Origin of the sequence: Aeromicrobium sp. Leaf272 (assembly GCF_001422865.1) — a bacterium.
Lineage (GTDB): Bacteria > Actinomycetota > Actinomycetes > Propionibacteriales > Nocardioidaceae > Aeromicrobium.
Map to the genome: position 1 here is coordinate 278,580 of NZ_LMMY01000014.1, position 56,062 is coordinate 334,641.

The 56,062-nt window shown below is 72.4% G+C and carries 53 protein-coding genes; 36 read left to right on the plus strand and 17 right to left on the minus strand.

From position 1 onward, the window contains the following. Positions 1-112 precede the first annotated feature (112 nt). Positions 113-829, minus strand: coding sequence for a hypothetical protein (locus tag ASF38_RS17655; protein WP_156364757.1), 717 nt, complete (start codon positions 827-829; stop codon positions 113-115). A gap of 41 nt (positions 830-870) precedes the next feature. Between ASF38_RS17655 and cimA the strand changes: the two genes are divergently transcribed. Then, on the plus strand, positions 871-2,448 hold the full coding sequence (gene cimA, locus ASF38_RS14220) for a citramalate synthase (protein WP_156366932.1): 1,578 nt from the start codon (positions 871-873) through the stop codon (positions 2,446-2,448). A gap of 12 nt (positions 2,449-2,460) precedes the next feature. After that, complete coding sequence (locus ASF38_RS14225) at positions 2,461-3,222, plus strand: hypothetical protein (protein WP_055967201.1); 762 nt, start codon at positions 2,461-2,463, stop codon at positions 3,220-3,222. Between the two features lie 3 nt (positions 3,223-3,225). Here the strand turns inward: ASF38_RS14225 and ASF38_RS14230 are convergent, their stop codons facing one another. The 6 genes from ASF38_RS14230 to ASF38_RS14255 form a co-directional block, all read right to left on the minus strand. Next, positions 3,226-3,669 (minus strand): GNAT family N-acetyltransferase, encoded by a 444-nt coding sequence (locus ASF38_RS14230; RefSeq protein WP_056576819.1) that lies wholly within the window; start codon positions 3,667-3,669, stop codon positions 3,226-3,228. Between the two features lie 73 nt (positions 3,670-3,742). Then, the gene (locus ASF38_RS14235) at positions 3,743-4,642 is read right to left on the minus strand and encodes a hypothetical protein (RefSeq protein ID WP_056576822.1); all 900 of its coding nucleotides are present in this window, start codon (positions 4,640-4,642) and stop codon (positions 3,743-3,745) included. After that, a complete protein-coding gene (locus ASF38_RS14240; protein WP_055967211.1) occupies positions 4,639-5,028 on the minus strand; it encodes a Fur family transcriptional regulator in 390 nt (129 codons plus the stop codon). The genes ASF38_RS14235 and ASF38_RS14240 overlap by 4 nt, the downstream gene beginning before the upstream one ends. An 8-nt stretch (positions 5,029-5,036) precedes the next feature. Further along, positions 5,037-5,870, minus strand: coding sequence for a metal ABC transporter permease (locus ASF38_RS14245; protein WP_055968532.1), 834 nt, complete (start codon positions 5,868-5,870; stop codon positions 5,037-5,039). Further along, complete coding sequence (locus ASF38_RS14250) at positions 5,870-6,643, minus strand: metal ABC transporter ATP-binding protein (RefSeq protein ID WP_055967214.1); 774 nt, start codon at positions 6,641-6,643, stop codon at positions 5,870-5,872. The genes ASF38_RS14245 and ASF38_RS14250 overlap by 1 nt, the downstream gene beginning before the upstream one ends. Further along, entirely contained in the window at positions 6,640-7,629 is a 990-nt protein-coding gene (locus tag ASF38_RS14255) for a metal ABC transporter substrate-binding protein (RefSeq protein ID WP_056576825.1), read from the minus strand. Before ASF38_RS14255 ends, ASF38_RS14250 begins: the two co-directional genes overlap by 4 nt. Positions 7,630-7,785: 156 nt before the next feature. On the opposite strand from ASF38_RS14255, the gene ASF38_RS14260 reads away from it, so the two are divergent. The 3 genes from ASF38_RS14260 to dusB all read left to right on the plus strand — a co-directional run bounded on the left by ASF38_RS14260 (position 7,786) and on the right by dusB (position 11,492). After that, complete coding sequence (locus ASF38_RS14260; RefSeq protein WP_056576827.1) at positions 7,786-9,174, plus strand: glycine--tRNA ligase; 1,389 nt, start codon at positions 7,786-7,788, stop codon at positions 9,172-9,174. Between the two features lie 25 nt (positions 9,175-9,199). Continuing rightward, positions 9,200-9,793, plus strand: coding sequence for a hypothetical protein (locus ASF38_RS14265; RefSeq protein WP_056576830.1), 594 nt, complete (start codon positions 9,200-9,202; stop codon positions 9,791-9,793). 517 nt (positions 9,794-10,310) lie between these two features. Next, positions 10,311-11,492: a tRNA dihydrouridine synthase DusB gene (gene dusB / locus ASF38_RS14270; protein ID WP_056576833.1), complete on the plus strand. Its 1,182-nt coding sequence runs from the start codon at positions 10,311-10,313 to the stop codon at positions 11,490-11,492. On the opposite strand, the gene ASF38_RS14275 is transcribed toward dusB, so the two are convergent. Beyond that, positions 11,433-12,854 (minus strand): PH domain-containing protein, encoded by a 1,422-nt coding sequence (locus tag ASF38_RS14275; RefSeq protein ID WP_056576835.1) that lies wholly within the window; start codon positions 12,852-12,854, stop codon positions 11,433-11,435. The genes dusB and ASF38_RS14275 overlap by 60 nt on opposite strands. Next, entirely contained in the window at positions 12,841-13,353 is a 513-nt protein-coding gene (locus ASF38_RS14280) for a PH domain-containing protein (protein ID WP_055967234.1), read from the minus strand. Before ASF38_RS14280 ends, ASF38_RS14275 begins: the two co-directional genes overlap by 14 nt. 162 nt (positions 13,354-13,515) lie before the next feature. Between ASF38_RS14280 and ASF38_RS14285 the strand changes: the two genes are divergently transcribed. From ASF38_RS14285 to ASF38_RS14295, 3 genes are read left to right on the plus strand one after another with little or no spacing between them, the layout of a single operon-like run. Next, the gene (locus ASF38_RS14285) at positions 13,516-13,716 is read left to right on the plus strand and encodes a hypothetical protein (protein WP_055967237.1); all 201 of its coding nucleotides are present in this window, start codon (positions 13,516-13,518) and stop codon (positions 13,714-13,716) included. Between the two features lie 58 nt (positions 13,717-13,774). Then, entirely contained in the window at positions 13,775-17,371 is a 3,597-nt protein-coding gene (gene smc / locus ASF38_RS14290) for a chromosome segregation protein SMC (protein ID WP_056576838.1), read from the plus strand. Between the two features lie 59 nt (positions 17,372-17,430). After that, positions 17,431-17,820, plus strand: coding sequence for a thioesterase family protein (locus ASF38_RS14295; protein WP_055967242.1), 390 nt, complete (start codon positions 17,431-17,433; stop codon positions 17,818-17,820). Here the strand turns inward: ASF38_RS14295 and ASF38_RS14300 are convergent. Genes ASF38_RS14300 through ASF38_RS14310 form a run of 3 tightly spaced genes read right to left on the minus strand, consistent with a single transcriptional unit; the run spans position 17,813 to position 21,398 of the window. Further along, positions 17,813-18,811 carry an ABC transporter ATP-binding protein gene (locus tag ASF38_RS14300; RefSeq protein ID WP_200914535.1) on the minus strand — a complete coding sequence of 333 codons (999 nt, stop codon included), beginning with the start codon at positions 18,809-18,811 and terminating at the stop codon, positions 17,813-17,815. The genes ASF38_RS14295 and ASF38_RS14300 overlap by 8 nt on opposite strands. Further along, positions 18,802-20,355: an iron ABC transporter permease gene (locus ASF38_RS14305; RefSeq protein ID WP_235497742.1), complete on the minus strand. Its 1,554-nt coding sequence runs from the start codon at positions 20,353-20,355 to the stop codon at positions 18,802-18,804. The genes ASF38_RS14300 and ASF38_RS14305 overlap by 10 nt, the downstream gene beginning before the upstream one ends. 2 nt (positions 20,356-20,357) lie before the next feature. Further along, positions 20,358-21,398 (minus strand): iron ABC transporter substrate-binding protein, encoded by a 1,041-nt coding sequence (locus ASF38_RS14310; protein ID WP_056576843.1) that lies wholly within the window; start codon positions 21,396-21,398, stop codon positions 20,358-20,360. Between the two features lie 109 nt (positions 21,399-21,507). On the opposite strand from ASF38_RS14310, the gene ASF38_RS14315 reads away from it, so the two are divergent. After that, a complete protein-coding gene (locus tag ASF38_RS14315; protein WP_056576846.1) occupies positions 21,508-22,119 on the plus strand; it encodes a response regulator transcription factor in 612 nt (203 codons plus the stop codon). A gap of 71 nt (positions 22,120-22,190) precedes the next feature. Then, the gene (locus tag ASF38_RS14320) at positions 22,191-23,474 is read left to right on the plus strand and encodes a sensor histidine kinase (protein ID WP_156366933.1); all 1,284 of its coding nucleotides are present in this window, start codon (positions 22,191-22,193) and stop codon (positions 23,472-23,474) included. Between the two features lie 13 nt (positions 23,475-23,487). Here ASF38_RS14320 and ASF38_RS14325 read toward each other — a convergent pair whose 3' ends face one another. The 3 genes from ASF38_RS14325 to ASF38_RS14335 all read right to left on the minus strand — a co-directional run bounded on the left by ASF38_RS14325 (position 23,488) and on the right by ASF38_RS14335 (position 26,141). Next, positions 23,488-24,747, minus strand: coding sequence for an HNH endonuclease signature motif containing protein (locus ASF38_RS14325; RefSeq protein WP_056576848.1), 1,260 nt, complete (start codon positions 24,745-24,747; stop codon positions 23,488-23,490). A gap of 72 nt (positions 24,748-24,819) precedes the next feature. Beyond that, positions 24,820-25,716: a M56 family metallopeptidase gene (locus tag ASF38_RS14330; RefSeq protein WP_055967260.1), complete on the minus strand. Its 897-nt coding sequence runs from the start codon at positions 25,714-25,716 to the stop codon at positions 24,820-24,822. Positions 25,717-25,760: 44 nt separating this feature from the next. Next, entirely contained in the window at positions 25,761-26,141 is a 381-nt protein-coding gene (locus ASF38_RS14335; RefSeq protein WP_056576851.1) for a BlaI/MecI/CopY family transcriptional regulator, read from the minus strand. Positions 26,142-26,254: 113 nt separating this feature from the next. Between ASF38_RS14335 and ASF38_RS14340 the strand changes: the two genes are divergently transcribed. From ASF38_RS14340 to ASF38_RS14385, 10 genes are all read left to right on the plus strand, one after another. Further along, entirely contained in the window at positions 26,255-27,673 is a 1,419-nt protein-coding gene (locus ASF38_RS14340; protein ID WP_056576853.1) for a cytochrome ubiquinol oxidase subunit I, read from the plus strand. A gap of 25 nt (positions 27,674-27,698) precedes the next feature. Beyond that, positions 27,699-28,739, plus strand: coding sequence for a cytochrome d ubiquinol oxidase subunit II (cydB, locus tag ASF38_RS14345; RefSeq protein WP_056576856.1), 1,041 nt, complete (start codon positions 27,699-27,701; stop codon positions 28,737-28,739). Positions 28,740-28,745: 6 nt separating this feature from the next. Further along, positions 28,746-30,404, plus strand: a complete 1,659-nt coding sequence (cydD, locus tag ASF38_RS14350; protein ID WP_056576859.1) for a thiol reductant ABC exporter subunit CydD — start codon at positions 28,746-28,748, stop codon at positions 30,402-30,404. A 2-nt stretch (positions 30,405-30,406) separates the two neighbouring features. Beyond that, complete coding sequence (gene cydC / locus ASF38_RS14355; RefSeq protein ID WP_162237359.1) at positions 30,407-32,047, plus strand: thiol reductant ABC exporter subunit CydC; 1,641 nt, start codon at positions 30,407-30,409, stop codon at positions 32,045-32,047. Then, complete coding sequence (gene ftsY / locus ASF38_RS14360) at positions 32,044-33,219, plus strand: signal recognition particle-docking protein FtsY (RefSeq protein WP_056554114.1); 1,176 nt, start codon at positions 32,044-32,046, stop codon at positions 33,217-33,219. Before cydC ends, ftsY begins: the two co-directional genes overlap by 4 nt. A 155-nt stretch (positions 33,220-33,374) precedes the next feature. After that, positions 33,375-34,643, plus strand: a complete 1,269-nt coding sequence (locus tag ASF38_RS14365; protein WP_082480779.1) for an ammonium transporter — start codon at positions 33,375-33,377, stop codon at positions 34,641-34,643. 1 nt (position 34,644) lies between these two features. After that, positions 34,645-34,983 (plus strand): P-II family nitrogen regulator, encoded by a 339-nt coding sequence (locus ASF38_RS14370; protein ID WP_055967282.1) that lies wholly within the window; start codon positions 34,645-34,647, stop codon positions 34,981-34,983. A 103-nt stretch (positions 34,984-35,086) separates the two neighbouring features. Beyond that, positions 35,087-37,366 (plus strand): [protein-PII] uridylyltransferase, encoded by a 2,280-nt coding sequence (locus ASF38_RS14375; RefSeq protein WP_056576864.1) that lies wholly within the window; start codon positions 35,087-35,089, stop codon positions 37,364-37,366. Positions 37,367-37,423: 57 nt separating this feature from the next. Then, positions 37,424-39,010 carry a signal recognition particle protein gene (ffh, locus tag ASF38_RS14380; RefSeq protein WP_055967288.1) on the plus strand — a complete coding sequence of 529 codons (1,587 nt, stop codon included), beginning with the start codon at positions 37,424-37,426 and terminating at the stop codon, positions 39,008-39,010. A gap of 10 nt (positions 39,011-39,020) precedes the next feature. Then, positions 39,021-39,869 carry an MBL fold metallo-hydrolase gene (locus ASF38_RS14385; protein ID WP_056576867.1) on the plus strand — a complete coding sequence of 283 codons (849 nt, stop codon included), beginning with the start codon at positions 39,021-39,023 and terminating at the stop codon, positions 39,867-39,869. Here the strand turns inward: ASF38_RS14385 and ASF38_RS14390 are convergent. Then, a complete protein-coding gene (locus ASF38_RS14390) occupies positions 39,853-40,659 on the minus strand; it encodes a hypothetical protein (RefSeq protein ID WP_055967294.1) in 807 nt (268 codons plus the stop codon). The genes ASF38_RS14385 and ASF38_RS14390 overlap by 17 nt on opposite strands. 98 nt (positions 40,660-40,757) lie before the next feature. Between ASF38_RS14390 and ASF38_RS14395 the strand changes: the two genes are divergently transcribed. Beyond that, positions 40,758-42,491: an ABC transporter ATP-binding protein gene (locus ASF38_RS14395; protein ID WP_056576870.1), complete on the plus strand. Its 1,734-nt coding sequence runs from the start codon at positions 40,758-40,760 to the stop codon at positions 42,489-42,491. After that, positions 42,488-44,398 carry an ABC transporter ATP-binding protein gene (locus ASF38_RS14400; protein WP_235497744.1) on the plus strand — a complete coding sequence of 637 codons (1,911 nt, stop codon included), beginning with the start codon at positions 42,488-42,490 and terminating at the stop codon, positions 44,396-44,398. The genes ASF38_RS14395 and ASF38_RS14400 overlap by 4 nt, the downstream gene beginning before the upstream one ends. 9 nt (positions 44,399-44,407) lie before the next feature. On the opposite strand, the gene ASF38_RS14405 is transcribed toward ASF38_RS14400, so the two are convergent. Continuing rightward, complete coding sequence (locus tag ASF38_RS14405; protein WP_056554126.1) at positions 44,408-44,767, minus strand: ArsC/Spx/MgsR family protein; 360 nt, start codon at positions 44,765-44,767, stop codon at positions 44,408-44,410. Positions 44,768-44,827: 60 nt separating this feature from the next. Between ASF38_RS14405 and ASF38_RS14410 the strand changes: the two genes are divergently transcribed. The 14 genes from ASF38_RS14410 (at position 44,828) to ASF38_RS14475 (ending at position 55,881) form a co-directional block, all read left to right on the plus strand. Beyond that, positions 44,828-45,619, plus strand: coding sequence for a crotonase/enoyl-CoA hydratase family protein (locus ASF38_RS14410; RefSeq protein WP_056576873.1), 792 nt, complete (start codon positions 44,828-44,830; stop codon positions 45,617-45,619). Positions 45,620-45,809: 190 nt separating this feature from the next. Then, positions 45,810-46,295 (plus strand): 30S ribosomal protein S16, encoded by a 486-nt coding sequence (gene rpsP, locus ASF38_RS14415; protein ID WP_056576876.1) that lies wholly within the window; start codon positions 45,810-45,812, stop codon positions 46,293-46,295. Positions 46,296-46,297: 2 nt separating this feature from the next. Further along, the gene (locus ASF38_RS14420) at positions 46,298-46,549 is read left to right on the plus strand and encodes an RNA-binding protein (RefSeq protein ID WP_056576878.1); all 252 of its coding nucleotides are present in this window, start codon (positions 46,298-46,300) and stop codon (positions 46,547-46,549) included. A 10-nt stretch (positions 46,550-46,559) separates the two neighbouring features. Further along, complete coding sequence (gene rimM, locus ASF38_RS14425) at positions 46,560-47,105, plus strand: ribosome maturation factor RimM (protein WP_056554132.1); 546 nt, start codon at positions 46,560-46,562, stop codon at positions 47,103-47,105. Between the two features lie 32 nt (positions 47,106-47,137). Then, entirely contained in the window at positions 47,138-47,821 is a 684-nt protein-coding gene (trmD, locus tag ASF38_RS14430) for a tRNA (guanosine(37)-N1)-methyltransferase TrmD (RefSeq protein WP_055968537.1), read from the plus strand. A 191-nt stretch (positions 47,822-48,012) separates the two neighbouring features. Then, complete coding sequence (locus ASF38_RS14435) at positions 48,013-49,269, plus strand: ammonium transporter (RefSeq protein WP_055967317.1); 1,257 nt, start codon at positions 48,013-48,015, stop codon at positions 49,267-49,269. A 314-nt stretch (positions 49,270-49,583) separates the two neighbouring features. After that, the gene (rplS, locus tag ASF38_RS14440) at positions 49,584-49,934 is read left to right on the plus strand and encodes a 50S ribosomal protein L19 (protein WP_056576881.1); all 351 of its coding nucleotides are present in this window, start codon (positions 49,584-49,586) and stop codon (positions 49,932-49,934) included. Between the two features lie 56 nt (positions 49,935-49,990). Beyond that, complete coding sequence (gene lepB / locus ASF38_RS14445) at positions 49,991-50,671, plus strand: signal peptidase I (RefSeq protein ID WP_235492941.1); 681 nt, start codon at positions 49,991-49,993, stop codon at positions 50,669-50,671. Next, positions 50,668-51,408 carry a ribonuclease HII gene (locus ASF38_RS14450; protein WP_055967323.1) on the plus strand — a complete coding sequence of 247 codons (741 nt, stop codon included), beginning with the start codon at positions 50,668-50,670 and terminating at the stop codon, positions 51,406-51,408. Before lepB ends, ASF38_RS14450 begins: the two co-directional genes overlap by 4 nt. Beyond that, positions 51,405-51,713: a DUF2469 domain-containing protein gene (locus ASF38_RS14455; RefSeq protein WP_055967326.1), complete on the plus strand. Its 309-nt coding sequence runs from the start codon at positions 51,405-51,407 to the stop codon at positions 51,711-51,713. Before ASF38_RS14450 ends, ASF38_RS14455 begins: the two co-directional genes overlap by 4 nt. A 112-nt stretch (positions 51,714-51,825) precedes the next feature. Then, positions 51,826-52,188, plus strand: coding sequence for a YraN family protein (locus tag ASF38_RS14460; protein ID WP_055967329.1), 363 nt, complete (start codon positions 51,826-51,828; stop codon positions 52,186-52,188). Then, on the plus strand, positions 52,188-53,765 hold the full coding sequence (locus ASF38_RS14465) for a YifB family Mg chelatase-like AAA ATPase (RefSeq protein WP_056576884.1): 1,578 nt from the start codon (positions 52,188-52,190) through the stop codon (positions 53,763-53,765). Before ASF38_RS14460 ends, ASF38_RS14465 begins: the two co-directional genes overlap by 1 nt. After that, entirely contained in the window at positions 53,762-54,973 is a 1,212-nt protein-coding gene (locus ASF38_RS14470; RefSeq protein WP_056576887.1) for a DNA-processing protein DprA, read from the plus strand. The genes ASF38_RS14465 and ASF38_RS14470 overlap by 4 nt, the downstream gene beginning before the upstream one ends. Continuing rightward, on the plus strand, positions 54,970-55,881 hold the full coding sequence (locus tag ASF38_RS14475) for a tyrosine recombinase XerC (RefSeq protein WP_056576890.1): 912 nt from the start codon (positions 54,970-54,972) through the stop codon (positions 55,879-55,881). The genes ASF38_RS14470 and ASF38_RS14475 overlap by 4 nt, the downstream gene beginning before the upstream one ends. The last annotated feature ends 181 nt before the right edge of the window (positions 55,882-56,062 follow it).

The following is a 56,062-nucleotide window of genomic DNA, read 5'->3' on the forward strand; positions in this document are numbered from 1 at the left end:
TTCGGAGACTGACCGGGGCGCGAGCCGCGGCAGCGCAGCAGCGAGCCGAAGCTCCGGCGGGCGACGCGGCAGCGAGCCGAGGCCCTCGCAGGCGACGCAGCGGGCGATCGACCTACACGAACAACGTCGTCGCGGGGTCCTCGAGCAGCTCGACGCCCAGGACGTGGTCGTCGGGGACGTAGTCGATGGAGATCCGGATGCCCCGGTCGCGTGGGGTCACGTCCGCCTGCGGGTCGCCCAGGCCGAACGCGATGTCGCTCAGCGTGATCGTGGCCTCTCCAACGGGGTCCTGAGCCGGCCACTCCGCGATCAGCCGGTGCACGAGCCCGGCGAGCACTGCGCTCGACATGGCCCGGTCGATGCGGCGCTCCGCGCCGCGTCCGTCGGGCACGGTGCCGCGCACGCGGACCTCGGGCAGGCCGAACTGGGCCAGTCCGTCGGTCACGAGGTCACCGTCGAGCAGGGCCGCGTGGTCCAGCACGTACCACTGGGCCGCGTGCGCGAGGGAGACCTGCTCGCTCGTCAGCTCCACCACGCGCGGTGTCAGCAGCTCCACCACCACACCGTCGTGCCGGGCGGCCATCTCGAGGGCCTGGATGCGCGCGTCGCGCGCTGCGGCGGCGGCGGTCTCGACCGGTGCCTGGCTCTGCAGCACGACCTGGTGGGGGCACCGCTCGAGGCGGGCGAGGCCGACCTGCGAGGTCCCGTGCGCGCGCAGGAGCGCCGCGTTCGGGAGGGGCAGGTGGTCCTCGTGCTCGAGGGGCTCCGGCGTCATCACCGCATACATCCACTCGCACGTGGTGGGCACCGGCACGGGTCGAGAGGTCATAGCCGTCCATCCTAGGTCGGGCGCCGACTAGACTGGCGCGCGTGATCAGCGACGAGTTCCACGTCTACGACACCACGATGCGCGACGGTGCCCAGCAGGAGGGTCTCAACCTCTCCGTGCAGGACAAGATGCACGTGGCGCGCCACCTCGACGACCTCGGGGTGGGGTTCATCGAGGGCGGTTGGCCGGGCTCGAACCCGAAGGACACGGAGTTCTTCGCGCTGGCCGCGAAGGAACTCGAGCTGCAGAACGCCACGCTCGCCGCGTTCGGCGCCACGCGCCGTGCCGGCGTGGCCGCCGCCGACGACCCGCTCGTCGCCGCTCTCCGGGACTCGGGAGCCTCCGTGGTCACGCTCGTGGCCAAGAGCCACGACCGGCACGTCGAGCTGGCCCTGCGCACCACCCTCGAGGAGAACCTCGCCATGGTGCGCGACACCGTGGCCCACCTGCGCGCCGAGGGGCAGCGGGTCTTCGTCGACTGCGAGCACTTCTTCGACGGGTACGCGGCGAACCGCGACTACGCGCTGCAGGTCGTCGCCGAGGCGGCGGGCGCCGGCGCCGACGTGGTGGTGCTCTGCGACACGAACGGCGGCATGCTTCCCCACCAGGTGGAGGAGGTCGTGGCCGACGCGCTCGGGGTCGGGGCGCGTCTGGGCATCCATGCGCACAACGACACGGGCTGCGCCGTGGCCAACTCGATGGCGGCCGTGCGGGCCGGTGCCACGCACCTGCAGGGCTGCATCAACGGCTACGGCGAGCGCACCGGCAACGCCGACCTCGTCACGTCCGTGGCCAACCTCGAGCTGAAGCTCGGCATGAGCGTGCTGCCCGAGGGCGCGCTCGCCGACGCCACGCGCATCGCCCATGCCGTCGCGGAGATCACCAACTACCCGCCGTCGGCGCGTCAGCCCTACACCGGGGTCTCGTCGTTCGCGCACAAGGCGGGCCTGCACGCCAGCGCCATCCGGGTCGACCCCGACCTGTACCAGCACATCGACCCGGCGCTGGTCGGCAACGACATGCGCCTCCTGGTCTCGGAGATGGCCGGCCGGGCCACCATCGAGCTCAAGGGTCGCGAGCTCGGCTACGACGTGGCTGCCGACGCCGGCCGGCTCGCCCGGGTGACCGACCGGGTCAAGGCGATGGAGCAGCAGGGCTACACGTTCGAGGCCGCCGACGCGTCCTTCGAGCTGCTCCTCGCCGAGGAGATGGAGGGCGGCCGCCCTTCCTACTTCGACGTCGAGTCCTGGCGCGTGCTGGCCGAGTCGGCCCGGGGCACGGAGGCGACCGTCAAGCTCCGCGCGGCCGGACAGCGGCTGGCCGTCATCGGTGAGGGCAACGGCCCGGTGAACGCCCTCGACCACGCCCTGCGCCAGGCCATCGAGCAGCTCTACCCCGACGTCGCGCGGTTCCACCTCATCGACTTCCGGGTGCGCATCCTCGACCAGGGCCACGGGACCGACGCCGTCACACGGGTGCTCATCGAGACGTCCGACGGTCAGGACTCCTGGGTCACGGTGGGCGTGGGAGCCAACATGATCGAGGCCTCGTGGGAGGCCATGGTCGACGCCCTCACGTACGGGCTGCGCCGCCACGGTGTCCCGGTCGGCAGTGCCTGAGGAGCGAGCGGCGTGACCCGGGGCCGCCTCCTCGCGCTGGTCCTCGCGCCGACGCTCGTCCTCGGGCTGGTGATCGGTGGGTTCGTCGTGGTCGACGCCCGCGCCCGTCAGGCGGACGTGGAGCGGGCCGACGACGTCGCCCAGAAGTACGCCGGCGAGGCGGCCGGCTTCCGGGCGGCGCTCGTGAAGGACCTGGAGGCCGTGGACGCTGCCGATCCGACCGACGTCGCCGAGGTGATCGAGGCGCGCGGTGACGACCTGCCGGAGCTGGCGTCGGCACCCGAGCGCGGCGAGTCGGGGTCGAGCGCCTACGCCGCAGCGCGCCAGGACGTGGTGACCCTGCGCGAGTCGTGGCAACGGCTGGGCGACGTGGTCGACGTCTCCGTCGACGCCCGGTCCTTCGTGCTGGCCGCGAACCGTGCCCTCGACCTGAACCCGGCCGAGCTCGCGCCGCCGACCGTCGTCACGAGCGGCGATCCGCTGCGGACGCAGCTGCTGCCGCCGATGCGCTCGGCCCTCGCCACGTTCGAGTCCACGGACGCGCCGGAGGCCGCCACGCCCGCTCGCGACGCCGTGCGCGCCGCCTTGCAGCACGTGGTCACCGAGGCCGAACGGCTCGCCGCCCGCCTCGACGCCGGGCAGGGTGGGAGCTTCCAGTACGCCGAGCAGTACACCGCGGCGCGCGCGGCCGTTCGCCAGTACGCCGACGGCGTGCGCGCCGACCTGCGTGAGGCGCTCGACGCCGTCGTGGCCGACTCCACGGTCGTGGGCTGAGCGTCACGCACCCGGCGCGCGGCGCATCGGGACGTGGTCGATCCCGGCCTCGAGGAAGTTCTCGCCGCACCGTTCGAAGCCGAAGCCGGCGTACCAGTCGTGCAGGTACGCCTGGGCGCCGAGCCGGATCTCGGCGTCGCCCCACCGGTCGAGCACCTCGCGCAGGAGCCGGCTCGACAGGCCCTGCCCGCGGCTGTCGGAGCGGGTGGCCACGCGGCCGACCTTGCGCACGCCCGCGTCGGTGACGTAGGTCCGCAGGTAGCTGGTGGGGCCGGCCTCGTCCGCGTACCAGAGGTGGGTGCACGTCGGGAGCAGGTCGATGCCGTCGACGTCGGGCTCGTCGCACTGCTGCTCCACCGCGAAGACGGCGTCGCGGATCTTCCAGATCGCGTAGACCTCCGCGGGGGTCAGGGCGTCACCGGCGCGGATGATGGGGAGGTCGGCCACCCGATGAGCCTAGTACCGGCGAGGGCTGTCGATCCGCGACGGTGGTGGCTTCGACGGTGGGGGGTGGCGGCTCCTAGTCCGGGGCGTCGAGCGCGGGGTGGGCGAGGAGCCGGTCGACGTGGTCGAGGAGGGTCCGGCGCAGTGGCTCGGCCCGGTCGGCGAACGCCCGTTGACGCCGCACGTACTCCGCCTTCCCCTCGGGGGTCTCGATCGCGATCGGCTCCAGCCCGAAGGCGCTCACGTCGTAGGGAGAGGCCTGCATGTCGACCGCGCGGATCTCGAGGGCCAGCTCGAAGGCGTCGAGCACCACCGTCGACTCCACGAACGGCAGCAGCCGGAAGGCGATGCGGTACAGGTCCATGTTGGCGTGGAGGCAGCCCGGCTGCTCCTGGTCGAGCTGGTGCTCGCGACCGAGGTGCTGGGCGTTCAGCGGCGCGGCCTGCGGCGTGAAGAAGCGGAAGGCGTCGACGTGGGTGCACGCGAGGGGGTGGGACTCCACGACCGCGTCGGTCCCGGAGCGTCCGAGGCGCAGCGGGAGGTCGTGGCGTGGTTGCTCGGCGCGGTAGACCATGGCCCACTCGTGGAGCCCGAAGCAGCCCCACCGGGCCGGCCGGTCGAGGGTGGCCGCCAGCAGGGCGCGGGTCCAGCGCAGGCCGGCCGCGCGCGACGTCAGGCGCTGCGCGTCCACGGTCGTCACCCCCTCGTGGGTGACGTAGGCGCCGAGGGCGGCGTGTGTCGGGGCGTGGAGGAGTCCGGTGCCGAGTCCGGGGTGCCAGCGCTCGAGCTGGCCGGGGGAGAGGTTGTAGTACTCGAACAGGAAGTCCACCACGGGGTGCGGCTCACGCCGTTCGCGTCGCAGCAGGTGCGGCGCGGTCCAACGACGAGCTCGGTCGCGATGGGCCAGTGCGAGGGGCTTCCACCGCTCCGGAGGCAGCGTCGTGGCGGGGAGCGTCGTGCTGGGGAGCGTGGTCACCGGGAGCAGTCGGCGCAGGTGCCGAAGATCTCCAGCGTGTGCTCGACGTCGGTGAAGCCGTTCTCCGACGCCACCTTGGTGGCCCACGACTCGACCGCGGGGCCGGCCACCTCGACGGCGCGACCGCACGAGCGGCAGACCAGGTGGTGGTGGTGGTCGCCGGCCTCGCAGCGGCGGTAGAGCACCTCGCCGTCGTTGCCACGCAGGGCGTCGACCTGCTCGGCGTCGACAAGCGCCTGCAGGTTGCGGTACACGGTGGACAGACCGACCTTCTCGCCGCGCTGGCCCAGCTCGCCGTGGATCTGCTGGGCGCTGGCGAAGCCCTCCAGCTCGTCGAGCACCGCGCTGACGGCGCGGCGCTGCCTGGTGTTGCGTACGTCGACCATGGTCCTCCTCAGGGCGAGCGTACCGACCGGCGCCGGAGCCCGACGGTCACTCCCCGAAGGACCGCGGCGAGGGCGAAAGCCACGAGGGCGAGGAGCACGATCGTCGGGCCGGGCGCGGTGTCGGCCTCGAAGCTGACGACCACGCCGGAGACCGCGGTGACCAGTCCGATCGCCATCGCAGCCAGGTGGGTGGAGCGGAAGCTCCGGCTGACCTGCTGCGCTGCGGCCACCGGCACCACCATCAGGGCCGAGACCAGGAGCAGCCCGACGGTGCGCATGGCGACCGTGATGGTCGCCGCAGCGAGCACCGCGATGAGCACGCCGTACAGACGCACGGGCACGCCGCACACCCGGGCGTGCTCCTCGTCCTGGCAGACCGCGAACAGCTGGGGCGAGAGCACCAGGCACAGGGCGACCACGACGACGCCCAGCACCGAGACGACGGTGACGTCGGACGGCGTGACGGTCGTGATGGAGCCGAAGAGGTACCGGTTCAGCGTGGCGGCACCCTCGCCGGCGAGACCGATCAGCAGCACGCCTCCGGCGATGCCGCCGTAGAACAGCATCGCGAGGGCGACGTCGCCGCTCGTGCGGGTGAACGTGCGCAGCACCTCGATGAGCACGGCTCCCAGCACCGCCACGACGAGGGCGGTCAGGAGCGGCGCGGTGCCGGTGAGCAGGCCGATCGCCACGCCCGTGAGCGCCACGTGGCCCAGACCGTCGCCGAGCAGCGCGAGGCGGCGCTGCACCATGTAGGTGCCGATGGCGGGAGCGGCCAGGCCGGTGAAGACGGCGGCGACGATCGCCAGCCGCATGAACTCGTAGTCGAGGATCTGGAGCATCACCACACCCCTTCCTCGGGCAGGGGTCGAAGGCGACCGGGCTGGGCGGAGTGCGGGTGGGCGTCGCCGTGGTGCTCCTGGTGGGCCCCCGCGACGTGGTCGTCGACGGGCCCGTCGTGGACGACCCGGCCGCGATCGAGCACGACCGCACGGTCGATCAGGGGGAGCATCGGGCCCAGCTCGTGGGCCACCAGCAGCACGGTGGTGCCGTCGGCGGCGAGATCGGCCAGCAGCCCCGCGAGGTCCTGGGTGTGGTGGGCGTCGACGCCTGCGGTGGGCTCGTCCATGACCAGGAGGTCCGGCTCCCCGGCGAGCGCCCGAGCGATCGAGACCCGCTGCTGCTGCCCGCCGGAGAGCTCCACGAGCGGGGAGCCGGCACGGTGGGCGAGCCCGACGCTCTCGAGCGCCGTCGTCACGGCCTCCCGGTCGGGACGACGGGGCAGCCCGAACCGGGGCCGGCGCGACAGCCGACCGCTCGCGACGACCTCACGGACGGTGGCCGGGACACCCGCCACGGCCGCCGACCGCTGGGGCACGTAGCCGATGCGCTGCCAGCCGTGGAACCCGTCGAGCGGCTCGCCGAACAGCTCGATGGTGCCGGTCGACGGCACGAGCCCGACGGCGGCGCGGACGAGGGTGGACTTGCCCGAGCCGTTGGAGCCCAGCAGCGTGACGAACTCACCCTGCGCGACCTCCAGGTCGACGTCGCGCAGCACAGGGTCCCCGCCGAGCGTGACGTCCACGCCACGCATCAGGAGCGGAGGGTGTGTCATGAGCAGTCGTTGGCCTTCTGCAGGGTGGCGAGGTTGGTGCGCATGATCGAGAGGTAGTCCTCGTCGGACGTCGCCTTGGTGAGTCCCTCGATCGGGTCGAGCGTAGCCGTCTCGACCCCGGCCTCGCGGGCCACGGTGTTCGCCACGGCGGGGCTCACGAGCGTCTCCGTGAAGACCGTGGTGATGCCGTCGGTCCTGACCAGGTCCGAGATCGTGGCGAGCTGGGCGGCGGACGGCTCCGTGCCGGGGTCGATGCCCGCGATCGGGATCTGCGTCAGGTCGTAGGCCTGGGCGAGGTAGGCGAAGGCTGCGTGGCTCGTCACGATGTCGCGGACCTTGCAGTCGGCGAGCCCGGTCGTCAGGTCCTCGTCGAGGGTCGTCAGGTCCTCGACGAGCGCGGCGGCGTTGGCGCGGTACTCGTCGGCGTGGTCGGGGTCGATCTCGACCAGGGCGTCGCGCACGTGCTCGGTGACCGGGACGAGGTTGGTCGGGTCGAGCCATAGGTGCGGGTCGACCCCGCCGTGGTCGTGGCCGTGGTCGTGACCCTCGTGCTCGTCGCCCTCCTCGTGCGCGTGCTCGTCACCCTCCTCGTGGGCGTGGTCCTCGCCCTCGGCCTCCTCCTCGGACTCCTCGATGAGCGTGACGCCCTCGGCGGAGTCGATGGTGGTGCCCTTGGTGCGGTCGGCCTGCTCGACGGCCTCGTCGACGGCCGTCTGGAACTGGCTCTGGTAGACGACCAGGTCGGCGTCCTGCACCGCGGCGACCTGCCGCGGGCTCAGCTCCAGGTCGTGCGGCTCCCCGCCGGGGGCCGTGAGGTTGGTGACCTCGGCGCGGTCGCCGGCGACGCGCTCGGTGACGAACTGGACGGGGTAGAACGACGTGACGACCGAGACGTCGTCGGTGCTCCCTCCGGAGCTGCCGCACCCGGCCAGCACGAGAGCACAGGACGACAGCAGGACGGCGGGGCGCACGAGGGAGAACGTCATGAGAACGATTCTCAAGAGTCGCGGGAACGATTGTCAAATCGTCACCGTGTCGACCCGGTCACAACCGGCGTGGGTACGCTGAGGCCCACTCGGGCGCGCGCGGCCACGGACGCGCGCACGGCCCGCCGACACCCAGCCGGAACGGAGCGCCTCACCATGGCCACGAGCCTCATCGACACCGTCATCTCCCTCTGCAAGCGCCGGGGATTCGTCTACCAGTGCGGCGAGATCTACGGCGGCACGAAGTCGGCCTGGGACTACGGGCCGCTCGGCACCGAGCTCAAGGAGAACATCAAGCGTCAGTGGTGGCGCTCGATGGTGCAGGGGCGTGACGACGTCGTCGGCCTCGACTCCTCGGTCATCCTTCCCACGTCCGTGTGGGAGGCCTCGGGCCACCTCGCCGCGTTCGTCGACCCGCTCGTCGAGTGCCTCTCGTGCCACCGTCGCTACCGCCAGGACCACCTGCAGGAGGCGTACGCGGAGAAGAAGGGCCTGGCCGACCCCGACGCCGTGTCCATGAGCGACCTCGTGTGCGCCAACTGCGGCACCAAGGGCCAGTGGACCGAGCCGCGGATGTTCAACGGCCTGCTCAAGACCTACCTCGGTCCCGTGGAGTCCGAGGAGGGTCTGCACTACCTGCGCCCCGAGACCGCGCAGGGCATCTTCGTGAACTTCGCGCAGGTCATGACCACCTCGCGCAAGAAGCCGCCGTTCGGCATCGGGCAGATCGGCAAGAGCTTCCGCAACGAGATCACGCCGGGCAACTTCATCTTCCGCACGCGCGAGTTCGAGCAGATGGAGATGGAGTTCTTCGTCGAGCCCGGGACGGACGAGGAGTGGCACGAGCGCTGGCTCGAGACGCGCATGGGCTGGTACACCGGCCTCGGCGTGGATCCGGAGAACCTTCGCTTCTACGAGCACCCCGCCGAGAAGCTCTCGCACTACTCCAAGCGCACCGTCGACATCGAGTACCGGTTCCGCTTCCAGGGCTCGGAGTGGGGCGAGCTGGAGGGTGTGGCCAACCGCACCGACTTCGACCTGCGCACGCACAGCGAGCACTCCGGGAAGGACCTGTCGTACTTCGACCAGGCCACGGGCGAGCGCTACACGCCGTACGTGATCGAGCCCGCGGCCGGCGTCAACCGCTCGATGATGGCCTTCCTCGTCGACGCCTACGCCGAGGACGAGGCCCCCAACACCAAGGGCGGCGTGGACAAGCGCACGGTGCTGCGCCTCGACCCGCGGCTCGCCCCGGCCAAGGCTGCGGTGCTCCCGCTGTCGCGCAACGAGCAGCTGTCGCCCACGGCCCGCGGGCTGGCCGAGGAGCTGCGCGGCTTCTGGAACGTGGAGTTCGACGACGCCGCCGCGATCGGCAAGCGGTACCGCCGCCAGGACGAGATCGGCACGCCGTTCTGCATCACGGTCGACTTCGACACCCTCGACGACCAGGCCGTCACCATCCGTGACCGTGACACGATGCATCAGGAGCGGGTGGGTCTGACCCAGGTGCGCGACTGGCTCGCGGCGCGCCTGCCCGGGTGCTGAACCCCGCCAGGGCCACAATCGTCCCGTGAGCACGCGCACCGGTCCCGTCGCCGCCTCCGTCCTGGTCCTGGTCCTGGTCCTGGCGCTGGCCGCTGCCTGCTCGTCCGAGGGCGAGGCGCCGCCGGTCCCCACGCCGAAGGGATTCGACGTCCCGGCCGGCGTCACGCTCACCCAGCCGGGCACGTCCCTCGCCCTCGGCAAGCCCGCGACGGTCGTGCTGGACCTCGGCGACGGTGCCGCGAGCGCGGTCACCGTGATCGTCGACGAGGTGCGCAAGGGCACGCTCAAGGACTTCCGGTTCTTCAGCCTCGACGAGCAGAGCTCGACCGCGACGCCCTACTACGTCGACCTCACCGTGCGCAACGACGGACCGGCCGGTCTGGGTGGGTCGTCCCTGCCGGTGCTGGCGCACTCCAGTGCCGAGACGGTGTACCCGGCGAGCGAGCTGGTCGGTGACTTCGAGCCCTGCCCGTCGTCGGCGCTGCCGGGCCGCTTCCTGTCCGGCGCCTCCGCCACGCTGTGCTTCATCTACCTCGTGCCGAAGGGGGAGACCCTTCGGACGATCGACCTCCAGCCGTCGGACGCCTCCTCGGCGGTGCGCTGGAAGGCCTCGTCCTGACGGGGACCCGTCGCGGTCGACCGGTGGGAAGAATGACTTTTTCATGTTCTTTCTGTCATTCAGGAAGTTCTTTCCGGCGAGGTGTTCCGTTGTCGGGTGCCGTGTGCTCAAGATGGACGAGGATCACGCGTCGACCAGGGGCACGCAGATCTGCTGGGAGCATCGACGACGTTCGTCGACCCGGACCGGCGGCGAGCTCGTCGGTGCTCCCAGACCTCGGGTGGCGGCACCCGGCCCCCTGGCACAATTGAACTCGGGGTCGAACGCAGGGCCCCACTCGAGCCTCCTCGTGGGACACGCGCACGGCAGGCGAGCGGCGCCGGACGACTCTCCCATTCGCCCGGCCTGTACGTCGCCCGCCCTCGTCGCCGGGAACGGAGCCACTCCCGCTCCGGGCCCACCGGGCCACTGCTCACGAGGAACCCACCAGGGTCGGCGTCCGGCGACGGTCGGACGCCGACCCTGAGTGCTGTCCCGTGCACGAGCGACGAGGGCGACCAGGGATACTGGAACCCTCATGACCGTCACCGACCCGAGCGCCGCGCCCGGACTCCGCGAGCCCGCCGCGCTGCGCCTGGGGGGCCTCGAGGTCGACGTCCCGGTGGTCCTGGCGCCGATGGCGGGCGTCACCAACGTGGCGTTCCGGCGGCTGTGCGCCGAGCAGGGCGCCGGTCTCTACGTGTGCGAGATGATCACGTCACGCGGGCTCGTCGAGGGTGACGCCACCAGCCTGTCGATGCTGACGTTCGCCGACAACGAGACCGTGCGGTCGGTGCAGCTGTACGGCGTCGACCCGGTGGTGATGGGCCGGGCCGTCGAGATCCTCTGTGCGGACCACGGCGTGGAGCACGTGGACCTGAACTTCGGCTGCCCCGTCCCCAAGATCACCCGCAAGGGTGGCGGGGCCGCGCTGCCGTGGAAGGCCGGGCTGCTCGGACGGATCCTGGAGGAGACGGTGCGTGCGGCGCAGCCGTACGGCGTGCCGGTCACCATGAAGACCCGCCTGGGCATCGACGAGGACCACCTGACGTACCTGGACGCCGGCCGGATCGCCGAGGACGCGGGCTGCGCCGCCATCGCCCTGCACGGTCGCACCGCGGCGCAGCACTACTCCGGGCAGGCACGGTGGGAGGCGATCGGCGAGCTCAAGGCCGCGGTCGGCATCCCGGTGCTCGGCAACGGCGACATCTGGGAGGCCACCGACGCCGCGAGGATGATGGCCGAGACGGGCTGCGACGGCGTCGTCGTGGGTCGCGGATGCCTGGGTCGGCCGTGGCTGTTCCGCGACCTCGCCGCCACCCTCGGCGCCGACCCCGGGGGTGGAGCACCCACGCCGACCCTGCCGAGGCTCGGCGAGGTGGCTGCCGTCATGCGGCGGCACGCTGAGCTCCTGGGCGACTGGCTGGGGGAGGAGCGCGGCTGCATCGAGTTCCGCAAGCACGTCGCCTGGTACCTCAAGGGCTTCGCAGCGGGCTCGCGGATCCGGACGGAGCTCGGCGGCGTCTCGTCGTACTCCTCGCTCGACCGGCTGCTCGGCGACCTGGACCCCGACGAGCCCTACCCGGTCTCCGAGCTCGGGACGCCGCGCGGTCGTCAGGGCAGTCCCCGCAAGGTGGCCCTGCCCGACGGGTGGCTCGGTTCACGCGAGGTCGTGGGTGCCGTCGACCCCGCGGCCGAGGACGCCACGAGCGGCGGCTGACCCGACGTCGGCCCGGGCCGACCGGGCTGCACCGACCGCCCGGAGCGCGACGTCCCGGGCGACGGGTCCCGCCAGGTGGTGGGCGTCGACGTCCACGGGTCCGTCGGGCGTGTGCAGCTCGACCGTGGCGACGCCGAGACGCCGCTGCAGCGGTCCCTGGCGCAGCGCGATCGACTGCACCTTGGCGTGGGGGGCACTGCTGGTCCGTCGTGCCAACCACCCCGTCGACGACGTCGCGCGCCGCAGGCCCAGGTCGATCCAGCGGTAGCGCCAGCCGATCGGTGCGAAGGGCCACGACCGCCGGCTCGCTCGGACCGGCCCCGTCCGGTCGACCTCGCCGACGACCGTCTCGGGAACGAGCTCGTCGACCAGAGCGGCGGCCAGGGCGCGGTCCGCGATGGGCAGCAGGGTGGTCTCGCGGGCTGCCTCGTCGCCGGTTCCGCTTCCGGCGACGTCGACCTCGAGACGGCACCAGCCGAGAGATCGCCAGAGGATCGGCTCGACCACGGCGATGCCCTGCACCCGGGCGAACGGGATGGTCTGCGAGGTCAGGGACAGCAGACCTCGCTCGATCCGCAGACCGTGTGGCGTGCGCCAGAGGGTGAAGCCCCACTCCGCCACCACGCGCCGCGAGATCAGCTGGACCGCCCAGGAGAGCGCCGGGAGCACGCCACCGAGGAGCACGAGCGGCGCGCCGAAGCCGATGGCGGCCAGGACCACCGCGGCGACGGCCGCCAGCGCGGTGAGCAGGTCCAGGCTCAGGAGGGCGCCGAGCATCGTGCGCTCCGGCGTGACCCGGGTGATGAGGTCGCGGTCGTCCAGCGCCTCGACCGGGTCGGCATCGTCGGCAGCGCCACCGTGCGCCCGCCTCAGGAGCAGTCGACGGACGTCGTGGGCCTGGTCGAGCGGGAGGAACCTGACGACGAGCCGGGACTCGTCCCCTCCGGCCAGCTCGATCCGCACCTCGGCGAGGCCCACGACCCGGGCCAGGAGCGGTTCGGCGACGTCGACGGCCTGGATGCGCTCGAACGCGGCACGGCGCGACCGACGGTTCAGGACACCGCTGTCGATGCGCACCTCGTCGTCGTCGACGACGTAGCGGGTGAACCACCAGGAGACGAAGCCTGCGGCCTGGCCGAGCAGGAGGCCTCCGCCGAGGACGCCGAGCAGGGCGGCCCACCACGGCACGCCGTCCCAGCGGTCCCCCTGGAGGTAGGAGGTGCCGATCGCGATCACCGCGGCACCGGCCCACAGCCCGCCCTGCACCGCACCGGTCAGGGGGTGGGTGCGGCTGCCGACGGTCGGCAGGGCGTTGCCCGGGTCGCCGGAGGTGGCAGCCTCGACGGGCTCAGACCCCGCCATCGCGCGCCTGCCCGAGCTCGGTGAGCCGGTCGCGGAGCAGGCGCGCCTCGTCGGCCGGGATGCCGGGCACGACGGCCGCGGTCTCGGTGCTGGCCGTGTGCAGGGAGACGCGGGCGATGCCCAGCCGTCGCTCGACCGGCCCGCCCTCGACGTCGACGAACTGGACGCGGCCGTAGGGCACCACCACGAGTCGGCGGAACATGACGCCCGAGGTGACGAGCAGGTCGTCCTCGGCCTCCGCCCAGCCCCAGGACCGACGGTTCCGCTCGGCCCACCACCAGGTCGTCGCGGCGGCCGCGGCGGCGCACGCCGCCAGGGCCCCGAGCCCGACGCTCACGAGGACGTGCGCGTCGACGGCGGTGGCCGTCGCGGCACCCGCGGCCAGCAGGACGGCGAGGACGACGAGCGGGATGACGAGCACGATGCGGCGACGCGTCGTGAGGGCAGGGGAGACGGGACGCCAGGTCTCGGCGACGGGCCGGAAGAGAGATGCGTCCACGTCCTGCAGCCTAGGTGCACGCGGGGCGGGTCCCGGTGGACGCCCGAGGTTTGACCCGGGCCCGGTCGCGGTGGGACACTGGCAGACGCAGCCGCCGCTGTACCCCAGTCCCGCCGCCCGGCACTCGAGCCGGAGCCGCGACCTTCCTGCGGAGGATCACTCATGGCCAAGGCTCTCGTCGGATTCGTCGGTGGACCGACGCTCGACCAGCTGAACGAGGTCGCGCGGCTGCGCCGACGTGTCGCCGACCTCGAGGCCGAGGTGCTGCGACTGAACACCGAGAACGACGGTCTGCTCAAGACCCTGTCCGAGCGGGTCGACCAGGTGACCGCGGGCGACCTGCTCGAGCCGCTCTCGCGCTGATCCCAGTACCCTCGCTCGCCTCCGAGGGCGGGACACGACGACGCACTAGGGTGGTCGCGTGTACCTGAAGAGCCTCACGCTGCGCGGTTTCAAGTCGTTCGCGTCGAGCACCACCCTGGAGCTCGAGCCCGGCATCACGTGCGTGGTGGGGCCGAACGGCTCCGGCAAGTCGAACGTCGTGGACGCCCTCGCCTGGGTCATGGGCGAGCAGGGTGCCAAGTCGCTGCGCGGCGGCAAGATGGAGGACGTCATCTTCGCCGGCACCTCCGGCCGCCCGCCGCTCGGCCGCGCCGAGGTGGTCCTCACGATCGACAACACCGACGGTGCACTGCCCATCGAGTACAGCGAGGTCACGATCTCGCGGACCATGTTCCGCAACGGCGGTTCGGAGTACGCGATCAACGGCACCAGCTGCCGTCTGCTCGACGTGCAGGAGCTGCTGAGCGACTCCGGCATCGGCCGCGAGATGCACGTGATCGTCGGACAGGGGCAGCTCGACTCGGTGCTGCGGGCCACCCCCGAGGAGCGTCGCGGCTTCGTCGAGGAGGCCGCCGGTGTGCTCAAGCACCGCAAGCGCAAGGAGAAGGCGCTGCGCAAGCTCGACGCGACGCAGGGGAACCTGACGCGTCTGCAGGACGTGCTCACCGAGCTACGGCGCCAGCTCAAGCCGCTCGGCCGGCAGGCCGAGGTGGCGCGGCGTGCCGTGACCATCCAGGCCGACGTGCGCGACGCGCGGTCCCGCCTGCTCGCCGACGACATCGTCACCGCGCGGTCCACGATCGCCGAGGAGATGGCCGACGAGGCCGCGCTCAAGCAGCGACGGTCGGCCGTCGAGCACGCGGTGTCCGTCGCGCGCCAGCAGGAGACCGAGCTCGAGGACCAGCTGCGCGAGGACTCGCCGGCGCTGTCGGCCGCCCAGGAGACCTGGTACGCCCTGTCGGGGCTGCGCGAGCGCATGCGTGGCACCGCCGGGCTCGCCAACGAGCGGATCCGACTGGCCGCCGTGGAGTCGGACGACCGGCCCTCCGGTCGTGACCCCGAGGAGCTCGAGGCGGAGGCCCGACGGGTCGAGGAGCAGCACCAGGCCATGACGACGTCGGTCGCCGAGGCGCGGGCCGCGCTCGAGACCGCCGTGGCGGCGCGGGGCGAGGCCGAGACGTCCTACGGCGAGGAGGAGCGACGGGTCGCGGGTCTGCTGCGGGCCGCCGCCGACCGTCGTGAGGGTCTCGCGCGCCTGCACGGGCAGGTCAACGCGCTCAAGAGCCGCGCCGAGGCCGCCGACGCGGAGGTGGCCCGCCTGCGCTCGGCGCGCGACGAGGCGCTCCAGCGGTCCGAGGAGGCGCAGAAGGCGTTCGCCGTGCGCGAGAGCGAGATCGCCGGGCTGAGCCAGGGCGAGTCCGGGCTCGACGAGGCGCTCGAGTCGGCCGAGGCCGCGCTGGCCGAGGCCGAGGCGAAGGCCCGCGAGGTCACGACGGTGGAGCAGGAGGCCGGCCGCCGGCAGGCAGGTCTGGCCGCTCGTGTCGAGGCGCTGGAGGTGGGCCTGGCGCGCAAGGACGGTGCGGGTGCCCTGCTGGCGGTCTCCGACGAGATCAGCGGGCTGCTCGGCTCGGTGGCCGCGCTCATCACCGTGCGCCCCGGCTTCGAGGCCGCCATCGCCTCCGCGCTCGGGTCCGCCGCCGACGCCGTGGCCGTCGACCACCTCGACACCGCCGTCACGGCGATGGAGCTGCTCAAGACGGAGGACCTCGGTCGTGCCGGGCTGCTGCTCGGCGGTGACACCGAGCTGGACGACACCGGGTGGCCGGGTCTGCCGGACGGTGCCACCTACGCCGTCGACGTCGTCGACCCGCCCGCCACCCTGCACGCGGCGCTGCGTCGGCTGCTGTTCAAGGTCGCGGTCGTCGACGACCTCACGGCCGCCAAGGTGCTGGTCGCCCAGGCGTCCGACCTCACGGCGGTGACGCGCGACGGGGACATCCTCGGGGCGCACTACGCCTCCGGTGGCTCGTCGTCGCAGCAGAGCCTGCTCGAGGTCCAGGCCGCCATCGACCAGGCGCGCGAGGAGCTGGGCGAGGCCGACCGACAGCTGGAGACGCTCCGCTTCGATGCGCAGCGCATCGCGCAGGAACGTGCAGCGGCGCAGGAGCGGGTCGATGCGGCGATGGAGAAGCTGCACGAGTCCGACGCGGAGATGTCGGCCGTCGCGGAGTCCCTCGGCCAGCTCGGGTCGACGGCGCGCGCGGCCAAGGGCGAGGCCGAGCGGCTGACGGCGGCGATCGCGTCGGCCCAGGAGGCGCACGAGCGCGACCTGGGCGGCCTGGCCGAGCTCGAGGAGCGCCTCACGCAGGCCGAGGAGGCGCCAGAGGAGGAACCCGACACCTCGGCGCTGGAGGAGCTCGCCGAGGTCGCGTCGACCGCGCGTCGCACCGAGACGGAGGCGCGACTGGCGCTGCGCACGAACGAGGAACGGGCCCGCGCGCTCGAGGGCCAGGCCAGTGCGCTGGTGGCGTCGGCGGCTGCCGAGCGCGAGGCGCGCATCCAGGCCCGGTTGCGGCGTGAGCAGCAGCTGCGCGAGGCCGAGACGGCGCGCGCGGTGCTGGCGGTGAGCGACGTCGCGCTCGCCCGGCTCGAGACCACGATCGCCGAGGCGGCGGCGCTGCGGACCGAGATCGAGCAGTCGCGCTCGGGCCGTGAGACGGAGCTGCGCGACGTGCGCGCGCGGCTGCGGACGCTGGCCGAGGAGCTCGACGGTCTCACCACCTCCGTGCACCGCGACGAGATGGCTCGGGCCGAGCAGCGGCTCCGCCTCGAGGCGCTCGAGGCGCGCGCGCTGGAGGAGCTCGGCGTCGAGGTCGAGGCGCTCGTGGCCGAGTACGGTCCCGACCAGCTGGTGCCGCCCCCCGCCCCGGAGGTGGTCGAGGCCACCGACGACGCCGTCGCGACCACCGGTGACGCGGACGACCCGCAGGCCGAGCCGGAAGGTCGGCCCTTCGACCGGGCCGAGCAGACCAAGCGGTTGCGGGCCGCCGAGCGGGCCATGGCCATGCTCGGCAAGGTCAACCCCTTGGCGCTCGAGGAGTTCTCGGCCCTCGAGGAGCGTCACCAGTTCCTGTCCGAGCAGCTCGACGACCTCAAGCGCACCCGGCAGGACCTGCTCGACATCGTGGCCGACGTCGACGAGCGGGTGCAGCAGGTCTTCAGCGAGGCCTGGACGGACGTGTCGCGCGAGTTCGAGGGGGTCTTCTCCCGACTCTTCCCCGGCGGCGAGGGCCGTCTGCTGCTCACCGACCCCGACGACCTGCTCACGACCGGCATCGACGTCGAGGCGCGCCCGCCCGGAAAAAAAGTCAAGAGGCTGTCGCTGCTCTCCGGTGGCGAGCGGTCGCTCGTGGCCGTCGCGTTCCTCGTGGCGCTGTTCAAGGCCAGGCCCAGCCCGTTCTACATCCTCGACGAGGTCGAGGCGGCGCTCGACGACACCAACCTCGGGCGTCTGCTGGAGATCTACGAGGAGCTGCGCGCCAACTCCCAGCTCATCGTCATCACCCACCAGAAGCGCACGATGGAGGTCGGCGACGCCCTCTACGGCGTGTCCATGCGGGGTGACGGCGTGACGACGGTGATCAGCCAGCGACTGCGTGAGGACGAGATGGCGTGAGCGAGAAAGATCGAGCACCGGCCGACGACGGGTCCCGACGGCGCGATGATTTTCCCGTCGTGCGTCGCATCTCCACCCGGTGGGAGGACGAGGACGTCTACGGGCACGTCAACAACGTCGTCTACTACTCGTTCTTCGACACGGCGGTGAACGGCTACCTCATCGACGCGAGTGGCACCGACATCCGCACCCTGGACGCGTACGGGGTGGTGGCCGAGACGGGGTGTCGGTTCCTGCGCGAGCTGCGCTTCCCCGGCGACGTCGAGGTGGGCCTGCGGGTGGTCCGGCTGGGGACGTCGAGCGTGGTCTACGAGATCGGCCTGTTCCAGGGCGCGGCACCCGAGCCGGCCGCGATCGGACGGTTCGTCCACGTGTACGTGACCGGCTCCGAGCGCGCGGTCACCCCGGTGCCAGACGTCGTCCGCGCGGTCCTCGAGCCGCTCACCTGACGCGACGGGCGCGGGTGGCCCGTACCGGCAGCGTCGCACCGACCGGGGGCGGCGCGGCGTCGGTGCGCATGAGGACCCGGCGGCCCGGCAGGTCGAGCTCCACGAGCCACTCGTGACCGCGGTACGAGCGGCGCGCGACGACCGCCGGCGTCGCAGCCTCGTCGACCACCACGTGCTCGGGCCGTACGACCAGCCGGGTGCCGTCGTCGCCGTCGATCGTCGCGGACGTGACCAGCGGGTCGTCCTGGGCGAGCACGGTGGCCTCACCGAGGAAGGTCGCGGTCCACGCGTGCTCGGGCTCGCGGTAGAGCACCTCGGGCTCGGCCTGCTGCAGGACCGTCCCGTCGTGCATGACGGCCACCTCGTCGGCGAGGGTCAGTGCCTCGGCCTGGTCGTGCGTGACGAGCAGGGCCGTCGCCCTCTCGGCCACGAGCAGCTCGCGCACCTCGTGGCGCAGGTCGTCGCGCAGGCGGGCGTCGAGCGCGGAGAACGGCTCGTCGAGCAGCACGAGGGCAGGGCTCGGTGCCAGGGCGCGCGCCACGGCGACCCGGTGCTGCTGGCCGCCGGACAGCTCGTGCGGGCGACGGTGCGCCAGCTCGGTGAGACCGACGAGGTCGAGAAGGTGGGAGATCCTGTCGCGCGACCCGCGGGGCAGTCCGAACCCGACGTTGGCCGCGACGTCGAGGTGAGGGAACAGCGCCGCCTCCTGCGGGACGAGAGTGATCGACCGGTGATGCGTGGGCACCGATGCTCCGGGTGCGTCGAGCGGTCGTCCGAGCAGGGTGGTGCTCCCCGAGCGGGTGGGGTGAAGACCGGCGACGCAGCGCAGCAGCGTGGTCTTGCCGCAGCCGCTCGGTCCGACGAGCGCGACGAGGGTCCCCGTGGGCACCCGGAGGTCGACGCCCTGCAGCACGGCTGCGTCGTCGTACCCGGCGACGAGGCCGGAGACGACGAGCCCGCGTGCCGCGGGGTCCATGTCGTTCATTCCCATCGGCGGGCCTCCCAGGACGTCGGTCGGGACAGCAGGAACGCGGGGATCGCGGCGAGCGCCACGACTGCGAGCGCGTAGGGAGCAGCGGCCCCGTACGCTGCCGAGCTCGTGCGGCTCCAGACCTCGGTGGCGAGGGTGTCGAGACCGGTGGGGCGCAGCAGGAGCGTGGCCGGGAGCTCCTTCATGACGGTCAGCATGACGAGCAGCGCACCTGCGGCGACTCCCGGAGCGGCAAGGACACCGGTGGTGCGGGCCTGGGCCGGCAGGGGGTGCCGACCGAGGCTGCGGGCCACCTCCGACAGCACCGGTGGGACGAGCGCCACGCTGGTGCGCGTGGCGCCGACGGCCTTGGGCAGGAACAGCACCACGTAGGCGAGCACCAGCACCACGACGCCCTGGTAGAGCCCGGGAACCACGCGCAGCGAGAAGTACACGAGCGACAGGGCCACCACGATGCCCGGCAGCGCGTGCCCGGCGAAGGCGAGGCTCTCGACGAGGGCCACGAGCCGGCCGCGGTGCCGGGCCGCCAGCACGCCGACCGGCACGGCGAGGACCACGACGGCCAGCGCGGCGACCATGCCGAGCAGGGTGGTGGTGAGGATCGCCGAGAGCAGCTCGCCGACGTCGAGGGCGCGCGCGGTCCCGGCGGCGAGACGCCTGAAGAGAGCCAGGATCGGGACCCCGACGGCCAGCACGGGGACCACGAGCAGGCTGCCCGCCACGAGGGCGGTGGGCGCCGGCCCCAGACGGACCGGGCGCGGTGGAGCGGCGGTTCCCCGTCCGGTGCGCCATCGCTCACCGCGACCACGCACCGACCGCTCGAGCACGACGGTCCCGAGGGCGAGGAGCACGAGGAGCAGCGCGAGGACGACGGCCTGCTCCCTGCCGACGAACGAGCCGTACTCGCGCGAGATGGCGAAGGTGAACACGTCGAAGCGCAGCATGGCGACGGCCCCGAAGTCGGACAGGACGTAGAGCGCCACCAGGAGCGTGCCCGCTGCCGCCGCGGGGAGCACCTGGGGCAGCACGGTGCCCGTCCAGGCGCGGAACGGAGGTCGACCGAGGGTGCGCGCGACGGCGGCGGCATCGGGGTCGACACGACGCAGCGCGGCGGCCACGGGGAGCGTGACGTACGGCGTGCACACGAGCGAGAGCACGAGCCACGAGGGCCAGAAGCCGGTCCAGCCCGGGACCGTGGTGAGCCAGCCGAAGGCCGCGACGTACGACGGCATCGCGAGCGGGATGGCCGCGAGCACCCACCACACGCGACCGCCGGGCAACCTCACCGCCGAGGTGGCCGCGGCCGTGGCGAGGCCGACCAGCAGGGTCGTGACGCACACCGCCGCGGCCAGGCCGACGCTCGAGCCGAGCAGGGACAACGTCCGGGCCCGGCCCAGGGTCTCGGCGAAGACGTCGGGCCCGATCTGTGCTCCTCGGACCAGGAGGTAGCCGAGCGGGAGCGCGGCGACGGCCCCGCCGGCTCCTGCTGCGAGGAGCAGGAGCCGGCGGGGTCGGTGCGCCGGGCGGGTCCGGTCCGAGGTCACGGTCAGGACAGTCCGGCGTCCTGGATCATGCGCACCGTGGCCTCGAGGTCGGCCAGGTCGGAGAGGTCGATGTCCGGACCCTGGAGGTCGGCCAGCGCAGGCAGGCCCTCCGGGGCGTCGATGCCCTCCACGAGCGGGTACTCGTAGGTGTTCTCGACGAAGTACGTCTGGCCGGCGTCGGACAGGAGGTACTCGACGAACGCTGCGGCATCGTCGTGGTCGGACAGGATGCCCGCGCCGGTGACGTTGACGAGTGCGCCCGGGTCGCCGGCCTTCGGGAACGTCAGCTGCGCACGCATCTGGTCGGCGCCCACCTCGGCGGCCGTCTGGAACCAGTAGTAGTGGTTGATCAGGCCGAGGTCGAGCTGGCCGGTGTTGACGGCCTCGAGCACGGCGCCGTTCTTCTCGTACGACTGGTAGTCGTTGGCGGCCATGCCCTCCAGCCACGCCTGGGCCGCGTCGTCGCCCCGGGAGACGCGGAAGCCCGTGACGAAGGCCTGGAACGACGCGTTGCCGGGCGGGAAGCCCACGCGGCCCTTCCACTCCTCGTCCGTGAGGTCGGCGACCTCGTCGGGGACGTCGGCCTCGTCCAGCTTCTCGCTGTCGTACGCGATGACTCGGGCGCGACCGGTCACGCCCACCCACGACCCGTCGGTGGAGGTGAGGGACGCCGGGACCTTGTCGGTCAGGTCCACGTCGAGGTCGCTCAGCAGGCCCGCCTCGGAGAGTGCGCCGAGGGCGCCGGCGTCCTGGGACAGGAACACGTCGGCGGGGGTGGCGTCACCCTCCTCGAGGAGGGTGGCCGTGAGCTCCGGGGTCTCTGCGTAGCGCGCCTCGACCTCGATCCCGGTGTCCTTCGTGAACTGCTCGACGAGCGGCGAGACGAGTGCCTCGTCGCGCCCGACGTAGACCACGAGCGGTCCGTCGTCGTCGGCCCCGTCGTCGCTCGAGCCGCCGCAGGCGGAGAGCACGAGCACGAGGACCGTGAGGGGGAGCGCGACGCGCGCGCCGCGGTGCCGCGAACGAGGGAGGGGGGTGCGCATGCAGGTGTCCTTGGTCGGAGTGATGAAGCAAGGTGAGCCTAAGTAAGGTGAGCCTGCCCGTCACTCCCTAACCTAGGGGGGTCTGATCGGCCGGGGGTCAGGAGGCGGCATGGGTGGCATCGAGCGGGTGCTGGTGGTCGACGACCACCAGGTCTTCGCCGACCTCGTGTCCGTGGCGCTCGAGAGCGACCCCACCATGCGCTGCGTCGGATCGGCCGCGTCGGTCGAGGACGCCCGACGGCTGGCCGCGGAGCTCCGCCCGGACCTGGCGCTCGTGGACGTGCGCCTGCCCGACGGCGACGGACTCGACCTCGCGGCCGAGCTGCTGGCCGCCCGACCGGAGCTGCGCGTGGTCGTGCTCACCGCCTACCCGCGTCCGGACCTGGTGGAGCGGGCCCGAGCGGTGGGTGTGGCCGCGCTGCTGGCCAAGGAGCTGTCCTTGACCGAGCTCCTGGCCGCGTTGCGCGACGCGCGCCCCGACGCCCCGGTGCTCGTGCAGCTGCAGGAGCCGCAGCACGGCCTGACCCGTCGTGAGCTCGAGGTGCTGGAGCTGCTCGGCGAGGGATCGAACGTGCGAGCCATCGCCCGCACGCTCGGCATCAGTCCGCACACGACGCGTGACCACGTGAAGAACGTGCTCGCCAAGCTGGGAGCGCGCACGCAGCTCGACGCCGTGGTGATGGCGGCGCGCAGCGGCATCCTGAGGATCGGCGCGCCGTAGTGGTGCTCGGCGGCACGGTGCGGCGGCGAGGGCGGACGGCCCGGGTCCCGTTCGGTGCGGAGGGGAGCCCCGTGCGCGGAGCGGTGGTCCGCTACGTGGCGGGCGCGTCGATCGTGCTGGTGCTCGTGGTGACGGTGGCCGTCGTGGTCGCGGGCCGGATCGCCACGCGGGAGGCACTCGACCATGCGGAGCTGGACGCCCGCACGCTGGCCGAGCAGTACGTCGCACCCTTGGGTGTCGACGCCCTCGACCCGGTGGGCGAGCGTGGCCGGCTCGACGACGCCTTCCTCGGCCGGGTCGACCAGGGTGCGCTGCGGCAGGTCAAGATCTGGGCCGACCTCGGTGACGGTCGTGGACGGATCGTCTACTCCGACAACCGCCTGTACCAGGGTGCCGAGGTCGAGCTGGGCGAGGAGTACGCCCTGTTCGCGTCGGGACGGGCGGTGGCGCGTCGCGTGGAGCCGGCGGCCGAAGGACCACAGCCCTACCCGGAGGGGACCTACGAGGTGTCCGTGGGGTTCCGCGACGGCCGCGGCACCCCGTTCCTGTTCGAGGCGTACCTGCCGACGCCGGCCATGGCGTTGAGCCGGAGCGAGCTGCTGCGGCAGTGGCTGCCGGTGGTCGTGGGTTCCCTGCTGCTGTTCGCGGTGGCGACGTTGCCGTTGGCGGTCGGTCTGGCGCGACGGGCGGGTGCGGCGGAGTCCGACCGCCGGCGCCTCGCGCAGCGAGGGCTGCGCGACGCCCTGTCCGACCGACGCCGGATGGCGCAGCGCCTGCACGACGGCCCGGTGCAGGAGCTGTCGGGTGCGGCGCTCGTGCTGGACAGCGTCGATCGTGGGGGGCTCTCGGCGTCGGACGCAGCCGCGCTGGATCGGGCCACCCGGGTGCTGCGCGACGGCGTCGGTGAGCTGCGTTCGGTGGGTGACGACCTGTTTCCCGACGCCGTGTCCGCCGAGGGTCTGCGGGCAGCGGTCGACGAGCTGGGGCGCGGCTCGGGCGAGGTCGGACTCGACGTGGCGGTGCGGGTGGAGGGGGGCCTGGGGCTCGACGCCGACGCCTCGTTCCTCGTGTACCGCGTCGTGCGGGAGGGTCTGCGCAACGTGGTGCGGCACGCAGAGGCGCGATCGGCGTCCGTCGAGGTGACGCAGGTCGTCGACTCCTCGGTGCCCGGCGTGCGCGTGACCGTGACCGACGACGGCGTGGGGCTTCCCGCCGAGGTGCGCCACGGGTTGGGACTCCGCCTGCTCGCGCACGAGGTGCACGGTGTCGGCGGGACGTTGCGGCTCGAGCCGGCCGAGGGCAGCGCCGACGGGTCGTGCTTGGAGGTGTGGCTTCCGGCGGACCTGCCGGAATGAGGCGTGGCCTGACTCAGGCGGCGGGCAGCAGCTCGGGCCACTGCTCGACGGGCAACGGGTCGGGGTCGTGGCGATAGACGTGTCCGGTGCGGGTGGTCCACTCCCAGGATCGTCCGCGACGTCTGAGTCGGTACAGGCCGGCGGTCTTGAGTCGATGGGCCCGGCGGTGGATCGGGCCGAGGTTCGTGCCGCGCGTGGGTGCGGGCCAGGCGTCGGTGTGGTCGATGTCGCTGCGTGAGGCGGGGACGTCGGAGGTCGGGAAGCTCGTCGTGCCGTCGCGGAACCACAGGGCGGTACGGATCTTCTCCGGTGCGAACCGGCCGAGGTGGGTGGCGTCGAGCAGATGCCCGTGGTCGTCGGTGAGCAGCCTGTAGAAGACCGTGCCGGGCTCCACGGCCTTCTCGCGGACGAGCGCCGCAGGCACGGAGGCCGAGTGGTCTGCCAGCTCGCCGGGGGCATCGGAGAGGCCCATGAGCGAGGTGACCGGGACGGTGATGCCGATGACCGTGCTCACGCCGCCGCGGTCGGAGCCGGCGGACTCCGCCTCCGGGTCCGGCGAGCCGAGCAGCAGCCCGGTGAACAGGTCGGCGCAGCGCTGGTCGTGGGTGCGGGGATCGGCGCTCATGCCACGGGCCTCGGTGTCGAGGCGTTGGAGGGCGGCGTGTCCGTCGACCTCGGGCACCAGGGCGGAGAGCCAGGCCATGCCGTCCCCGGCCGGGCTGAGCCGCACGTGGCGGTCGGCGCGCGCACGACGGTGCCGCTCCCGAGCGGCGTCGGCCTCGAGTCGCTCGACCTGGCGGGAGAGCCAGCGTCGCGTCTGGGGCACCGTGTGGTCGGCCGCGTACCGGGCGATGCGCTCGTCGAGGACGGCAGGGGAGTCCGGCTCGGTGAGCCGCTGCAGCTGGACGTCGACGATGCCTACGTGGTGCTGGCTGACGGACCCGCCCAGGAACGCCTTCCACACCGCGGGCAGGCGGCCTCGGACCCGTCGGGCCATGGCCAGGCGGGCGACCACGGTGCCGGGTGCGACTCCCAGGGCGAGCGAGAGGTCGTGCGCCGCTGCCTGGGCGGCCGTGCGTGCGGCGGACCGCGAGTACTGCTCGCCCTCGGCCCGCGCGGACTCCACGTAGTCGAGCATGTCGACCAGCTGCTCGGCCTCGAGCACGTGGAGGGCTCGCCGACGCACCGTCACCCGGTCGACCGTCTCCGCGCCGGCCGTGCGGAAGGGCACGTCCAGCTCGGTGTCGTCGAAGGTGAAGTCCAGCTCGTCCATGTCCTCGACCCTAGAAGCGCCTTCCGACACCGTGCTCGAAAGGTCGGGGCCGCTGACGGTCGCACCGCGTGGTCACCGCTCGAGCAGCACCTCGACCGCGTGGTACATCCACGGCACCGCGATGAAGACGGTCGGGACGACCAGCACCACCGCCGAGATCGCGATCGACGCGATGGCCGACGCTCGGCGTGCCCGGGTCGGGGCCGGGTCGCGCAGTCGCTCGAGGCGCAGGAGCGCGTCGCTGCTCGCGCCGAGGGCGCCGGCCGGGGTGGGGCCTCCGGCGAGGGCGACGATCGCGCGGGCGAGAGGTGGGTCGCCCGTGACCTTGCGCGCCGCGTCGTCGGCCATGAGCTCGACCATCACCTGGCTCTGACGCAGGGGAGCGTCGGTGCGCAGGGGTCGGGGGAACGCGCGGTGCAGCACGCCGAAGGCCTCGAGTACGAGGTCGTGACGGGTGCGCACGTGCGAGCGCTCGTGCTCGAGCACGGCCTGGAGGGCGTCGTCGTCGAGGGACTCCACGGCCCCGCTGGAGATCACGACGCGGGCGTCGCGCAGGCGAGGGATGCAGTAGGCCACGGGTGTCTGCTCGGTCAGGACCCGCACGGCGGGGAGTGCGCCGTGGGGCTCGCCGAGGAGGTCCACCAGCGCGCGGTGGCGGGCGCGCCGGGTCGACGTCTCGCGCCAGACCTGCCAGGCCGCCCACCAGAAGCGCGCCCACACCAGGACGCCGATGCCCATGAGCGTCGCGTGGAGGGCGATCCGCCACCAGGTCGGCTCGTCGTCGGTGACGAGCCACAGCGCCGTGGAGAGCGCGGCCCCCGAGATGGCGAGCACGGCGGCGAGCGCCAACGACTGCCAGAGCACGATCCCTGCGGCCGGCGCGAGTCGCGGCCACGCGGCGCGCGACAGGAGGGCGGGCACCGGCAGGGCGAGCGCGAGGCCGATCGCGCCGAGGAGCAGCGGAGTCATGGTCGCGGGGTCATGGAGGCGGGCTCAGGGTCGCGGGTGCACGGTCAGCGGCCCGCGTCGATCTCGTCGAGCGCGGCCCGTAGCGCCGCGGCCTCCGCGGGGTCGACGGTGCGCGCGAAGTGGAGCAGGGCCGCGGTGCGGTCGCCGGAGCTGTCGAGCGTGGCGTTCAGCGCCTCGGCCGTGGCCGCCTCGCGGGAGAGGGCCGCCGTGTAGCGGAAGGCGCGCCCGTCGCGCTCGCGGCTCACCATCTCCTTGGCGCCGAGCCGGTCGAGCACGGTCATCACGGTCGTGTAGGCGAGGTCGTGCGTGCCCGACGCCTCCAGTCCGTCCTGCACCTCGCGGACGGTGAGGGGAGACGCGGTGCCCCACAGCACGTCCATGACGGAGCGCTCGAGGGATCCGAGGGAGCGTGCGGACTGCGGCATGTGACCTAATCTACTACGTCCGGTAGGAGTTGAGGTTGCCGGTGACCGCCCTGAAGTCCTACGCTCGGTAGTAGTTACTACGAGACGTAGTAGACCGGGGAGCGGAGGCGACCATGGAAGCGCTCGACATCGCACGGTGGCAGTTCGGCATCACGACCGTCTACCACTTCTTCTTCGTGCCGATCACCATCGGGCTCATCTTCCTGGTGGCCATGCTGCAGACCGCGTGGCACCGCACCGGCGACGAGAAGTACCTCAGGCTCACTCGGTTCTACGGCAAGCTCTTCCTCATCAACTTCGCGATGGGCATCGCGACCGGGATCGTCCAGGAGTTCCAGTTCGGCATGAACTGGAGCGACTACTCCCGCTTCGTCGGCGACATCTTCGGTGCCCCACTCGCCATCGAAGGACTGCTCGCCTTCTTCCTGGAGTCCACGTTCCTCGGCCTCTGGATCTTCGGCTGGGACCGGCTCAAGCCAGGGCTACACCTGGCCTGCCTGTGGCTCGCCGCGATCGGCACCGTGCTGTCGGCCTACTTCATCCTCGCGGCGAACTCGTTCATGCAGAACCCCGTCGGCTTCCGGATGAACGAGGAGGTCGGTCGCGCCGAGCTCACCGACTTCTGGGCCGTGATGACCAACAAGGTCGTGCTCGTCACCTTCCCGCACACGATCTTCGCGTGCTTCATGGTCGGCGGTGCCTTCGTGGCCGGCATCGCCCTCTGGCAGATGTTCCGCAAGGATCGCGAGGACGAGCGCGAGACCTGGCGCACCGCCCTGCGGCTCGGCGCCGTGGTGCTCCTCTTCTCCGGTGCCGGCACCATGATCTCCGGCGACTTCCAGGGCAAGGTCATGACCGAGGTCCAGCCCATGAAGATGGCTGCCGCCGAGGGCCTCTACGAGGACGAGGCGCCCGCCTCCTTCTCGCTGCTCACCGTCGGCACCCTCGACGGCAGCGAGCCCGTGCTCGAGCTCAAGCTCCCGCACCTGCTGTCCTACCTCGGCACCGGCACGTGGAACGGGGAGATCCGCGGCATCAACTCCCTGCAGGCGGAGTACGAGGAGCTCTACGGCCCCGGCGACTACTCGCCGAACATCCCGGTGACCTACTGGACCTTCAGAGCGATGATCACCTCCGGTGGCCTCGCCATGGTCGGCGGTGCCTGGATGCTCTGGGCCACCCGTCGACGCCGCATGCCCAGCGTCGGGACGACCGAGGGCCGATGGCTCCTGCGCACCGCCGTGGTCCTGCCGTTCCTGCCGCTGCTCGCCAACTCCTTCGGCTGGATCTTCACGGAGATGGGCCGCCAGCCGTGGGTGGTCTTCGGCCTCATGCCGACGTCGGCCGGGGTCTCGCCCGGCACCACCACGGCCGAGGTGCTCACGACGCTCATCGGCTTCACCGCCCTGTACGGAGCCCTGGCCGTCGTCGAGGTCAAGCTCCTGCTCACCTACATCCGCAAGGGCCTGCCCGACGCAGACCCGCCCCAGCACGTCGACGACCCGGACGCGCCGCTCGCGTTCGCCTACTGACCACCAGGACCCGGAGGAGACGACCATGGAGCTCACCACCGTCTGGTTCGTGCTCATCGCCGTGCTGTGGATCGGCTACCTCGTGCTCGAGGGGTTCGACTTCGGCGTCGGCATGCTCACCGCCGTGCTCGCTCGTGACGAGAAGGAGCGCCGCGTCCTGCTGAACACCATCGGTCCGGTGTGGGACGGCAACGAGGTGTGGCTGCTGGTCGCCGGTGGCGCGACCTTCGCGGCGTTCCCCGAGTGGTACGCCACCTTGTTCAGCGGCTTCTACCTGCCGCTGTTCCTCATCCTCGTCGCGCTCATCCTGCGCATCGTGGCCCTCGAGTACCGCAGCAAGCGGCCCGCGATGATCTGGAAGCGTCGCTGCGACGTCGGCATCCTCATCGGGTCCGTCGTGCCGGCGCTGCTGTGGGGCGTGGCCCTCGCCAACATCGTGCGCGGCGTGCCCATCGACGCCGACAAGGAGTTCGTCGGCTCCTTCTTCGACCTGCTCAACCCGTACGCGCTGCTCGGCGGGCTGGTGACCCTCACGGTCTTCCTGGTCCACGGCGCGGTCTTCGTCGGCCTCAAGACCGTCGGCGACATCCGCGACCGCGCCCGGCTGCTCGCCCTGCGCGTCGGCGTGGTCGCCGCGGCGCTGGCCGTCGTGTTCATCGTCTGGACGGCCGCCCGCGACGGCGACCTCGCGGTCTGGATCGCCGGTGGCGTGGCTGCCCTGGCCTTCGTCGCGGCCCTGGCCGCCACGTCGGCGCGGCGCGAGGGGTGGGCGTTCATCGGCACGGCGCTGTCGATCGCGGCGGTCACGGTCATGCTCTTCACGGCGCTCTTCCCCGACGTCATGCCGTCGTCGCTCGACCCCGCGTGGAACCTCACCACCACCAACGCGTCGTCGACGCCGTACACGCTCAGGATCATGACCTGGGTGGCGGCGGCCTTCACGCCGATCGTCATCGGCTACCAGGCGTGGTCGTACTGGGTGTTCCGCCGTCGCATCGGCACGCACCACATCCCTGACGACGTGCTCGCACCCACGCCTGACCTCGAGCCCAGCCGGGAGCGCTGAGCGGCCGTGGGTCCCGTCGATCCCCGCCTCCTGCGCCGGTCGCGGCCGGCGCGGCGCTTCCTCGTCGCCACCGTCGTGCTCGGGTCCGTCGCCGCCGTCGCGGTGGTGGCCCAGGCCTGGCTGGTCTCCGACGTCGTGGTCGGTCTCGTCGAGGGCGAGTCGACCCGTGCGATCGCCGCCGGGGCCGCTCTGCTCGCCGCGGTCGTGGCCGCGCGCGGCGTGCTCGCCTGGGCGCAGGCCGCGGCCGGCACCCGCGCCGCCGCCTCCGTGAAGGCCGGGCTCCGGCACGACCTCGTCGAGGCCGTGCTCGACCAGCGTCGGGTGGGCGCCGCGCCGTCGAGCGCGCGCGTCGCCACGTTGCTCGAGACCGGGCTCGACGCGCTCGACGGCTACGTGGCGCGCTTCCTGCCCCAGGTGGTGCTCACGGCCGTCGTGCCCGTGGCCGTGCTCCTGACGCTCGCGGTGGTCGACCCCCTCTCGGCGCTCATCGTCGTGCTCACGCTCCCGCTCGTGGTCACGTTCCTGGTGCTCGTGGGCCTCGTGACGCGCGACCGGCTCGACCACCGGTGGGGTGAGCTGCAGCGTCTCGGGCGGCACTTCTCCGACGTGCTCGCCGGCCTGACGGTGCTGACCGGGTTCGGTCGCGACTCGGCCCGTGGGCTGCGCGACGTGGGGGAGCGGCACCGTCGAGCCACGATGGAGTCGCTGCGCACCGCGTTCCTGTCCTCACTCGTCCTCGAGCTGTTCAGCACCCTGTCGGTGGCTCTCGTCGCCGTCGCCGCCGGGCTGCGACTCGTCGGCGGGGGGCTCGACCTGGGGACCGGTCTGCTGGTCATCGTCCTCGCTCCCGAGGCCTACCTCCCGCTGCGCCGGCTCGGCACCCAGTTCCACGACAGCACCCAGGGGCTGGCCGCGGCCGACGAGGCGCTCACGCTGCTCGACGGCCCCCAGCCCGACCGGGCGACCGGCCACTTCGTGGTGGACGGTCCGGCGCCGGTCACGGTGCAGGCCCTCGAGGTCGTCCATCCCGGACGTGAGCAACCGGCCCTCGTGCTGCCGGCCTTCACCCTCCTGCCCGGCGACTTCGTCGCGGTCACCGGACCGTCCGGTTCCGGCAAGTCGACGCTGCTGTCGGTGCTGCTGGGCTTCGCCGCTCCCACCGCCGGGGCCGTGCGGGTGGGGCGGCACCGGCTCGACGAGCTCGACCCCGAGGCGTGGCGCCGTCGTGTCGCCTGGGTCCCGCAGGACCCCCACCTGCTCGCCGGCAGCGTCGCCGACAACGTCCGGCTCGGTGACCCCGACGCCGACGACGCGCAGGTGCGCGCGGCCCTCGACGACGCGGGCGCCGACGACCTTCCCGCCGAGCGCCACGTGGGGGAGCAGGGACAGTCCCTGTCCGCCGGTGAGCGGCGTCGCGTGGCGGTGGCCCGGGCCCTGCTGCGCATCCGGGCGGGCGACGCGTGGCTCCTACTCATGGACGAGCCGACCGCGGGCCTCGACGCCCACCGAGAGAGCACCGTGCTCGGCACGCTCTGCCGGCTCCAGGAGACCGGCGACGTCACCGTCGTCGTGGTCGCGCACCGCGCCGAGACCGTGGCCGCCGCCTCGCGCGAGCTGCGGGTCACCGTGGCGAGCGCCGAGTCCGCGACGGTGGTCCCCTCGTGAACGTGGTGCGCAGGCTCATCGCCTCGCCCCGGGGGCACCTGGGTCTCGGGGCGAGCCTCGGTGTGGCGGCACAGCTGAGCTCCCTCGGCCTGCTGCTCACCTCCGGGTGGCTCGTGGTGCGGGCCGCCGAGCAGCCGCCGGTCCTCTACCTCATCGTCGCCATCACGTCGGTGCGCATGTTCGGCGTGGCCCGGGCGGCGCTGCGCTACGCCGAGCGGCTCCTCACGCACGACGCTGCCCTCGCCCGCGGGATCGACGACCGGGTGCAGGCCTACCGTGCCCTGGCACGCACGATGCCCGCCGCCGGTGCGATGCGCCGAGGCGACGTCGTGCGCACCGTCGTCTCCGACGTCGAGACCGTGCAGGACGGCCTGCTGCGCCTGCGGCTGCCGTGGATCTCGGCCGTGGTGGCATCGGCGGTGACCGTGGGGGTGGTGTCCGTCGTCCTCCCGGCCGCCGGGCTGGCGCTGGCTCTGTACGCCGGTGGGGTGCTGCTCGTCGCGCGGGTCCTCGTCCCTCGGCTCGCCGACGGCGGCACGGGGTCGGGGTCGGGGTCGGACGCAGCGACGTCGGTGGCCGGGAACGTCACCGAGCTGGTGCTGGCCGCACCGGACCTGGTCGCCTACGGGTCCGCGCGGGGACGCGACGCCACCGTGCACGCGGCGGTCGACGCGCTCGCCCTGCAGGACCGTCGACGTGCCTGGGCCGGTGGTGTGGGCTCGCTGGTGGTGCTGCTCGGCGGCGCTGCGTGCGTTCTCGCCACGGCGCTGGTCACGGCCGACGCCGGCCTCGCCGGACCCCTCGTCGGCGTGCTGGTGCTCGCACCCATCGGGCTGGTCGACGTGCTCGACGCCGTGGCCGAGGCCGAGCGCCTCCGCCCGCGCGTCGCCGCCGCTCGCGCACGCCTCGCCGCGCTCGAGGGCGCCACGGACCCGATGCCGGCTCCCGTCGCGGACGCGGCGCCCGTGGGCTTCGACCTCGAGCTGCAGGACGTGACGCTCGGCTGGGACCGTGACCTCGTCCGCGGGGTCACGACCCACGTCGGGGAGGGCGGGGTGCTGGTGGTCACCGGACCGAGCGGGGTCGGCAAGAGCACGCTCGCGGCCACGCTCTCGCGCCTCGTCGAGCCTCGTGCCGGGACGGTGCGTCTGGGCGGTGCGGACCTGCTCGACCTCACGCGGGAGCAGGTGCGCGGCGTCGTCGGCTGGATGCAGCAGGACGCCGTGCTGTTCGACACGACCATGCGCGAGAACCTGCGCGTCGCCGACCCCGCCGCCGGCGACGACCTCGTCTGGCGCACCCTCGGTAGGGTGCGGCTCGCCGACACCGTCGCGTCCTGGCCCGACGGTCTCGACACCGTCCTCGGTGAGGGCGGGGCCGTGCTCTCGGGCGGCGAGCGCCAGCGCATCGCCCTCGCCCGCATGCTCCTCGCCGGGCACCGGGTCCTCGTGCTCGACGAGCCCACCGAGCACCTCGACGCGCCCACCGCCCGGGCCCTGCTCGACGACGTCGACGCCCTCGCTCCCGAGCACACCCTCGTGATCGTGTCCCACGCCCCGGAGGTCGTCGCCCGGTACGACCACCGGCTCGACCTCGGCGCGTCGCTCGCGCCGGTGGGGGGCGCCTCTAGGGTGGGTGGGTGACCACCGAGCTCCTCGTCGCCCTCATCGCCGTCGCCGTCGTCGTCCTCGGCGGTGGTGCCGCCCTCCTCGTCCGCCGCGGACGTTCCGAGCTGCCGCCACCGCGCGACCTCGACGCGATCACCGAGGAGGTCATCGACCACCCGGAGCACCCGGAGCCGCACCTGCCGTCCGAGGACGAGGAGCCGCCGTTCGAGGAGGTGCCCGCCGACGAGAAGGCATCGGCGTCCCCGACCACCACGGTCGAGCGTCCCGAGCCCGCGCAGGGTCGGCTCGTGCGGCTGCGCGCACGGCTCGCCCGCTCCAACAGCTCGCTCGGGCGCGGACTGCTCTCGGTGCTCGGCCGGGCCGACCTCGACGACGCCGCCTGGGAGGAGCTCGAGGACACGCTGCTGGCCGCCGACGTGGGCGTGGGCCCGACCACCGAGCTCGTGGACCGTCTGCGCACCCGCGTCCGCGTGGAGGGCATCACCGACCCCGAGGGCGCTCGCACCGCGCTGCGCGAGGAGCTCATCGCCCTCGTCGACCCGTCCCTCGACCGTGCCGTCGCCACCACGGGTGCCGACGGCAAGCCCGGCGTCGTGCTCGTGGTCGGCGTCAACGGCACCGGGAAGACCACCACCGTCGGGCGGCTCGCGCGCGTGCTCGTGGCCGAGGACCGCACCGTGGTGCTGGGCGCCGCCGACACCTTCCGTGCCGCCGCCGCCGACCAGCTGAGCACGTGGGGCCAGCGGGTCGGGGTCGAGGTCGTGCGTGGCCCTGAGGGCGGCGACCCGGCCAGCGTCGGCTTCGACACCGTCAAGCGTGGCATCGAGCTCGGCGCCGACGTCGTGGTCATCGACACCGCGGGGCGTCTGCACACCAAGTCCGGTCTCATGGACGAGCTCGGCAAGGTCAAGCGCGTGGCCGAGAAGCAGGCGCCGGTCACCGAGGTGCTGCTCGTCATCGATGCCACCACCGGCCAGAACGGCCTGCGTCAGGCCCAGGTGTTCGGCGAGGTCGTCGACGTCACCGGCGTGGTCCTCACCAAGCTCGACGGCACGGCCAAGGGCGGCATCGTCGTGGCCGTCCAGCGCGAGCTCGGCGTCCCGGTCAAGTTCGTCGGTCTCGGCGAGGGTGCCGACGACCTCGCCCCGTTCGACGCCGCCGAGTTCGTCGACGCCCTGCTCGGCTGATCGGGTAACACGCCCGTAACGTGACCGCCGATCTCGTGACCTGAGCGAAACGTGGCGCTGCCGTGGAGGTAATCGGGGCGTTCCACAGTGTGACGCAGGCGCTGCCGCACGGCGTGCCGTCCCACCACGTCACCCCTCAGCCACTCGGAGGTTCCATGGATACCGGCGACACCGCCTGGATCTTGGCCAGCTCGGCGCTGGTCCTGCTCATGACACCCGGACTCGCCTTCTTCTACGGCGGCATGACCCGGGCCAAGAGCGTGCTCAACATGATGATGATGAGCTTCGCCGCTCTCGCGATCGTCCCCGTCCTGTGGGTGCTCTACGGCTACTCGTTCGCGTTCAGCCCCGGAGGCAACGGCTGGCTGGGCGGGTTCGACCGCCTGGGCTTCACCAACATCGGCGTCGAGACCGCCTACGGCACCATCCCCGAGTTCGTCTTCGCCGGCTTCCAGCTCATGTTCGCGATCATCACGGTCGCCCTGATCAGCGGTGCGATCGCCGACCGCGCCAAGTTCTCCGGCTGGGTCGTCTTCGTGGTCGTGTGGGTCACGATCGTCTACTTCCCGGTCGCGCACTGGGTCTTCGACTTCGGTGACGACGGCGGCTGGATCGCCACGCAGCTGGAGGCGGTGGACTTCGCGGGCGGCACCGCCGTGCACATCAACGCCGGTGCGGCCGGACTCGCACTGGCCCTCGTCCTCGGCAAGCGCACCGGCTGGAAGCGGGACCCGATGCGTCCGCACAACCTGCCGTTCGTGCTCCTCGGCGCCGGCCTGCTGTGGTTCGGCTGGTTCGGCTTCAACGCCGGCTCCGCCGTCGGTGCCAACGGCCTGGCCGGTCTCGCCTTCGTGAACACCGCCGTGGCCACGGGCGCGGCGATCGCCGGGTGGCTCGCCTACGAGCTCGTCAAGGAGAAGAAGGGCACCAGCCTCGGTGCCGCGTCCGGCGCGGTCGCCGGTCTCGTGGCCATCACGCCGGCCGCGGGCGCGCTGTCGCCGTTCGGCTCCATCGTGCTCGGCCTGATCGCCGGCATCGCCTGTGCGGCCGCCGTGAGCCTCAAGTGGAAGCTCGGGATCGACGACTCGCTCGACGTCGTCGGCGTGCACCTCGTCGGTGGCCTCATCGGCACGGTCCTCATCGGCTTCCTGGCCACCACCTCCACCGGAGGCGGTGCGCCGGTCGACGGACTCTTCTACGGCGGCGACGCCGCGCTGCTCGGCAAGCAGGTCCTCGCAGCGGTCGTCGTCCTGGTCTTCTCGTTCGTGCTCACCTACATCATCGGTAAGTTGATCGACGTGACCATCGGCTTCCGGATCGACCCGGACGACGAGGTCGCCGGCATCGACCAGGTCGAGCACCTCGAGTCCGCGTACGACTACACCGGTGGATCCGGTGGTTCGCCCTTCAAGACGGGAGTCTGAGATGAAGCTCGTGACCGCGGTCATCAAGCCGCACAAGTGGGAAGAGGTCCGCGAGGCCCTCGCCGCCGCCGGCGTCGCCGGCATGACCGTCACCGAGGCCAGCGGCTACGGCCAGCAGAAGGGCCACACCGAGGTCTATCGTGGCGCCGAGTACGACGTGACGCTCGTGCCGAAGATCCGGCTCGAGGTCGTGGTCGACGCGGCCGACGTCGAGAGCGTGGTCAGCACGATCACCGGTGCCGCGCAGACCGGCAAGATCGGCGACGGCAAGGTCTGGGTCGTCCCGGTCGACTCGGTGGTGCGGGTCCGCACCGGCGAGACCGACGAGGCCGCGCTCTGACCCAGTGCTCTGACCCGGGGCCCGCATCGGTGCGCACGCAGCCCCCGACCCGCCCGGTCGGGGGCTGCGTCGTGCCGCCCGCCGAGGCGGGGAGACTGATCCCGTGAGCCACCCCCCGAGCACGGCGACGCAGCGGCGACGTCGGGCCGACGACGCAGACCGGCTGCTCGCCGACGTCTTCGCTACGGCTGTCGGTCCCGACCCCTCCGGTCTCGCCGCGGTGGCGGTGGGCGGGTACGGCCGGCGCGAGCTGTCGCCGTCGAGCGACCTCGACGTCGTGCTGCTCCACGACCCGGCGGTGCCGGAGAGTCGCGTGCGCGAGGTGGCCGAGGCGCTCTGGTACCCGCTGTGGGACGCGAAGATCCCGCTGGACCACTCCGTGCGCGACGCCGAGCAGATGCGGGCCACGGCCCGCGACGACCACCGCGCCGCGATGGGGATGCTCGACGCCCGCGCCGTCGCCGGCGACGCGGGCCTGGTGCTGGGCCTGCGGTCCCACGTGCTGGCCGACTGGCGACGCGAGGCGCGCACGCGCGTGGAGGAGGTCCGCGCAGGCCGGGAGCAGCGGATCGAGCGATCCGGGTGGCTGGCCTACGCCGCCGTCCCCGACCTCAAGGAGTCAGGTGGGGGACTGCGCGACGGCGTCGACCTGCGGGCGCTCGTGGCCACCTGGCTCGTCGACGTGCCGCACGCCGAGGTCGAGGAGCTGAGGTCGGCGCTGCTGGACGTGCGCGACGCCATGCACGCCACCACCGGCCGTCGGACCGATCGGCTGGTGGTCGACGACGTGCCCGCCGTCGCCACGTCCGTGGGCATGGACCCCGAGGCGCTCGACCTGCACGTGCGTCACCTCGGGCGGCGCATCGCGCACGTGGCCGACGTGACGTGGCGTCGGCTCGACGGCGTGCTCGTGCCGCGCACCAGTCCTCGGCCGCGCTCCGGCGTCCGTCGTGCCGGGCCCGCCGTCGTCCAGGTCGACACCGGTGTGGGCTGGCTCGGCGACGAGATCGTGCTCACGGCGGACGCCGCGCCCCGCACCGACCCGGTGGTCGCCCTCAGGGCCGCCGCTGCGGCCGCCAAGGCCGGGCTGCCGCTCGGCGCCGGCACGGCCCAGCGCCTCGCCCGTGACCTCGGCGACCTTCCGGAGCCGTGGCCGGCGCCCGCGACGCGCTCGCTCGTCGACCTGCTCACGGCCGGGCGCGGGCTGGTGCAGGTGTGGGAGGAGCTCGACATCGCCGGCGTCGTCGACCGGTGGCTGCCCGAGTGGGCCGACGTGCGGCTGCGCGGCTCGAGCTCGCCGGTCCACCGCTTCACCGTCGACCGGCACAGCGTCGAGACGTGCGTCGTCGCCGCCGGACTGCGCCGCGACGTCGACCGCCCCGACCTGCTCGCGGTTGCCGCCCTGCTGCACGACATCGGCAAGGGCCGCCCGGGCGACCACAGCGAGGTGGGTGCCCCGATGGCCGAGCAGGTCGCCCTCCGGTGGGGCTTCACCGACGCGGACGCCGACGTGGTCGGACGACTCGTGCGTTGGCACCTGCTGCTGACCAACGTGGCGACCCGCCGCGACATCGAGGATCCGGCGACCGCGGCGAACGTGGCGGAGATCCTGGGCGACACCGCCTTCCTGGACCTGCTGCTCGGACTCACGCAGGCCGACGCCGGCTCCACCGGGCCCACGGCCTGGACGGCGTGGCGACGAGGCCTCGTGGAGGGGCTCGTGGCCAAGACCCGCGACCACCTGGCCGGCGCGGTGCCCGCGGTGGCCTCCGACGACTACGAGGGCTGGCCCGCCGACCTGGCCCTGCCCGAGCCCGAGGTGCTGGCCCGCACGGGCGACGGCGTCGTGGAGCTGACGGCCGAGGACCACCAGGGCGGGTCGCTCCTGACGGTGGTCACCGGGGACCGGCCGGGTGTCATGGCGCGCATCGCCGGCGGGCTCGCCCTGCAGGGCCTGGCCATCCGCTCCGTCCGCGTGGTCACGCAGGGGGATGCGGCCGTCTCGCTCTGGGAGGTCACCCGCGCGGGCGTGCTCGCCAGCGCGGTGCGGGAGCGCCTGGTCCCGGTGCTCGAGGGTGAGGTCGCCCTGGAGGACCGGATGACCCTCACCGCCGTCGAGGGGGTCGCCGCGCGGGTGCGGGTCCTGCCCGACTCGTCGGACTCCGCGACCCTGCTGGAGGTGCGCGCCGCCGACCGTCGCGGCCTGGTCTGGACGGTGTGCGACGCCATCGCCCGCAGTGGGTGCTCGATCCGCTCGGCGCACCTGTCCACCTACGGCGACGAGGCCCGAGACGTCTTCTACGTGGTCGACGCGACGGGGGACCCCCTGTCGGGGCCGGCGGCGCAGGAGCTGCGCGCCACCGTCGACGACGCCCTCGTGTGAGCGCCGGGCGGGACTGGGCTGCGTCGGTGCCGCGACCCGCTCGGTAGGCTGGCCGTCATGTTCGACACCCTGCAGGACCGCCTCCAGTCCGCGTTCAAGAACCTGCGCGGCAAGGGGCGTCTCACCGAGGCCGACATCGACGCCACGGCACGCGAGATCCGCCTCGCGCTGCTCGACGCCGACGTCGCCGTGCCCGTCGTGCGCGACTTCGTCGCCCGCGTCAAGGAGCGCGCGCTCGGTGCCGAGGTGTCCAAGGCGCTCAACCCCGCCCAGCAGGTCATCAAGATCGTCAACGAGGAGCTCGTCGGCATCCTCGGCGGTGAGACGCGCCGGATCCGGTTCGCCAAGAACCCGCCGACCGTCATCATGCTGGCCGGCCTCCAGGGCGCGGGCAAGACGACCCTGGCGGGCAAGCTGGGTCGCTGGCTGAAGGAGCAGGGCAACAGCCCGATGCTCGTGGCCTGCGACCTCCAGCGCCCCAACGCCGTCAACCAGCTGCAGGTCGTCGGCCAGCAGGCCGGCGTCACGGTGTACGCGCCGGAGGCGGGCAACACCGGGTCAGGTGACGGTGGAGCCGAGGGCACCCGCTCCTACGGCGACCCCGTCCAGGTCGCCCGCGACGCGGTGGCCGAGGCCCGACGCACGCTGCACGACGTGGTGGTCGTCGACACCGCCGGACGCCTCGGCATCGACGCCGACCTCATGCAGCAGGCACGCGACATCCGCGACGCCGTGCAGCCCGACGAGGTGCTGTTCGTCATCGACGCGATGATCGGCCAGGACGCCGTGCAGACCGCCGAGGCCTTCAACGAGGGCGTCGACGTCACCGGTGTGGTCCTGACCAAGCTCGACGGCGACGCCCGCGGTGGCGCAGCGCTCTCGGTGCGTCAGGTCACCGGTCGACCGATCATGTTCGCGTCGACGGGCGAGAAGCTCACCGACTTCGACGTGTTCCACCCCGACCGCATGGCCGGGCGCATCCTCGACATGGGCGACATGCTCTCGCTCATCGAGCAGGCCGAGAAGGTCTACGACGCCGAGCAGGCCGAGAAGGACGCCGAGCGCATGCTCGGCGGCACCTTCACGCTGCAGGACTTCCTCAAGCAGATGGAGGCCCTGTCGAAGATGGGGTCGATGACCAAGCTCATGGGCCTGCTGCCCGGCATGGGTCAGTTCAAGGACCAGCTGGCCGACTTCGACGACCGCGAGCTCGACAAGATCAAGGCGATCATCCTGTCGATGACGCCCAAGGAGCGCGACGACCCCAAGATCATCGACGGTTCGCGCCGCGCCCGGATCTCCAAGGGCTCGGGCACCACGGTCCAGGACGTCAACCAGCTCGTCACCCGTTTCTTCGACGCGCGCAAGATGATGCAGCAGATGGCCAAGGGCGGAGGCGTCCCCGGCATGGGTGGCGTCCCCGGGATGCCGGGCATGCCCGGCAAGCGTGCCGGTGCGCGTCAGAAGCCCCAGAACAAGGGCAAGAAGAAGGGCAAGCGCGTCTCCGGCAACCCCGCCAAGCGGGCCCAGGCCGCGCAGCCGAAGGACGCCCCCACGACCACCGGGGCCGACGCCTTCGGCTTCGGCAAGCAGGGCGGCGACCAGGACTTCGAGCTGCCGAAGGAGCTGCGGGACCTGCTGTAGGTCCAGCGAGGTGCACCTCCGCCTGCTCGGCACGGGATCGGCCGACGGCTGGCCGAACGCGTTCTGCCGCTGCGACTCGTGCGAGGCCCAGCGTGCCGCAGGCGTGCTGCGTGGTCAGACCAGCGCGCTGCTCCGGGTCGACGGCACCGCCGTGCTGCTCGATCCCGGGCCCGAGGTGCTCGCTGCCGCGACGCGCTGCGGTGAGTCGCTCGCCGACGCGCGTGTCGTCCTCGTGACCCACGCCCACGCCGACCACTTCGGGCCGCAGCTGCTGCTGTTCCGGTCCTGGGTGAACGACGAGCCCCTCGACGTCGTGGGTCCGGCCACCGTCGTCGACGAGGCGCGCCGGTGGGTGGCGCCGGACTCGACCGTGCGGTTCCACGCGGTGGACGCGGGTGACGTGCTGGACCTCGGCGCGGCCCCGCACGGGGGAGGGGAGCCGATCCGCGTGCAGGTGCTGTCCGCGGCTCACACGGTGATGGCCTCGGGCGACGCCGTCCTCTACGACGTCACGGGCTCCGACGGTGCTCGGGTGCTGTGGGCCTGCGACACCGGACCGTGGGAGGCGTCGTGGTTCGAGACGGTCCGCGACGCCGCCTACGACGCCGTGCTGGTGGAGGAGACCTTCGGCGACCGCGCCGACCTCGGGTCGGGGCACCTGCACCTCGGCACGCTCGGGTCGCTGCTCGAGCGGCTGCGCGAGGTCGGCGCCGTGACGACGTCGACCGACGTCGTGGCCGTGCACCTCAGCCACCACAACCCCCCGGAGGACGAGCTGGTGCGACGCCTGGCCGACCTCGGCGCGCGGCCGGGCACGGACGGCGAGCGGTGGGAGACCGGGCTCAGCGCAGGGCGGTGACCGTGTCGCAGGTGGTGGAGCCGGGCTCGGCGCGCGTGGTCTCGTCCGTGAGGCTCTGGTGGACGAAGGCCTGACCGTCCTTCACCTGGTGGTAGGTGTAGACGCAGAACTCCTCGTCGCCGAACGCGACCCCGTACCCGAAGCCCGCGGACGGCTCCTCCCCGACCGCCTCGAAGTCCTCCAGCCCCTCGACGACCGCGTCGAGCTTCTTCTTCCTGACCTTCTTCTGCTCCGCGGTGACGGCGCCGTCGCCGACGGGCCCGTCGATGTAGACCGCGTCCACCAGGTCGGCGATGGCGGTCGCATTCGTTCGCAGGAAGTCGCCGATCTGCTCGCTCCTCAGCTTCGCCTCCTGGTCGGCGGGGGAGCTGCCGAAGGTCGGTGCGGGCGCCTCCTCGGTCGGGTAGACCGTCGGCTCGCAGTACGTCGGCTCCTCGTCCACCTCGGCGCTGGCGTCGTCGGCGCTCTGGTGGACGAACGACCGACCACTGTCGGGGTCCACGAGCCAGACGCAGTACGCGGGTGTGCCCGCGAGTGGCCGGCTCGGCACCGATCCTGCCGTGTAGCCCTTCGCCTCGAGGGCGGCGACCGCGTCGGGGAGCGGCATGCGCCCCTTGGCGTCCTTGTCCTTCGCCACGGCGTCCACGGCGGTGGCCAGGTCGGTCTGCAACCGCTTCGTCTCGGCCTTCTCGGCGGCGGCGCGGCGTTCCTCGGCCTGCTCCTCCTGGCTGGGACCGCAGCCTGCGAGCGCGACCAGGGCGGTCAGGACCATGACGGTGGTGCGCCTCATCGTTCCCCCCGGGGTCGTCGTGGAGCCACAGTCTGGCCCATGCTGGCCGCCCGCGTCACGACGCTCGGGGACGTGGAGGCTGGTTGTAGCCTGCAACGGTGCTGATCCCCCTGCTGCGCCGGTACCTGGCGCCCTACCGGGGAGCGATCGCGGTCGTGCTCGTCTTCCAGCTGGCACAGACCGTGGCCAACCTCTACCTCCCCGGTCTGAACGCCGACATCATCGACCGCGGCATCGTCACCGGGGACGTGCCCTTCATCTGGCGCACGGGCGCCACGATGCTGCTGGTCACGGTCCTCCAGGTCGGCGCGACGGTGGTGGCGGTCTACGTCGGAGCGCGGGTGGCGATGGCCCTCGGTCGAGACCTGCGCGCCGCCGTCTTCGACCGCGTCGAGACCTTCGCCGCGCGCGAGATGGCCCAGCTCGGCGCGCCGACCCTGATCACGCGGAGCACGAACGACGTCCAGCAGGTGCAGATGCTGGCCTTCATGGGCCTGACGTTGCTGGTGACCGCGCCGATCATGGCCGTCGGGGGCGTGGTCATGGCGCTGCGCCAGGACGTCGAGCTCTCGGCACTCCTGCTCGTGGCGCTGCCGGCGCTGCTGATCAGCGTGGGCCTGATCATCCGTCGGATGCGACCGCTCTTCCGCCAGATGCAGGACCGCGTCGACGGCCTCAACGGCGTCATGCGCGAGCAGATCCAGGGCATCCGCGTCATCCGGGCGTTCGTCAAGGAGAAGCACGAGACGCAGCGGTTCGACGACGCCAACCAGGCCTACCTCGACGTCGCCGTGGCCACCGGTCGGCTCATGTCGCTGATGTTCCCCACCGTCATGCTGATCATGAACGTCTCGGTGGTGCTGGCCACGTGGTTCGGCGGCTACCGGATCGCCTCGGGCGACCTGCAGGTCGGCACCCTCACGGCGTTCCAGAACTACCTGATCCAGATCCTCATGGCGGTCATGATGGCCACCTTCATGCTCATGCTGTGGCCAAGGGCGGAGGTGTCGGCCGAGCGCATCACCGAGGTGCTCGAGACCGAGCCCAGCATCGTGGTCGATCCCGACGCCACGCCCGCGCACGTCGTCCGTGGCGAGGTCGAGCTGCGAGGCGCCTCCTACGCCTATCCCGGTGCCGAGGTCGACGTCCTGCACGACGTGGACCTCGTGGCCCGGCCCGGCGAGACCACCGCGATCATCGGCTCCACCGGCAGCGGCAAGACCACGCTCATGAGTCTCGTGCCGCGTCTGTTCGACGTCACCGGGGGAGCGGTGCTCCTGGACGGTCACGATGTGCGTGACCTCGAGCCGCAGGCCGTCTGGGCCGCCATCGGGCTGGTGCCGCAGCGTGCGTTCCTGTTCTCCGGCACCGTCGCGTCCAACCTGCGCTACGGCCGTGACGACGCCACCGACGAGGAGCTCTGGCAGGCGCTGGAGGTGGCGCAGGCCCGTGAGTTCGTCGAGGCCATGCCCGGCGGGCTGCAGGCCCCGGTCACCCAGGGCGGCACCAACGTGTCCGGTGGGCAGCGGCAGCGGCTGGCCATCGCCCGCGCCGTGGTCAAGCGACCGCTGGTCTACCTCTTCGACGACTCGTTCTCGGCGCTGGACTACGCCACGGACGCCGCGCTCCGCCGGGCGTTGCGCGCCATCACGCGCGAGTCCGCCGTCATCACCGTGGCGCAGCGCGTCAGCACCATCCGCGACGCCGACCGCATCGTGGTGCTGGACCAGGGCACGGTGGTGTCCACCGGCACGCACGCCGAGCTCATGGCCGGCTGCGACGTGTACCGCGAGATCGTCCTCTCGCAGCTGACCGAGGAGGAGGCCGCGTGAGCGGGCGCGGTCCCGCGTGGGGCGGAGCCATGAACCACGAGAAGGCCAGCGACTTCCGCGGCACCCTCGGGCGCATGGTCCAGCGGCTGCTGTTCCACCGTCGTCTGGTGCAGGCCATCGGGCTGCTCGGCCTGGTGGCCACCGCGCTCTCGGTCGTCGGACCGCGGATCCTCGGCCACGCCACCGACATCGTCTTCAGCGGCTACCTGTCCGACCAGTTCCCGGCGGGCGCCGACAAGGCCGAGGTGGTCGCGGGGCTCGAGGCCCAGGGCGACGACCGGATGGCCGACCTCGTGCGCGGCACGGACCTCCGACCGGGTGAAGGCATCGACTTCACCTCCCTGGCCTGGGTCCTGGCCGGCGCGCTGGTGCTCTACGTCGTGGCATCGGTGTTCATGTGGTGGCAGGGACGCCTCACGACCGTCGTCGTGCAGCGCACGGTGGCCGGTCTGCGCGGCGAGGTCGAGGACACTCTCAACCGTCTCCCGCTGGCCAGCGTCGACGCCCACGAGCGTGGTGAGCTGATGTCGCGGACGACCAACGACATCGACAACATCGCGCAGTCGCTGCAGCAGACCATCAGCCAGCTGCTGACCTCGGTCCTGACGGTCGTCGGGACGCTCGGCATGATGCTGTGGATCTCGCCGCTGCTCGCCCTCGTCGCGGTGCTGACGGTCCCGGTGGCCGTGGTCCTCACCCGCGCCATCATGAAGCGCTCCCAGCCCCAGTTCGTGGCCCAGTGGGCGGCGACCGGTGCGCTCAACGGCCACATCGAGGAGGTCTTCACCGGCCACGAGATCGTCAAGGTCTACGGCCGGCAGCAGCAGGCGCGCGAGGAGTTCGACTCCCGCAACGACGCCCTGTTCGGAGCCGCCTTCAAGGCACAGTTCATCTCCGGGGTGATCGCGCCGGTGATGATGTTCGTGTCGAACCTCAACTACGTGCTCGTGGCCGTGATCGGAGCGTTCCGCGTCGCGTCGGGGACGCTCTCCATCGGCGAGGTGCAGGCCTTCATCCAGTACTCGCGCCAGTTCACGCAGCCGCTGACGCAGGTGGCCTCCATGATCAACCTCCTGCAGTCCGGCATGGCCTCGGCCGAACGGGTGCTGGCGCTGCTCGACGAGCCGCACGAGGCCCCCGACGCGCCCCACGCGCCGTTCCCGGACCCGCTGCGTGGCCGGGTGGTCTTCGAGGACGTCAGCTTCTCCTACGGCGACGACCCCCTCATCGAGCACCTCGACCTGGTGGCGGAGCCGGGGCAGACCGTGGCCATCGTCGGGCCCACCGGGGCCGGCAAGACGACGCTCACGAACCTGCTGCTCCGCTTCTACGACCTCGACGGCGGACGCATCACGCTCGACGGCGTCGACGTCGCCGCCATGGAGCGCGCTCGGCTCCGCGAGGCGTTCGGCGTGGTGCTGCAGGACGCGTGGCTCTTCCAGGGGAGCATCCGCGACAACATCTCCTACGGTGCGCACCGTGCCACCGAGGAGCAGGTGCAGGCCGCGGCCGAGGCGGCCTACGTCGACCACTTCGTGCGCACGCTCCCCGCCGGCTACGACACGGTCATCGAGGACGAGGGCGGCGGGGTCAGCGCCGGCCAGCGCCAGCTTCTCACCATCGCCCGTGCGTTCCTCGCCGACCCGGCCATCCTGGTGCTCGACGAGGCGACCAGCAGCGTGGACACCCGCACCGAGGCGTTGGTGCAGAAGGCCATGGAGCAGCTGCGGGCGGGCCGCACGTCCTTCGTCATCGCGCACCGGCTCTCGACGATCCGCGACGCCGACCACATCGTGGTGATGGAGGCGGGCCGCATCGTCGAGCAGGGCACGCACGACTCGCTCGTGGGCGCCGGTGGACCCTACGAGCGGCTCTACGCCGCGCAGTTCGCCGGCACACCGCTCTAGGGGGACGACTCAGCCCTCGCGGAGGAAGGCGTCGGCGCGGCTCTTCGGCCGACCGATGATCGCCCGGTCGCCGCGGTCCAGCACGGGGCGCTCCATGAGCCGGGGGTGCTCCACGAGCAGGTCCGCGACCTGCTCGGGCGTGGCGTAGTCGGCGGGGTCGAGCCCCTGGTCCTTGAAGAACGAGTCCTTGCGCACCAGGGCGGCCGGCTCGTCCTCGAGGCGGTCCAGCAGGTCGAGCAGGGCGGCCCGGTCGAGCGGCTCCTTGAGGTAGCGCACCTCCTCGACCTCGACACCGGCTGCCGCGGCCGCCTCGAGCGCGTGCCGCGAGGTGGAGCAGGCGGGGTTGTGCAGGATCGTGACGTCGGCCATGCGAGCAGCCTAGCCACGCAGGTCCTCCTTCCGACCTCGACGGATCGCTAGCGTGGAGCCATGTCCTCCGCTGCCGTCCGCTTCGACGTCGACGACGACGTCTGCACCATCACCCTCGACCGACCCGACGTGCGCAACGCCGTCGACGGCCCCATGGCCGCCGAGCTCCTGGCGGCGTTCGAGGCGTTCGAGGCCGACGACGCGCTGGCCGTGGCGGTGCTGCACGGCGAGGGCGGCAGCTTCTGCGCCGGAGCCGACCTGACGTCCGTCGGCGACCCCGACCGTCGTCACGTGCTCGACCCGGACGGTCCTGGTCCCATGGGGCCCACGCGGATGGCGCTCACCAAGCCGCTGGTGGCCGCGATCGAGGGACACGCCGTGGCCGGCGGGCTCGAGCTGGCGCTGCTGGCGGACCTGCGGGTCGCCGCGGAGGACGCCGTGCTGGGCGTGTTCTGCCGGCGCTGGGGTGTTCCCCTGATCGACGGCGGCACGGTGCGGCTCCCGCGTGTGGTGGGGCACGGCCGTGCGATGGACCTCATCCTCACCGGACGTGCCGTCGAGGCGCACGAGGCGCTGCAGATGGGGCTCGTGAACCGCGTCGTGCCCGCGGGGCGCGCCCTCGACGTCGCCCACGAGCTGGCCGAGCAGCTCGCCCGCTTCCCGCAGGAGTGCCTGCGCGTCGATCGAGCGTCGGCGATCGCCCAGTGGGACCTGCCGCTGCGCGAGGCCCTGCGCGCCGAGGGGGCGGGCGGCCTGTCCGTGGTGGCCTCCGAGGCCGTCGCGGGTGCCGAGCGCTTCGTCTCGGGGGCGGGACGGCACGGGTCGTTCGACGATCCGACGACTCCGCCGTGAGCCTGACCGGTCGACTCGCGAGGCGATGTGGTCGATCCGGGTCCCGTCTGGCAGAATGTCGGCTTGTGTCCGACGCGGACGGGACCCTCTCAGCCCGGCCGCATGGGCCCACCAGCTTCGTGCCCGGATCGTGACCCCACCCGGTCCGGCGCGTCACCACACCACAGAGACCTGAGGAGACACCACACTCGTGGCCGTCAAGATTCGCCTGAAGCGGATGGGCAAGATCCGCACCCCGTTCTACCGCATCGTCGTCGCCGACTCGCGCACCAAGCGCGACGGTCGCGTGATCGAGGAGATCGGCACGTACAACCCCAAGACCGAGCCGTCCACGATCCACGTCGTGTCCGAGCGCGCCCAGTACTGGCTCGGCGTCGGCGCCCAGCCGACCGAGGCCGTCGCCGCGATCCTCAAGATCACCGGTGACATCGGTGGCACCAGCACCCTCAAGACGCCGGAGCCGAAGGCCGACAAGGCTGCGCTGTTCGACGCCGCTCTCAAGGAGCTGCACGCCGAGCCGAAGACCGAGGCGACCACCAAGAAGAAGGCCGCCAAGAAGGCTGCGCCGAAGGCCGACGACGCCGAGAAGGCTGAGGAGCCCAAGGCCGAGAAGGCTGAGGAGCCGAAGGCCGAGGAGCCCAAGGCCGACGACGCCGCCGAGAGCACCGAGGCCTGAGCATGGCCGGTCGCACGCAGGAGGTCATCGAGCACCTCGTGTCGGGCATCGTGGACCACCCCGACGAGGTCGACGTGACCGAGAAGCAGACGCGGCGCGGCGACCTCTTCGAGGTGCGCGTCAACCCGGCCGACCTCGGCAAGGTGATCGGCCGTCAGGGTCGCACCGCGTCGGCGATCCGCACCGTCAGCGGAGCGGTCGCCGGCACCAAGGGTGCCCGCATCGACTTCGTGGACGTCGACCGCCAGCGCTGAGGTCCTGACCATGCGCGTCGTGGTCGGTCGGATCGGCCGGGCTCACGGGATCAAGGGTGAGCTGACGGTCGACGTCCGCACCGACGAGCCCGAGCGAAGGTTCGCCCCGGGCACGGCGCTCGTGGCCGGCGACCGCACCGTCGTCGTGGCAGCCGCCCGGAACCACTCCGGGCGGCTGCTGCTGCGTCTGGAGGGGGTCGCCGACCGCACGGCGGCCGAGGCGCTGCACGGTCGTGTGCTGGAGGTCGACATCGATCCGGCCGACGAGCCCGACGAGGACGACGCCTACTACGACCACCAGCTCGTGGGCCTGCGCGTGCACGACCACCACGGAGTCGACGTCGGCATCGTGACCGAGGTGCTGCACCTGCCCGAGCAGGACCTGCTCTCCGTCGATCTCGACGACGGCGCCCGCGGCGTCCTCGTCCCCTTCGTCACGGCTCTCGTGCCCGAGGTCGACCTCGCCGCCGGTCACGTCGCGCTGGCCGACGTCCCGGGCCTGCTGGACCCCGACGCCCAGGCCGTCGCCACCCCGGACGTGGGCGACGGGACGTGAGCGGGGGACCGGGCGACCACGTCGCCCCGACGATGCGCATCGACGTCGTCTCGATCTTCCCCGCCTACCTCGACGCCCTCGACCTCTCGCTCGCCGGCCGGGCCCGCGCGAGCGGGCTGCTCGAGATCCGCACCCACGACCTGCGCGACTTCACCCACGACCGCCACCGCACCGTCGACGACACGCCCTACGGAGGCGGCGCCGGCATGGTGATGCGCCCCGAGCCCTGGGGCGAGGCCCTCGACGCCGTCACCAGCGACGAGGCCGTCGTCCTGGTGCCCACGCCCTCGGGCACGCCCTTCCGGCAGTCCCTCGCCCACGACCTGAGTCGCGAACGACACCTCGTCTTCGCCTGTGGCCGCTACGAGGGAATCGACCAGCGGGTCATCGACCACGCCCGCGGGCGCTGGCGCGTCGAGGAGGTCTCCCTCGGGGACTTCGTGCTCAACGGGGGAGAGGTCGCCGCGCTCGCCGTCATCGAGGCCGTCGTGCGGCTCGTCCCCGGCTTCATGGGCAACCCCGCCTCCCTCGCCGAGGAGTCCCACGGGGACGACGGGCTGCTCGAGTACCCGGTCTACACCAAGCCCGCGTCGTGGCGCGGTCTCGACGTGCCCGACGTGCTGCTGTCCGGCCACCACGGGGCCATCGCGGCCTGGCGGCACGAGCAGGCGGTCGCCCGCACGCGGGAGCGTCGGCCCGATCTCCTGACCGACTGACGACGTCGAACACCCACCGACGAGGCCCTGTGCGCCGGATTTAACACGGGGGCCACCGGCGTCATGCAGGTGAAACATTCCGGGCGTGGTTGAGGAAACCTTGCCGCCCCATGATGAACGCGGCTCCTCCAAGAACAGCAGCGTGGCTGTGGGACGCCGATGTTCACTCAACCAGCTACAACGAGGTGGGTATGTCAGTCGATCTTTCATGGCAGCTGCTGTGCACGGCACTCGTCATCTTCATGACGCCGGGTCTTGCGTTCTTCTACGGCGGTCTGGTCAAGTCCAAGTCCGCGATCTCGATGATGATGCTGAGCTTCGGCTCGCTCGCCCTGGTCACGGTGCTCTACGTCCTCTACGGCGGCACGGGCATCGCCGGCAACGGCACGAGCGGCGGCAGCAAGCTCTTCGGCAACCCGTTCGAGGACTTCGGCATGTCGGACCTGATGTCGGGGGTCGGTGGCGGTGACGCGGCCAACGCCTTCGGCGGTCACGCGTTCCTCGTCGCCTTCTGCATCATCACGGTCGCCCTCGTCTCGGGCGCGGTCGCCGACCGGGCACGCTTCTGGCCGTGGATGCTCTTCGCCGGGCTGTTCACGACCTTCGTCGTCTTCCCGACGTTCCGCTGGCTCTTCGGGGTGGACGCCGACGGCAACTTCTACGGCTGGCTGGCCAACGACGTCTTCGGCTTCGGTGCGGCGCTCGACTGGGCCGGCGGCACGATCATCCACCAGTCCGCCGGTGCTGCGGCCCTTGCTCTCGCCCTCGTTCTCGGCAAGCGCAAGCTCGGGTTCTCCAAGGAGGAGTCCCAGCCGCACAACGTGCCGCTGGTGCTCCTGGGCGCCTCGATCCTGTGGTTCGGCTGGTTCGGCTTCAACACCGGTGTCTACGGCGCCGACGAGGGCCAGACGTCGCTGATCTTCTTCAACACGCTCATCACCCCGGCGGCCGCGCTGATCGGCTGGATCGTCGTCGAGACCTTCCGTGACGGCAAGGCCACCGCGGTGGGTGCGGCGTCCGGCATCGTGACCGGGCTCGTCGCCATCACGCCGGCCTGCGCCTTCGTCACGCCCCTCTGGGCGATCGTGCTCGGCATCGTGTCGGGTGTCGCCTGCGCCCTGGCTGTCGACCTGAAGTTCAAGCTCGGCTACGACGACACGCTCGACGTCGTGGGCATCCACCTCGTCGCCGGCTTCATCGGCTGCGTCTACATCGGTCTGTTCGGCTCGGAGGCCCTGACCGGTGGCAGCCTGTTCTTCGGTGGCGAGACCGACCTGCTGTTCGCCCAGATCCTCTCGTCGCTCACGATCATCGTGTTCTCGTTCGTCGTGGCCTTCGCCATCGGCTTCGGCATCGAGAAGACGATCGGCTTCCGCGTGACGGAGGAGGACGAGGTCGCCGGCATCGACACCGCGCTGCACGGCTCGGAAGGCTACGCGCTCGACTGAGTCGTCACCTGAACCCCACGGAGGGCTCCTGCTCGGGCAGGGGCCCTTCGTGGCGTCCGGGGGCCGATCCCGGGCGCCACGGTTCCCCGGGCCACCGAGGGCCGGTCTCGGCCGGCCGGCTTCGTCGGGGCCGGTCTCGGCTGGGCCGGCTTCGTCGGGGCCAGTTTCGTTCGGGCCGGGCCGCTGTGGCAGAATTGTCCCTTGGTGCACCGCGGTTCTGCCACAGGGGAGCCGTCGACGAGCACCGGTACGACACCAAGACTTTTCTCACCATCGTTTCCGTGGGTGACCTGTGGCACCGGCGAGGAGTAGACATGACCAACTTGGTCGACCAGGTCGCAGCCGAGTCGCGACGCGACGACATCCCCGCGTTCCGCGCCGGCGACACCCTCAAGGTCCACGTCAAGGTCGTCGAGGGCAACCGCTCGCGCGTCCAGGTGTTCCAGGGCGTCTGCATCAAGGTGCAGGGCTCGGGCATCGGACGCACCTTCACGGTCCGCAAGGTCAGCTTCGGCGTCGGTGTCGAGCGCACGTTCCCGCTCCACACCCCGGTCATCGAGAAGATCGAGGTCGCCACCCGCGGCGACGTCCGTCGGGCCAAGCTCTACTACCTCCGCTCGCTGCGCGGCAGGGCCGCGAAGATCAAGGAGAAGCGCGAGGACTGAGCGTCCTCCCGCGTGGCCGTCGAGCCCGCCCAGGATGCTGCGTCTAGGCTCACGTCGTGAGTGAGACCACGAAGCGCCAGCTCCCCGTCTGGCAGGAGTCCATCCTCCTCGTCGTCACCGCCATGGTGATGGCCGTCGTGGTCAAGGCGTTCTTCCTCCAGGCCTTCTACATCCCGTCGGAGTCCATGGAGCCGACGATGCTCGTCAACGACAAGATCCTCGTCCAGAAGGTCTCCTACTGGACCGGGGATCCGCAGCGTGGCGACATCGTCGTCTTCGACGATCCCGGTGGATGGCTCGACCAGAGCGAGTCCGCCCGTGCCAGCAACCCGGCGCAGAAGGCGCTCGAGGTCATCGGGCTGTTCCCCACGGGCGGCCACCTCATCAAGCGTGTCGTGGGCGTCGGCGGGGACCGCGTGGCGTGCTGCGACGACGAGGGTCGTCTGACGGTCAACGGCGTGTCGATCGACGAGCCGTACCTGAGGGACCCGAGCGCCAACGCCGAGTCGCGCTTCGACGTCGTGGTGCCCAAGGACCACCTCTGGGTGCAGGGCGACAACCGGGGCAACTCCGCGGACTCCCGCGTGCACCAGGGCGACCCCGGTGGCGGCTTCATCCCCGTCGACTCGGTCGTCGGCAAGGCGTGGGTCCGCGTGTGGCCGTGGAAGCGGATCGGTCTCATCCGGGGCAGCGAGGCCTTCGCCGAGGTCCCGTCCGAGCCCGCGTCGTCGCAGTGACCGGTCGGCCCACCCTCCGACTCGAGCGCAGCCTCCTGCGCGAGCGCTGCACCGTGCTGGCGTGCGCCGACGAGGTCGGCCGCGGCGCCCTGAGCGGTCCGGTGAGCGTCGGCGTCGTGGCCATCACCGCGAGCACGCGCACCGCACCCCAGGGGGTGCGCGACAGCAAGCTGCTGACCCCTGACGCGCGCGTCCGACTCGCGCCCCGCATCCGGCGCTGGGCCGCCACCCACGGGGCCGGGTACGGCGTCGGCCACGCGTCACCCGCGGAGATCGACGACGTCGGCATCATGGCGGCCATGCGCCTGGCCGCGCGACGAGCGCTGGAGCAGGTCGGGACCCCGCCCGACCTGGTCCTGCTCGACGGCAACCACGACTACCTGAGCGTCCCGGACCAGGCCTCGCTCTTCGACGTCGCGGAGGTGCCGCTGCCGCCGGTGGTCACGGCGATCAAGGCCGACCTGCGCTGCGCGGCGGTGGCCGCGGCGAGCATCCTCGCCAAGACCGAACGTGATGCACTCATGGTCGAGCTGGCGCGTGAGCACCCGGAGTACGGCTGGCACGAGAACAAGGGCTACGCGGCGCCGGCGCACGTGGAGGCCCTGCGCACCCACGGGCCCAGCCACCACCACCGCCGCTCGTGGAGCCTGCCGGGCAGCGTGCCGGCGGCCGGTAGTGTTCCGGTCATCGAGTCCGGTGCCGTCCGGGCGAGCGACGAGGCGATGGGGAGCAGATGAGCGCAGAGGACCTCGAGCGGTACGAGACCGAGGCCGAGCTCGCGCTGTACCGCGAGTACCGCGACGTCGTGAAGATCTTCAAGTACGTGGTGGAGACCGATCGGCGCTTCTACCTCTGCAACGCCGTCGACGTGAAGGTGCGCTCCGAGACGGGCGACGCCTACTTCGAGGTCTCCATGAACGACGCCTGGGTGTGGGACATCTACCGTCCGGCGCGGTTCGCCAAGAACGTCAAGGTGCTCACCTTCAAGGACGTCAACGTCGAGGAGCTGGCCGACTCCGACGTCAAGGTTCCGTCGAGCTGAGCCGAGCCGGCGCTCGCGGTCCGTCCACAGGACGTCGCACGCTCGAGCACCGTCGTCCACAGCCTGCGCGCGTGGTCTGTCGCCGGTCCGTCGTCCCGCCGACGCTGGAGGCATGACCTACGCACGCAACGACGCCGTCGGGCAGTACGGCGAGCAGGTGGCTGCGCGACACCTGGAGTCCCACGGCATGACGATCCTCGACCGCCGCTGGACGTGCCGGTGGGGCGAGCTCGACATCGTCGCCCGTGACGGTGCGACGATCGTCTTCTGCGAGGTCAAGACCCGCACCAGCCAGCGGCACGGCACGGGCTTCGAGGCGGTCTCGAGCCGCAAGGCGCAGCGGCTGCGTCGCGCGGCGTCGGCCTGGCTGCAGGCGCACGGGCTGGAGCCGCTGGGCGTGCGGATCGACGTCGTGTCCGTGCGCATCCCACGCCGTGGCGGGCCGGTCGTCGAGCGCGTGAGCGGGGTGGCCTGATGGCGGCCCTGCACTCGGTGACCCTGGACGGCCTCACCGGGCGGGCGATCGAGGTGGAGGTCGACATCGCCAACGGCTTCCCGTCGACCGTCGTCGTGGGTCTTGCCGACGCGATCGTCAACGAGGCTCGCGACCGGGTGCGTGCGGCGGTGGTCAACTCCGGCGCGTCCTGGCCCGACCAGCGGGTCACGATCAACCTCGCCCCGTCCACGCTGCCGAAGACCGGGTCCCACTACGACCTCGCCATCGCGCTCGCGATGTTCGTCGAGAAGAAGATCGTGCCGCTCGCGGCCACCGTCGGGACGGTGTTCATCGGGGAGCTCGCGCTCGACGGTCGCCTCCGCGCGGTGCGGGGCGTCCTGCCGGCCACGGTCGCCGCCGCCGAGGCCGGGTTCGAGCGCGTGCTCGTGCCCGAGTCCAACGTCGGCGAGGCCGAGCTGGTCGACGACATCGGCGTGGTCGGTGTGCGGTCGTTGCGCCAGGTGGTGGCCATGCTGACCGGGCAGGAGGAGCCCGACGACCCGCCGGTCCCTCCGCTGGACGGTGGCGACGGTCTCGGCCACGCCTACAGCGACCGCGTGGCCGGTCTCGACCTCGCCGACGTGGCCGGGCAGGAGGACACCCGCACGGCGGTGGTGGTCGCTGCGGCCGGTGGCCACCACGTGCTGATGACGGGTCCGCCGGGCATCGGCAAGACCATGCTCGCCCAGCGGCTGCCTGGTCTCCTGCCGGACCTCACCCGCCCCCAGGCGCTGGAGGTCAGCGCGGTGCACTCCCTGGCGGGCGTCCTGCCGTCCGACGTCCCCCTCGTGCGGCGTCCTCCGTTCGTCGACCCGCACCACACGGCGAGCGCCGTCGCGATCGTCGGTGGAGGCCAACGGGTCATCCGGCCCGGTGCGCTGTCGCTCGCTCACCGCGGGGTGCTGTTCCTCGACGAGGCGCCGGAGTTCGCCTCGAACGTGCTCGACGCGCTGCGCCAGCCCCTGGAGAGCGGGCACGTGGTGGTCTCGCGGTCCGCCCAGACCGCGACGTTCCCGGCCCGCTTCCAGCTGCTCCTGGCGGCCAACCCGTGTCCGTGCGGACAGGGCGGGTCGGTGAGCGAGCCCTGCGAGTGCACCCCGCTGATGCAGCGGCGCTATCGCGACCGGATCTCCGGACCGGTGCGCGACCGCATCGACATCCATCGCACCCTCGTCGCGCCGACCCGGCCGGAGCTCGTCCACGGCGTGTCAGACGCCCGGTCGACGCGGGACCTCGCGCCGCTCGTCGCGCGGGCCCGGTCCCGCCAGGCCGAACGGCTGGCCGGCACGCCCTGGCAGGTCAACGCGGACGTGCCCGGCGTCGACCTGCGCAAGCACTGGCCGGCGACGGACGCGGCCAGGCGGCTCGTGGACTCCCAGCTGCGCGGTCAACGACTCTCCGCCCGTTCCGCGGACCGGGTGCTCCGCGTCGCCTGGAGCGTCTGCGACCTGCGCGAGGGGGAGCGGCCCGACGTCGAGGAGGTCGAGCTGGCGCTCGCCCTGCGCCGAGGTACCCCGCTCGGACCCCTGCTGCGGGACGTGGTGGTGGCGCCATGACCTCCGCGAACCGTCCCGCACGGCGGGGCACGCACGCCACGGACGCCGATGCGCGGATGGCGTTGAGCCTGCTCGTCGAGCCCGGCGACCCGCGCCTCGTGCAGTGGGTGCGCGAGCACGACCCGGCGGGCCTCCTCGAGGTGGTCCGTGATGGCTCCCGACGCTCCCGTCTGGAGGTCCCGCACGCTTGGCTGGAGGGGGCCGCGCGTCTGGACCGAGCCGTGAGCAGTGCGCGCGCGAGGTCCGAGGCGCACGGACTCCGCTGGGTCGTGCCCGGCGACGCGGCCTGGCCCGCGGCGCTCGACGACCTCGACCACGTGGAGCCCCTCGGCGGGAGCACCGGTGCGCCGCTCGGGCTGTGGGTGCGCGGCCCGGGCGACCTCGCGTCGCTCGTGGAGCACGGCATCGCCGTGGTGGGCGCCCGCTCGAGCACGGCCTACGGGAGCGACTGCGCCTCCGAGATCGCGGCCGACGTGGCCGACCAGGGCGGCACGGTCGTGAGTGGGGCGGCGTTCGGCATCGACGCCGCGGCCCACCGCGGCGCCCTCGTGCAGGACCGACCGACCGTGGCGGTGCTCGCCTGCGGTGCCGACGTCGAGTACCCACGCACCCACGCCGCGCTGCTGCAGCGCATCGCCCAGGACGGTCTCGTGGTCTCCGAGCAAGCGCCCGGGCAGGTCGCGATGCGGTCACGCTTCCTCACCCGCAACCGCATCATCGCCGGGCTCACGGTGGGCACGGTGGTCGTCGAGGCGGCCCGCCGCAGCGGATCGCTCAACACGTTGAACTGGGCCGACGCCCTGGGGCGGGTGACGATGGCCGTGCCCGGTCCGGTCACGTCGCAGCAGTCCGCCGGGGTGCACCAGGCGCTGCGCGACGGGCGGGCGGTCCTGGTGACGAACGGCCGCGAGGTCCTCGACGCCGTGGCCGGCGTGTCGGCCGACGTGCCCGAGCCGGTCCGGCCGTCCGACACCGACCACGACCGGTTGGGCGGGCTGGCTCGGCGGGTGCTCGACGCCCTCTCCTTCACCGAGGCGCGCAGCACCGCCGACGTCGCGGTCGCCGCGCGAGGCAGCAGGGCCGACGTGGCGGACCTGCTGGCGGGTCTCGAGCGGCAGGGATGGTGCGCCCGCGTGGGGGACCGGTGGCTGGTGCTCCCGCGTGGTGCCTCGATCGCGGCCCGCCGACCCGTCACGCTGGGACCATGAGTGGAGCCTGGGACGACGCGCTCGAGGCGTTCACCGAGCACCTGCGCCACGAGCGCGACCTCTCCGAGCACTCCGTCCGCGGCTACCTCGTCGACCTCGGCCACCTGGCCGACCACGCCCGGGCCCTCGGGGCGGGCGAGCCGTCGGGGCTCACCACGCGGGCGCTGCGCAGCTTCCTGGCCAACCAGCAGACCCTCGGCCGGTCGCGGGCCACGCTGGCCCGACGCGCGACGTCGATCCGCTCGTTCACGGCCTGGCTGGTGCGCACCGGCCGCGCGACGAACGATCCTGGGGCATTGCTCGCCAGTCCTCGCTCGCAGCGCGCCCTGCCCGACGTGCTCAGCCAGACCGAGGTCCGGGCGCTCCTCGACGCCACGTCGGCCGCGATCGAGACCGATGGTCCCGTGGGCCTGCGGGACCTGGCCATCCTCGAGCTGCTCTACGCGACCGGCGTGCGGGTGGGTGAGCTGTGCGGTCTCGACATCGACGACATCGACCGCGGCCGTCGCCTGCTGCGCGTCCTCGGCAAGGGTCGCAAGGAGCGCTCGGTGCCCTACGGGCTTCCGGCAGCCGATGCGGTCGACGCCTGGGTCACCATCGGGCGGTCGACGCTGGTCGGCCCGGAGAGCGGGCCGGCGCTCCTGCTGGGCGTCCGCGGCGGTCGACTCGACCCTCGCGCGGCCCGCAAGATCGTGCACGACCGGCTCGCAGTGGTCGAGGGCGCCCCCGACCTCGGCCCCCACGGCCTGCGGCACACCGCCGCCACTCACCTGCTCGAGGGCGGCGCCGACCTGCGCAGCGTGCAGGAGGTGCTGGGCCACGCCTCCCTCGGCACCACCCAGATCTACACCCACGTGAGCACCGAGCGGCTGCGCGCCGCATACCGGTTGGCGCACCCACGGGCGTAGGACGCGGGCGAAGGACGACGCGTCCTGCGGCCGCCTCGTCGCCTCCGGCCGTCGACCTGCGGCTGCGTCGCTGTGGCTCCCAGGCGGGTCGGTCTCCGAAAGGGCCTCGACCGGAGCAGGGGGTCTGGGCTCGGGTGGGTCTGCGGGGCGCGGCCACGATTCTTCATCTGCGCCTGATTCG

Excerpts from the sequence above, each read along its gene's own strand:
- ASF38_RS14325 (WP_056576848.1), bottom strand. The coding sequence starts at position 24,747 with ATGGACGAGCTGGACTTCACCTTCGACGACACCGAGCTGGACGTGCCC.
- ASF38_RS14330 (WP_055967260.1), bottom strand. The coding sequence starts at position 25,716 with ATGACTCCGCTGCTCCTCGGCGCGATCGGCCTCGCGCTCGCCCTGCCG.
- dusB (WP_056576833.1), top strand. The coding sequence starts at position 10,311 with ATGACCGTCACCGACCCGAGCGCCGCGCCCGGACTCCGCGAGCCCGCC.
- ASF38_RS14240 (WP_055967211.1), bottom strand. The coding sequence starts at position 5,028 with ATGGTCGACGTACGCAACACCAGGCAGCGCCGCGCCGTCAGCGCGGTG.
- ASF38_RS14435 (WP_055967317.1), top strand. The coding sequence starts at position 48,013 with ATGTCAGTCGATCTTTCATGGCAGCTGCTGTGCACGGCACTCGTCATC.
- ASF38_RS14260 (WP_056576827.1), top strand. The coding sequence starts at position 7,786 with ATGGCCACGAGCCTCATCGACACCGTCATCTCCCTCTGCAAGCGCCGG.
- ASF38_RS14335 (WP_056576851.1), bottom strand. The coding sequence starts at position 26,141 with ATGCCGCAGTCCGCACGCTCCCTCGGATCCCTCGAGCGCTCCGTCATG.
- ASF38_RS14245 (WP_055968532.1), bottom strand. The coding sequence starts at position 5,870 with ATGCTCCAGATCCTCGACTACGAGTTCATGCGGCTGGCGATCGTCGCC.
- rimM (WP_056554132.1), top strand. The coding sequence starts at position 46,560 with ATGCGCGTCGTGGTCGGTCGGATCGGCCGGGCTCACGGGATCAAGGGT.
- ASF38_RS14405 (WP_056554126.1), bottom strand. The coding sequence starts at position 44,767 with ATGGCCGACGTCACGATCCTGCACAACCCCGCCTGCTCCACCTCGCGG.
- ffh (WP_055967288.1), top strand. The coding sequence starts at position 37,424 with ATGTTCGACACCCTGCAGGACCGCCTCCAGTCCGCGTTCAAGAACCTG.
- rplS (WP_056576881.1), top strand. The coding sequence starts at position 49,584 with ATGACCAACTTGGTCGACCAGGTCGCAGCCGAGTCGCGACGCGACGAC.
- ASF38_RS14470 (WP_056576887.1), top strand. The coding sequence starts at position 53,762 with ATGACCTCCGCGAACCGTCCCGCACGGCGGGGCACGCACGCCACGGAC.
- ASF38_RS14315 (WP_056576846.1), top strand. The coding sequence starts at position 21,508 with ATGGGTGGCATCGAGCGGGTGCTGGTGGTCGACGACCACCAGGTCTTC.
- ASF38_RS14465 (WP_056576884.1), top strand. The coding sequence starts at position 52,188 with ATGGCGGCCCTGCACTCGGTGACCCTGGACGGCCTCACCGGGCGGGCG.
- ASF38_RS14370 (WP_055967282.1), top strand. The coding sequence starts at position 34,645 with ATGAAGCTCGTGACCGCGGTCATCAAGCCGCACAAGTGGGAAGAGGTC.
- cydB (WP_056576856.1), top strand. The coding sequence starts at position 27,699 with ATGGAGCTCACCACCGTCTGGTTCGTGCTCATCGCCGTGCTGTGGATC.
- trmD (WP_055968537.1), top strand. The coding sequence starts at position 47,138 with ATGCGCATCGACGTCGTCTCGATCTTCCCCGCCTACCTCGACGCCCTC.
- ASF38_RS14455 (WP_055967326.1), top strand. The coding sequence starts at position 51,405 with ATGAGCGCAGAGGACCTCGAGCGGTACGAGACCGAGGCCGAGCTCGCG.
- ASF38_RS14460 (WP_055967329.1), top strand. The coding sequence starts at position 51,826 with ATGACCTACGCACGCAACGACGCCGTCGGGCAGTACGGCGAGCAGGTG.
- ASF38_RS14285 (WP_055967237.1), top strand. The coding sequence starts at position 13,516 with ATGGCCAAGGCTCTCGTCGGATTCGTCGGTGGACCGACGCTCGACCAG.
- ASF38_RS14310 (WP_056576843.1), bottom strand. The coding sequence starts at position 21,398 with ATGCGCACCCCCCTCCCTCGTTCGCGGCACCGCGGCGCGCGCGTCGCG.
- ASF38_RS14275 (WP_056576835.1), bottom strand. The coding sequence starts at position 12,854 with ATGGCGGGGTCTGAGCCCGTCGAGGCTGCCACCTCCGGCGACCCGGGC.
- ASF38_RS14410 (WP_056576873.1), top strand. The coding sequence starts at position 44,828 with ATGTCCTCCGCTGCCGTCCGCTTCGACGTCGACGACGACGTCTGCACC.
- ASF38_RS14420 (WP_056576878.1), top strand. The coding sequence starts at position 46,298 with ATGGCCGGTCGCACGCAGGAGGTCATCGAGCACCTCGTGTCGGGCATC.
- ASF38_RS14250 (WP_055967214.1), bottom strand. The coding sequence starts at position 6,643 with ATGACACACCCTCCGCTCCTGATGCGTGGCGTGGACGTCACGCTCGGC.
- ASF38_RS17655 (WP_156364757.1), bottom strand. The coding sequence starts at position 829 with ATGACCTCTCGACCCGTGCCGGTGCCCACCACGTGCGAGTGGATGTAT.
- ASF38_RS14340 (WP_056576853.1), top strand. The coding sequence starts at position 26,255 with ATGGAAGCGCTCGACATCGCACGGTGGCAGTTCGGCATCACGACCGTC.
- ASF38_RS14365 (WP_082480779.1), top strand. The coding sequence starts at position 33,375 with ATGGATACCGGCGACACCGCCTGGATCTTGGCCAGCTCGGCGCTGGTC.
- ASF38_RS14390 (WP_055967294.1), bottom strand. The coding sequence starts at position 40,659 with ATGAGGCGCACCACCGTCATGGTCCTGACCGCCCTGGTCGCGCTCGCA.
- ASF38_RS14475 (WP_056576890.1), top strand. The coding sequence starts at position 54,970 with ATGAGTGGAGCCTGGGACGACGCGCTCGAGGCGTTCACCGAGCACCTG.
- ASF38_RS14300 (WP_200914535.1), bottom strand. The coding sequence starts at position 18,811 with ATGGGAATGAACGACATGGACCCCGCGGCACGCGGGCTCGTCGTCTCC.
- ASF38_RS14255 (WP_056576825.1), bottom strand. The coding sequence starts at position 7,629 with ATGACGTTCTCCCTCGTGCGCCCCGCCGTCCTGCTGTCGTCCTGTGCT.